The sequence below is a fragment of the Vibrio methylphosphonaticus genome, from assembly GCF_023634655.1.
GTDB classification, from domain to species: Bacteria; Pseudomonadota; Gammaproteobacteria; order Enterobacterales; family Vibrionaceae; genus Vibrio; species Vibrio methylphosphonaticus.
The window spans coordinates 1-57,671 of record NZ_JAMKMS010000007.1 but is presented as its reverse complement, the minus strand read 5'-3'; the positions used below and the strand labels follow the sequence as shown (position 1 = coordinate 57,671).

The 57,671-nt window shown below is 45.1% G+C and carries 48 protein-coding genes, 1 tRNA gene and 1 riboswitch (1 of these 50 running past the window's edge); of the genes, 20 read left to right on the top strand and 29 right to left on the bottom strand.

Annotated elements, in window-relative coordinates; translation table 11 throughout:
* Positions 1-531: the 3' end of a GntP family permease gene (locus M9196_RS10015; protein WP_250617404.1), read on the top strand. The gene continues 735 nt to the left of window position 1, outside the view; 531 of the gene's 1,266 nt are visible here — the last part of the coding sequence; its start codon lies beyond the left edge, outside the window; its stop codon occupies positions 529-531.
* Positions 532-540: 9 nt separating this feature from the next.
* Entirely contained in the window at positions 541-1,680 is a 1,140-nt protein-coding gene (locus M9196_RS10010) for a glycerate kinase (RefSeq protein WP_250617403.1), read from the top strand.
* A gap of 118 nt (positions 1,681-1,798) precedes the next feature.
* On the opposite strand, the gene sspB is transcribed toward M9196_RS10010, so the two are convergent.
* From sspB to zapE, 8 genes are all read right to left on the bottom strand, one after another.
* Positions 1,799-2,299, bottom strand: a complete 501-nt coding sequence (gene sspB, locus M9196_RS10005) for a ClpXP protease specificity-enhancing factor (RefSeq protein ID WP_250617402.1) — start codon at positions 2,297-2,299, stop codon at positions 1,799-1,801.
* Between the two features lie 6 nt (positions 2,300-2,305).
* Positions 2,306-2,941: a stringent starvation protein SspA gene (gene sspA, locus M9196_RS10000; RefSeq protein WP_250617401.1), complete on the bottom strand. Its 636-nt coding sequence runs from the start codon at positions 2,939-2,941 to the stop codon at positions 2,306-2,308.
* An 88-nt stretch (positions 2,942-3,029) separates the two neighbouring features.
* The gene (locus M9196_RS09995; protein ID WP_250617400.1) at positions 3,030-3,767 is read right to left on the bottom strand and encodes a cytochrome c1; all 738 of its coding nucleotides are present in this window, start codon (positions 3,765-3,767) and stop codon (positions 3,030-3,032) included.
* Entirely contained in the window at positions 3,764-5,029 is a 1,266-nt protein-coding gene (locus tag M9196_RS09990) for a cytochrome b (RefSeq protein ID WP_250617399.1), read from the bottom strand. The genes M9196_RS09995 and M9196_RS09990 overlap by 4 nt, the downstream gene beginning before the upstream one ends.
* The gene (petA, locus tag M9196_RS09985; RefSeq protein WP_102469799.1) at positions 5,029-5,619 is read right to left on the bottom strand and encodes a ubiquinol-cytochrome c reductase iron-sulfur subunit; all 591 of its coding nucleotides are present in this window, start codon (positions 5,617-5,619) and stop codon (positions 5,029-5,031) included. Before petA ends, M9196_RS09990 begins: the two co-directional genes overlap by 1 nt.
* Positions 5,620-6,078: 459 nt before the next feature.
* Complete coding sequence (rpsI, locus tag M9196_RS09980; RefSeq protein ID WP_250617398.1) at positions 6,079-6,471, bottom strand: 30S ribosomal protein S9; 393 nt, start codon at positions 6,469-6,471, stop codon at positions 6,079-6,081.
* Positions 6,472-6,486: 15 nt separating this feature from the next.
* Positions 6,487-6,915 carry a 50S ribosomal protein L13 gene (rplM, locus tag M9196_RS09975; protein ID WP_244358259.1) on the bottom strand — a complete coding sequence of 143 codons (429 nt, stop codon included), beginning with the start codon at positions 6,913-6,915 and terminating at the stop codon, positions 6,487-6,489.
* 214 nt (positions 6,916-7,129) lie between these two features.
* Entirely contained in the window at positions 7,130-8,233 is a 1,104-nt protein-coding gene (gene zapE, locus M9196_RS09970) for a cell division protein ZapE (RefSeq protein ID WP_250617397.1), read from the bottom strand.
* 142 nt (positions 8,234-8,375) lie between these two features.
* Here zapE and zapG point away from each other — a divergent pair, with 142 nt between their 5' ends.
* The 3 genes from zapG to degS all read left to right on the top strand — a co-directional run bounded on the left by zapG (position 8,376) and on the right by degS (position 11,620).
* Positions 8,376-8,831: a Z-ring associated protein ZapG gene (gene zapG / locus M9196_RS09965; RefSeq protein ID WP_250617396.1), complete on the top strand. Its 456-nt coding sequence runs from the start codon at positions 8,376-8,378 to the stop codon at positions 8,829-8,831.
* Between the two features lie 130 nt (positions 8,832-8,961).
* Positions 8,962-10,329: a Do family serine endopeptidase gene (locus M9196_RS09960; RefSeq protein ID WP_250617557.1), complete on the top strand. Its 1,368-nt coding sequence runs from the start codon at positions 8,962-8,964 to the stop codon at positions 10,327-10,329.
* Positions 10,330-10,555: 226 nt separating this feature from the next.
* Positions 10,556-11,620, top strand: a complete 1,065-nt coding sequence (gene degS, locus M9196_RS09955; RefSeq protein WP_250617395.1) for an outer membrane-stress sensor serine endopeptidase DegS — start codon at positions 10,556-10,558, stop codon at positions 11,618-11,620.
* 85 nt (positions 11,621-11,705) lie between these two features.
* On the opposite strand, the gene parC is transcribed toward degS, so the two are convergent.
* From parC to nudF, 6 genes are all read right to left on the bottom strand, one after another.
* Positions 11,706-13,985 carry a DNA topoisomerase IV subunit A gene (gene parC / locus M9196_RS09950; protein ID WP_250617394.1) on the bottom strand — a complete coding sequence of 760 codons (2,280 nt, stop codon included), beginning with the start codon at positions 13,983-13,985 and terminating at the stop codon, positions 11,706-11,708.
* Positions 13,986-13,990: 5 nt separating this feature from the next.
* A complete protein-coding gene (gene parE, locus M9196_RS09945; RefSeq protein ID WP_250617393.1) occupies positions 13,991-15,871 on the bottom strand; it encodes a DNA topoisomerase IV subunit B in 1,881 nt (626 codons plus the stop codon).
* 230 nt (positions 15,872-16,101) lie between these two features.
* Positions 16,102-16,689 (bottom strand): esterase YqiA, encoded by a 588-nt coding sequence (gene yqiA / locus M9196_RS09940; protein ID WP_250617392.1) that lies wholly within the window; start codon positions 16,687-16,689, stop codon positions 16,102-16,104.
* A gap of 20 nt (positions 16,690-16,709) precedes the next feature.
* Complete coding sequence (gene cpdA, locus M9196_RS09935; protein ID WP_250617391.1) at positions 16,710-17,534, bottom strand: 3',5'-cyclic-AMP phosphodiesterase; 825 nt, start codon at positions 17,532-17,534, stop codon at positions 16,710-16,712.
* 29 nt (positions 17,535-17,563) lie between these two features.
* Positions 17,564-18,016 (bottom strand): DUF1249 family protein, encoded by a 453-nt coding sequence (locus M9196_RS09930; protein WP_250617390.1) that lies wholly within the window; start codon positions 18,014-18,016, stop codon positions 17,564-17,566.
* 2 nt (positions 18,017-18,018) lie between these two features.
* Positions 18,019-18,642 (bottom strand): ADP-ribose diphosphatase, encoded by a 624-nt coding sequence (gene nudF, locus M9196_RS09925; RefSeq protein WP_250617389.1) that lies wholly within the window; start codon positions 18,640-18,642, stop codon positions 18,019-18,021.
* Positions 18,643-18,877: 235 nt separating this feature from the next.
* Between nudF and tolC the strand changes: the two genes are divergently transcribed.
* Positions 18,878-20,191 carry an outer membrane channel protein TolC gene (gene tolC / locus M9196_RS09920; protein ID WP_250617388.1) on the top strand — a complete coding sequence of 438 codons (1,314 nt, stop codon included), beginning with the start codon at positions 18,878-18,880 and terminating at the stop codon, positions 20,189-20,191.
* Positions 20,192-20,274: 83 nt separating this feature from the next.
* On the opposite strand, the gene hldE is transcribed toward tolC, so the two are convergent.
* From hldE to M9196_RS09895, 5 genes are all read right to left on the bottom strand, one after another.
* Positions 20,275-21,705 carry a bifunctional D-glycero-beta-D-manno-heptose-7-phosphate kinase/D-glycero-beta-D-manno-heptose 1-phosphate adenylyltransferase HldE gene (hldE, locus tag M9196_RS09915; protein ID WP_250617387.1) on the bottom strand — a complete coding sequence of 477 codons (1,431 nt, stop codon included), beginning with the start codon at positions 21,703-21,705 and terminating at the stop codon, positions 20,275-20,277.
* A gap of 174 nt (positions 21,706-21,879) precedes the next feature.
* Entirely contained in the window at positions 21,880-24,729 is a 2,850-nt protein-coding gene (glnE, locus tag M9196_RS09910) for a bifunctional [glutamate--ammonia ligase]-adenylyl-L-tyrosine phosphorylase/[glutamate--ammonia-ligase] adenylyltransferase (protein WP_250617386.1), read from the bottom strand.
* Between the two features lie 72 nt (positions 24,730-24,801).
* Positions 24,802-25,572: an ABC transporter permease gene (locus M9196_RS09905; RefSeq protein ID WP_250617385.1), complete on the bottom strand. Its 771-nt coding sequence runs from the start codon at positions 25,570-25,572 to the stop codon at positions 24,802-24,804.
* Position 25,573: 1 nt separating this feature from the next.
* Positions 25,574-26,497, bottom strand: coding sequence for an ABC transporter ATP-binding protein (locus M9196_RS09900; RefSeq protein ID WP_250617384.1), 924 nt, complete (start codon positions 26,495-26,497; stop codon positions 25,574-25,576).
* 216 nt (positions 26,498-26,713) lie between these two features.
* The gene (locus M9196_RS09895) at positions 26,714-28,381 is read right to left on the bottom strand and encodes a SulP family inorganic anion transporter (protein ID WP_250617383.1); all 1,668 of its coding nucleotides are present in this window, start codon (positions 28,379-28,381) and stop codon (positions 26,714-26,716) included.
* Between the two features lie 235 nt (positions 28,382-28,616).
* Here M9196_RS09895 and can point away from each other — a divergent pair, with 235 nt between their 5' ends.
* Positions 28,617-29,276 (top strand): carbonate dehydratase, encoded by a 660-nt coding sequence (can, locus tag M9196_RS09890; protein ID WP_250617382.1) that lies wholly within the window; start codon positions 28,617-28,619, stop codon positions 29,274-29,276.
* A 74-nt stretch (positions 29,277-29,350) separates the two neighbouring features.
* On the opposite strand, the gene hpt is transcribed toward can, so the two are convergent.
* Positions 29,351-29,881 (bottom strand): hypoxanthine phosphoribosyltransferase, encoded by a 531-nt coding sequence (gene hpt / locus M9196_RS09885; RefSeq protein ID WP_250617381.1) that lies wholly within the window; start codon positions 29,879-29,881, stop codon positions 29,351-29,353.
* Positions 29,882-30,400: 519 nt separating this feature from the next.
* Between hpt and M9196_RS09880 the strand changes: the two genes are divergently transcribed.
* Positions 30,401-31,021, top strand: a complete 621-nt coding sequence (locus M9196_RS09880; RefSeq protein ID WP_250617380.1) for a LuxR/HapR/OpaR family quorum-sensing transcriptional regulator — start codon at positions 30,401-30,403, stop codon at positions 31,019-31,021.
* A 105-nt stretch (positions 31,022-31,126) separates the two neighbouring features.
* Here the strand turns inward: M9196_RS09880 and lpdA are convergent, their stop codons facing one another.
* From lpdA to ampD, 5 genes are all read right to left on the bottom strand, one after another.
* Entirely contained in the window at positions 31,127-32,554 is a 1,428-nt protein-coding gene (gene lpdA / locus M9196_RS09875) for a dihydrolipoyl dehydrogenase (protein ID WP_250617379.1), read from the bottom strand.
* 277 nt (positions 32,555-32,831) lie between these two features.
* Positions 32,832-34,718 carry a pyruvate dehydrogenase complex dihydrolipoyllysine-residue acetyltransferase gene (gene aceF, locus M9196_RS09870; RefSeq protein WP_250617378.1) on the bottom strand — a complete coding sequence of 629 codons (1,887 nt, stop codon included), beginning with the start codon at positions 34,716-34,718 and terminating at the stop codon, positions 32,832-32,834.
* 26 nt (positions 34,719-34,744) lie between these two features.
* Positions 34,745-37,408 carry a pyruvate dehydrogenase (acetyl-transferring), homodimeric type gene (gene aceE / locus M9196_RS09865; protein WP_250617377.1) on the bottom strand — a complete coding sequence of 888 codons (2,664 nt, stop codon included), beginning with the start codon at positions 37,406-37,408 and terminating at the stop codon, positions 34,745-34,747.
* A gap of 62 nt (positions 37,409-37,470) precedes the next feature.
* Entirely contained in the window at positions 37,471-38,238 is a 768-nt protein-coding gene (gene pdhR / locus M9196_RS09860; protein ID WP_250617376.1) for a pyruvate dehydrogenase complex transcriptional repressor PdhR, read from the bottom strand.
* Between the two features lie 401 nt (positions 38,239-38,639).
* Positions 38,640-39,221, bottom strand: a complete 582-nt coding sequence (gene ampD / locus M9196_RS09855; RefSeq protein WP_250617375.1) for a 1,6-anhydro-N-acetylmuramyl-L-alanine amidase AmpD — start codon at positions 39,219-39,221, stop codon at positions 38,640-38,642.
* 135 nt (positions 39,222-39,356) lie between these two features.
* On the opposite strand from ampD, the gene nadC reads away from it, so the two are divergent.
* The 8 genes from nadC to yacG all read left to right on the top strand — a co-directional run bounded on the left by nadC (position 39,357) and on the right by yacG (position 46,663).
* Complete coding sequence (nadC, locus tag M9196_RS09850; protein ID WP_250617374.1) at positions 39,357-40,247, top strand: carboxylating nicotinate-nucleotide diphosphorylase; 891 nt, start codon at positions 39,357-39,359, stop codon at positions 40,245-40,247.
* 444 nt (positions 40,248-40,691) lie between these two features.
* Complete coding sequence (locus M9196_RS09845) at positions 40,692-41,153, top strand: pilin (protein WP_406707660.1); 462 nt, start codon at positions 40,692-40,694, stop codon at positions 41,151-41,153.
* A complete protein-coding gene (gene pilB / locus M9196_RS09840) occupies positions 41,154-42,842 on the top strand; it encodes a type IV-A pilus assembly ATPase PilB (RefSeq protein ID WP_250617373.1) in 1,689 nt (562 codons plus the stop codon). It begins immediately after the preceding gene.
* 77 nt (positions 42,843-42,919) lie between these two features.
* Positions 42,920-44,146 carry a type II secretion system F family protein gene (locus M9196_RS09835; RefSeq protein ID WP_250617372.1) on the top strand — a complete coding sequence of 409 codons (1,227 nt, stop codon included), beginning with the start codon at positions 42,920-42,922 and terminating at the stop codon, positions 44,144-44,146.
* Positions 44,147-44,187: 41 nt separating this feature from the next.
* A complete protein-coding gene (locus M9196_RS09830) occupies positions 44,188-45,063 on the top strand; it encodes a prepilin peptidase (protein WP_250617371.1) in 876 nt (291 codons plus the stop codon).
* The gene (gene coaE / locus M9196_RS09825) at positions 45,060-45,668 is read left to right on the top strand and encodes a dephospho-CoA kinase (protein ID WP_250617370.1); all 609 of its coding nucleotides are present in this window, start codon (positions 45,060-45,062) and stop codon (positions 45,666-45,668) included. The genes M9196_RS09830 and coaE overlap by 4 nt, the downstream gene beginning before the upstream one ends.
* Before the next feature lie 32 nt (positions 45,669-45,700).
* Positions 45,701-46,441, top strand: a complete 741-nt coding sequence (gene zapD, locus M9196_RS09820) for a cell division protein ZapD (RefSeq protein WP_250617369.1) — start codon at positions 45,701-45,703, stop codon at positions 46,439-46,441.
* 24 nt (positions 46,442-46,465) lie between these two features.
* On the top strand, positions 46,466-46,663 hold the full coding sequence (gene yacG / locus M9196_RS09815; RefSeq protein WP_250617368.1) for a DNA gyrase inhibitor YacG: 198 nt from the start codon (positions 46,466-46,468) through the stop codon (positions 46,661-46,663).
* Positions 46,664-46,769: 106 nt separating this feature from the next.
* Here the strand turns inward: yacG and lptG are convergent, their stop codons facing one another.
* Positions 46,770-47,840: an LPS export ABC transporter permease LptG gene (gene lptG / locus M9196_RS09810; protein WP_250617367.1), complete on the bottom strand. Its 1,071-nt coding sequence runs from the start codon at positions 47,838-47,840 to the stop codon at positions 46,770-46,772.
* 3 nt (positions 47,841-47,843) lie between these two features.
* Positions 47,844-48,959, bottom strand: coding sequence for an LPS export ABC transporter permease LptF (gene lptF / locus M9196_RS09805; protein ID WP_250617366.1), 1,116 nt, complete (start codon positions 48,957-48,959; stop codon positions 47,844-47,846).
* A 191-nt stretch (positions 48,960-49,150) separates the two neighbouring features.
* On the opposite strand from lptF, the gene pepA reads away from it, so the two are divergent.
* From pepA to M9196_RS09790, 3 genes are all read left to right on the top strand, one after another.
* Entirely contained in the window at positions 49,151-50,659 is a 1,509-nt protein-coding gene (pepA, locus tag M9196_RS09800) for a leucyl aminopeptidase (RefSeq protein WP_250617365.1), read from the top strand.
* Between the two features lie 38 nt (positions 50,660-50,697).
* Entirely contained in the window at positions 50,698-51,153 is a 456-nt protein-coding gene (locus tag M9196_RS09795) for a DNA polymerase III subunit chi (protein ID WP_250617364.1), read from the top strand.
* A 97-nt stretch (positions 51,154-51,250) separates the two neighbouring features.
* A complete protein-coding gene (locus tag M9196_RS09790; RefSeq protein ID WP_250617363.1) occupies positions 51,251-54,124 on the top strand; it encodes a valine--tRNA ligase in 2,874 nt (957 codons plus the stop codon).
* A 93-nt stretch (positions 54,125-54,217) separates the two neighbouring features.
* On the opposite strand, the gene M9196_RS09785 is transcribed toward M9196_RS09790, so the two are convergent.
* Positions 54,218-55,336 carry a pyridoxal-phosphate-dependent aminotransferase family protein gene (locus tag M9196_RS09785; RefSeq protein ID WP_250617362.1) on the bottom strand — a complete coding sequence of 373 codons (1,119 nt, stop codon included), beginning with the start codon at positions 55,334-55,336 and terminating at the stop codon, positions 54,218-54,220.
* A 184-nt stretch (positions 55,337-55,520) separates the two neighbouring features.
* Positions 55,521-55,698, top strand: a riboswitch (Lysine riboswitch).
* A 99-nt stretch (positions 55,699-55,797) separates the two neighbouring features.
* On the opposite strand from M9196_RS09785, the gene lysC reads away from it, so the two are divergent.
* Positions 55,798-57,147, top strand: a complete 1,350-nt coding sequence (gene lysC / locus M9196_RS09780) for a lysine-sensitive aspartokinase 3 (protein ID WP_250617361.1) — start codon at positions 55,798-55,800, stop codon at positions 57,145-57,147.
* 297 nt (positions 57,148-57,444) lie between these two features.
* On the opposite strand, the gene M9196_RS09775 is transcribed toward lysC, so the two are convergent.
* Positions 57,445-57,521: transfer RNA gene (locus M9196_RS09775), tRNA-Asp, on the bottom strand.
* Between the last annotated feature and the right edge of the window lie 150 nt (positions 57,522-57,671).

The following is a 57,671-nucleotide window of genomic DNA, read 5'->3' as shown; positions in this document are numbered from 1 at the left end:
CCACTCATCGCGTTACCACTCGGTGGTCTTATCGGTGCTGTCGTTATGGGGCGCTTTGCCGACACCAACCACTTTGCTGTATCAGGACTTAGCCGCATGGCGCCTGTAGCAGTCATGTTACTCGGCACAGGTACCTTGGCTGGCATCATCGCCAACTCAGGTCTAAAAGATGGGCTTATCGACGTCTTAACATCCTCAGGATTACCGTCTTACCTGCTGGCTCCAATTTCAGGTGCCATGATGTCACTTGCGACAGCGTCGACTACAGCCGGTACTGCTGTTGCTTCTAGCGTATTTAGCGGCACCATACTAGAGCTTGGTGTTCCCGCTTTAGCAGGGGCTGCAATGATTCACTCGGGTGCAACCGTACTCGACCATATGCCACATGGTAGCTTCTTCCACGCAACGGGCGGTGCTGTTCATATGGACATTCACGAGCGCCTAAAACTCATTCCTTACGAGTCCGCTGTCGGTCTAGTGATCGCCTTTGTCTCAGTCATGATGTTTGGTGTATTTGGTTTATTTGTATAAGGTTTTGTCATGAAAATTGTAATTGCTCCTGATTCATATAAAGAAAGTTTAACCGCAATGGAAGTTGCACAAGCCATTGAAAACGGCTTCAAACAAGTACTGCCTAATGCCGAATACATCAAGTTACCGATGGCTGATGGCGGAGAGGGAACGGTACAATCACTCATTGATGCGACTGGAGGGGATCTAGTATCGGTATCCGTCACCGACCCACTAGGTCAATCTGTTGAAGGATTCTACGGTCTACTCGGCGATGGCAGCACTGCCATCATCGAAATGGCTGCCGCCTCAGGCATTCACTTGGTGTCAGCGGAACAACGTAACCCACTACTTACCACATCTTATGGCACAGGTGAGCTAATCAAAGCTGCTCTAGACAAGGGGGTCAAACACATCATTGTTGGCATCGGTGGCAGTGCAACGAATGATGGTGGCTTAGGTATGGCACAAGCACTTGGTGTCCAGCTACTTGATAGCGAAGGTGCTAATCTCGGTTATGGTGGTGGGGAACTGAGTAAACTTGCCTCCATAAACGTTGATCACATTGACCCGAGGCTAAAAGAGATAAAGCTTGAAGTCGCATGCGATGTTGATAACCCACTCTGTGGCGATAAAGGTGCTAGTGCTGTATTTGGCCCACAAAAAGGCGCGACTCCTGCCATGGTGGCGACACTTGACGCTAACCTTTCACACTACGCTGATATTATCCAAGCAACAAATGGTCGTGACGTTAAGCACACTCCTGGAGCTGGTGCAGCTGGCGGACTCGGCGCTGCATTTCTAGGGCTATTTAATGCCGAGTTGCGTCCGGGCATACAGATCGTCATGGATGCAGTTCAACTCAGTGATATCGTCAACGATGCTAACTTAGTCATTACCGGTGAAGGTCGTATTGATAGCCAAACTATCCATGGCAAGACGCCAATTGGCGTAGCAAGAACGGCAAAAGCCTATAATATCCCTGTGATTGCGATTGCAGGTAGCACAGCCAAAGACTGTCACGTCGTTTATGACCACGGTATTGATGCGGTTTATAGTGTCGTGCTAGGAGCAACTGATCTGGCAACCGCTTTAGAAGAAGCGGCATTTAATGTAGAAATGACCTCTCGTAATGTCGCCGCCGCACTAGCTATGGCTCTGCCTCGATAACGGCAGCGATCACGATGCAGATAAGCGCTAACGCAATGAGACCAACCGTTAACGACACCACTGCGTAATCAAAATAAAAAAAAGACTGCTAATTAGCAGTCTTTTTAATGAAATAAAACTATTTCACAACTCGTAAGCTTGGTCGCCCTTTAGCTCTAGGAGGCTCATCATCACCATCAGGTTCCGATTCAACCGCCGAGTCTTCAGGCAATTCTACGACGGGAGCTTCTGCGACAGACAAGCCTGATATCGGCGTCTCTGTAGCAACATCTTCCTCTTCAATAGACGAATATGCATCTTCAGGTTCAAACATTGTCCCAGCACCATTTTCTCGTGCATAGATAGCCTGCACAGAATAAAGCGGAACAATAACCGAATGCGGCTTGCCACCGAAGCGAGCGTGAAAGGTAATGGCTTCATTACCTAATTCTAATTGACCTACAGCTCTAGACGCGATGTTCAAAATGATCTGGCCATCTTGAACAAATTCTAACGGTACTCGTACACCCGGTAACGTTGCATCAACAACGATATGCGGAGTAAGGTCATTTTCTGCCAGCCAGTCATAGAATGCGCGAAGCATATAAGGACGGCGAGGCGTCATTTTAGTGATATCCATGAATAATTAGCGAACTAAACGCATCTCACGCTCAGCTTCTGTTAGCGAAGCGAGGAATGAATCACGTTCAAATACACGGTTCATGTAAATCTTAATTTCTTTTGCACCAGGACCAACAAGCTCGATACCCATTTCAGGCAGACGCCACAACAATGGAGCTAAGTAGCAATCGATCAGGCTGAATTCTTCGCTCATGAAGTACTCGTATTCAGCAAAAATAGGCGCAAGTGTTAGCAGGTCATTACGCAGTTTATTGCGTGCAGCTTCAGACTCTTCAGGCGTGCCTTTCACTACTTTCTCTGCAAGCGTATACCAGTTACGTTCAATACGATAAATCATTAAACGGCTGTTACCACGCGCAACAGGATAAACCGGCATTAGGGGTGGATGAGGGAAACGCTCATCTAGGTATTCCATGATGATCTTTGAATCGTAAAGCGCAAGTTCACGGTCAACCAAAGTTGGTACGGTTTTATATGGATTCAGTTCAGCAAGCTCTGCAGGGATGTTTGACTCATCCACTAACTCAACCTCAACACTGACACCCTTTTCAGCTAGAACGATACGAACCTGGTGGCTGTATAGATCAGTAGCACTAGAAAAAAGAGTCATCACAGAACGTTTATTGGCAGCTACAGCCATGGAGCCCTCCGGCATACTTACAAAAAACAATGGAGGCTAGGCCTCCATTGTTAACAAAATTTAGAATCAGCGCGACATGATAGCACAATTAGTGTACATCACGCCAATACTCTTTCTTCAGCAACACAACGACAATAGTAAATAGCACAAGGAATGCCATTACCCACCAACCCATTGCGTGACGCTCCAGTTTAACTGGGTCGCCCGAGTACTCAAGGAAGTTGACTAAATCACGAACCGCATCATCGTACTCCGCAGAACTCAGTTCACCACGTCCGTTCGTCTCTGTACCAACAATGACTTCCACTTCTTGGCCATCAACGGTATGTGTTTCCACGATAGCAGTAGGAATGCCTTGAAGTTCTTCAAGTACGTGTGGCATGCCCACATTTGGGAACGTGATGTTATTCACCCCAAATGGACGACTTGGATCAGCATAGAATGAACGAAGGTAGGTATACAACCAATCCGCACCGCGTACACGAGCGACTAAGGTTAAATCCGGTGGCGGAGCCCCAAACCAAGCTGCCGCTTGCTTTTGTGGCATCGCATTTACCATCAGATCACCAATTTTCGCTTCCGGGTCAAAGACTAAGTTTTCCTTAGCCAGATCAACTGGAATACCAAGATCATTGGCAACACGCTCATAACGTTGATACTGCGTTGAGTGACAAGCAAAACAATAGTTCATGAACAACTTCGCACCGTTTTGCAATGATGCTTGGTCTGTCAGATCATTATTCGCTTTATCAAGATGTACGTTCCCACCCGCCGCTAGTGCAAGAGATGGCAACAGAGCAAAAAGTACTACAATCCACTTTTTCATTTAAATGTCACCCTCTCCGGTAGTGGCTTGGTGTTCTCATTTTTACTGTAGACATACAATAAAATGAAGAACATGAAATATCCCAAACTAAAGATTTGAGCCATCAAGGTATACGTTGCCGTTGCTGGAAGCGCACCCAGAATGCCTAACGCAATAAAGCAAACCGTAAACTGAATGATATTAATCAAATGGATTTTGCTTCTATAACGGTATGAACGAACTTTACAACGATCGAACCATGGTAATAGGAACAAGAATACAATTGAGGCTCCCATCGCAACCACACCTAACAGCTTATCAGGTACAGCACGTAAGATGGCGTAGAACGGTGTGAAATACCAAACTGGGGCAATATGCTCTGGTGTTTTCAGAGGATTCGCCGCTTCAAAGTTTGGTGGCTCAAGGAAGTAGCCACCCATTTCTGGGTTAAAAAACAACACGTAGCAGAACAAGAAGAAGAAGCCTGCAATACCCACCATATCTTTTACCGTTCCATATGGATGGAAAGGTATCGAATCAATGATGTCGTATTTTTTGCTGTAGTAATCATGGAATTTGAACTGCGTTTTGTAGTCATCGCCCATTGTGCCTTTCGGTAGCTTAGTTTCGATACCATCAGGGTTATTTGAGCCCACTTCATGCAATGCCAAAACGTGCAAAACGATCAGTAGCAATAGCACAATTGGTAGCGCGATAACGTGCAAGGCAAAGAAACGGTTTAGCGTTGCGCCAGAGATGATGTAATCACCACGGATCCACAATGTCAGATCATCACCAATAACGGGAATAGCACCAAACAATGAAATGATTACCTGAGCGCCCCAATAAGACATTTGTCCCCAAGGAAGCAGGTAGCCCATAAAGGCTTCTGCCATTAGCACCAAGAAAATCAGCATGCCGAAAACCCAAAGTAACTCACGAGGTTTTTGGTATGAGCCATAAATCAGGCCGCGGAACATATGAAGGTAGATAACAACAAAGAACGCAGATGCACCCGTTGAGTGCATATAACGCAATAACCAGCCGTACTCCACATCACGCATGATGTATTCAACAGACGCAAATGCGCCTTCACCAGACGGTACGTAGTTCATGGTTAACCAAATCCCTGTTAGGATTTGGTTAACAAGGACCAACATGGCAAGAGAACCGAATAAATACCAAAAGTTGAAGTTCTTTGGCATTGGATATTCTGATAAATGCTTTTTATAAGCATTCATCGCAGGTAGTCGTTTTTCTACCCAATCAAGTACAGCTTGCATTATGCATCCCCCTCGTCCACGCCGATCAGAATTTTCGTATCACTCAAATACATATGCTTAGGAATCACTAGGTTCAGTGGTGCCGGCACGTTTTGGAATACTCGGCCTGCCATGTCAAATTTAGACCCATGACAAGGACAGAAGAAGCCTGATTTCACACCTTGGACTTGCTCACTAAAGGAATCAGCAAGGTAGGTTGGTGAACACCCTAGGTGAGTACAAAATCCAACCGCGATAAAATACTCTGGTTTAATCGAGCGATAACCATTTTGAGCATATTCCGGTTGCTGTTCTTCTTGAGATTGTGGGTCACGTAATTTATCTGATAACGTCCCCAGATTATCCAAAACAGACTGTGCTCGCCTAACGACCCATACAGGTTTGCCTTGCCACTCGACGCGAACCATTTGGCCCTCTTCAAGTTTACTGACTTCAACCTCTACAGGAGCACCAGCGGCCTTTGCTTTGGCACTTGGGTTCCAAGATTTAATAAAAGGAACGGCGACTGCAGCTGCTCCCAAACCACCGACAACCGCAGTTGTGGCAGTAAGGAAACGCCTACGACCGTTATTTAAAGGCGCATTGCTCATCCAACATTTCTCCCATATGCTCCTTGGGCCAATACCAAGCGAATCCAAGCTGCTCTGTCATGTTAAATAACCGCGGGGGAACCATTCCGCTGGCTATCTTCCTTGAATTGAACGTGCATATTTTATAATTAAAACCTACACACTTGAGTCCATTCCGATATTAGTTATCACCAAAAAAGCATGGCTAACAAAATAAGAATTTTAGTTGTATTTATTTGATAGCAAATGATAAAGAAAACCCTACTTTTTGACAAGATAAAGCTACCTTTTCGTAACATCTATCGCAGGAAATCGTTTGCCAGTTCACAAAAGGGAGGAAAAGCGAACTCTATTAAGGGGAGTTGATGAATCTAGAGGATTTATGTCTGCCTAAAAAAACAAAAAGCCCAGCCGTGAGGCTGAGCTTTTGGACCACAAACCAGTATAAACTGGAACGTAGATTTTTCGAATAACGAAAAATTAACGCTTTGAGAATTGTGGTTTACGACGTGCTTTACGTAGACCAACTTTCTTACGCTCAACGCAACGAGCGTCACGCGTAACATAGCCAGCTGCACGTAGAGCAGGACGTAGAGTTTCGTCGTATTCCATAAGCGCGCGAGTGATACCGTGACGGATAGCACCAGCTTGACCAGAAATACCGCCACCTTTAACAGTAACGAATAGATCTAGCTTCTCAGTTAGTTCAGTAAGCTCAAGAGGCTGACGAACTACCATGCAAGAAGTTTCGCGACCGAAGTAAACTTCTAGTTCACGCTTGTTGATTACGATGTTGCCAGTGCCTGGTTTAATAAAAACGCGAGCAGCTGAGCTTTTGCGACGACCAGTGCCGTAGTATTGATTCTCTGCCATTTCTGATATCCCCAATTAGATGTCTAGTACTTGTGGTTGTTGAGCAGCATGATTGTGCTCAGCGCCAGCGTAAACTTTTAGCTTACGGTACATAGCACGGCCTAGAGGACCACGTGGTAGCATACCTTTAACAGCTAGTTCGATTACCATTTCTGGCTTCTTGTCGATCAACTTTTCAAAAGTGATAGACTTAAGACCACCTGGGAACTCAGTGTGACGGTAATACACTTTACCTTTAGCTTTGTTACCAGTTACAGTAACTTTCTCAGCGTTAACAACGATGATGTAATCACCAGTGTCTACGTGAGGAGTGTATTCAGCTTTATGCTTACCACGAAGACGAGATGCGATCTCACTTGCGATACGGCCAAGAGTTTTGCCTTCTGCGTCTACAACATACCAGTCACGTTTTACAGTTTCTGGTTTAGCAACGAAAGTTTTCATGCTAATAATTACCTATTAAAAAAAATTTACACTTAAGGAACAAACTGTTCCCACTGTCTAAGAGTCCCATTCATCACCCCTTCGAGTGTTGGAAACACTTGGCATAGCTAGACTTTCGTCATAACTAGAGGCTCGCAGTAACGGTAGGTCGCAGGATTATAGAGAAGCTAGAGGAAAAAATCACCTATTTTTTAGACAAAATAGGTAAAAACCCTTATGCCAAGTGCTCAGAGGCTAAATAATCATGACTTTGCATTTCTGTTAGGCGAGAAATACAACGTTTAAACTCAAACTCAAGCTGCCCTGTTGTATAAATTGCCTCTAATTCCACTTCCGCCGAAATAATCAATTTTACGCGGCGCTCATAAAATTCATCAACCAATGCAATAAACCGTCTCGCAGCATCATCAAGCTTGCCATCCATCTGTTTCACGTCAGCCAATAGCACAGTGTGATAAAGTCGAGACATTTCAATATAATCATTTTGGCTGCGCATCGTCTGACATAACTGCTCAAAAGTTGCGAACAAAACATCATCTACCGACGCAATAACTGAGATATCCCGATGATTAATATCAATAGATGTATCTGGCTGACGAGTTTCCACAACCAGCTGCTTAAAATAACGATGAAGATTTTCATTCGCTGAGTTATCCAACGGGTAATGATAAATTTCAGCTTGCTCTAGCGTTCTCAAGCGGTAATCGATACCACTATCAACATTCAAAATGTGGCAATGCTTTTGAATTAAGGCAATTGTGGGTAAGAACCGCGCGCGCTGCAGACCATTACGGTATAAGTTTTCAGGAGGAATGTTTGATGTAGCAACTAACACTACGCCTCTATTAAATAGTGCCTGCATTAAAGAAGACAAAATCATTGCGTCGGTAATGTCAGAGACATAAAACTCATCAAAACAGATAATGTTGGTTTCAGCATGAAAAATATCGGCGACACTCTCTAGCGGATTCTCTATATCCCCTAATTTCTTCAGCTCATCATGAACACGATACATAAAGCGATGGAAGTGAACTCGCATTTTTTTGTCAGAAGGTAGACTGTCGAAGAACGCATCCATCAGGTAGGTTTTCCCCCGCCCAACACCGCCCCAAAAATATAACCCTTGTGGGGCAATCGCCTCTTCTGGGGATTTACCTAGTAATTTTTGTATCATCGTCAGCGCTGGCGCTTCAAAGTTCAAGTAATCGATGAACTCATGATGAAGGCGGTCTAATGCTTCCACCGCCTGATGCTGAGCGGCATCGCGCTGAAAACCATTTGTTTCAATATCATTATTGTATTTTTCTATCGGCGTCATGGATAACTCGCAGCACAGATCCAACAACCATAAATGGCGTATTTTGCTTTATTGGTAAGAACTCTCATAGTAACATGACAAAACAACGTGTGTAACCATCAGGTAACGCACATGTTAATAAACGAAAATTAAGGAAGCTGCTATGCCTTGGATTTACGCCGTTGTCGGTCTGCTTGTGGGCGCTATTTTAGGAATTGTTATTTCTCGCCTCACTACCCCACAATACAAAAAACAGAAAACGATACAAAAAGATCTCGAATCTGCAAAGTTCGCCCTAGAACAACAACGCCAAGAGTTATCTGACCATTTTGCCCAAAGTGCGGAAATGTTAGATACACTTGGTAAAGATTACACTAAGCTCTACCAACATATGGCAAAAACCTCCGCAGAGCTTTTGCCTAACTTACCAGAGCAAGACAATCCGTTTGTTAAAAAAATCGCCGAGCACAACGTAGAGCCTACTGCCAGCTCAGATATTGATGAGCAACCAAAAGACTATGCTAATGGTGCAACCGGATTATTGAGAGAAGAGCAAAAGCAGGTTATTGAAAAGCCAGAACTTGTCGCGAGCGAACCTATCACAGCCAAAGCCTCGTAAATCTCTTAGTAATACAGTGCAACAGATTCACTCAACCTATTGAGTGAATCTGACTCCACCTACCAATTCGAGTGAACTTTATTCAGATCGTCTAGTCATAACTTTTACTAAACCTTAGAGGAGTTTTATGATGAAGAAGCCAATGCTTGCCTTAACTGTTCTGTCGTTAAGCTTGAGTTCCATCATCACCCCCATACCTGTCTCTGCGGCGTTACCCCTTGCAGTCAACGGCGAGCAACTTCCAAGCCTTGCTCCTATGCTAGAAACTGTGACACCCGCGGTCGTCAGTATCGCAGTTGAAGGTACTCAGGTCTCTAAACAGCAATACCCTGAGCAATTCAAATTCTTCTTCGGTCCTGATTTCCCGACAGAGCAACTGCAAGAGCGGCCTTTCCGTGGTTTGGGTTCTGGTGTTGTTATCAACGCTAAAAAAGGCTACATCGTGACCAACTACCACGTCATCAATGGCGCAGAAGAAATACGCGTTAAATTGCAAGACGGACGTGAATATGATGCAGAACTGGTTGGTGGCGATGAAATGTCAGATGTCGCGTTACTCAAACTTGATGACGCCAAAAATCTAACAGAGATAAAACTCGCCGACTCCGACGCACTCCGTGTTGGTGACTTTACTGTTGCCATTGGTAACCCCTTCGGTTTAGGACAAACCGTTACATCCGGCATTGTCTCTGCTTTGGGGCGCAGCGGTCTGAATTTAGAAAACTTTGAGAACTTCATTCAAACTGATGCCGCAATTAACAGTGGTAACTCAGGTGGGGCACTAGTTAACCTTAAAGGTGAGCTCATTGGTATCAATACGGCGATCTTAGGTCCCAATGGCGGTAACGTCGGTATTGGCTTTGCTATCCCATCCAATATGATGAACAACTTAGCCGAGCAAATTATTGAATTTGGCGAAGTGAAACGTGGCATGCTAGGTGTTCAAGGTGGCGAAGTCACCTCTGAATTAGCGGAAGCTCTAGGCTATGATTCCAGTAAAGGCGCCTTTGTTAGCCAAGTCATGCCTGATAGCGCGGCTGAAAAAGGTGGACTCGAAGCTGGCGATATTATTGTATCGGTCAATGGTAAGAAAATTGCCACTTTCAGCGAATTACGAGCAAAAGTAGCGACACTTGGTGCTGGCAAGACTATCGAACTAGGGCTAGTCCGAGACGGTGAAGCCATGACGGTTCAAGCCACGCTAACTGAAGGTGCAAAGAGTATTACTAAAGCCGACAAACTGCATGAAGGTCTAACCGGTGCTGAGTTTGCAAATACAGAAAAAAGTGACAAAGTCGATGGCGTGAAAGTCACCTCCGTCGCCGAAGGTTCTCCGGCGGCTCAGTATGAGCTTCAACAAGGCGACATTATCATGGGTGTGAACCGCCAACGCGTTAAGAATGTGGGTGAGCTACGTAAAATACTAGAAGCAAAACCAGGGGTTCTTGCACTGAATATTCAACGAGATGACCGCACCATTTATCTTGTTATACGCTAACACCACACGATTTATGTAAATTCTTAGTGAAAGGGCAGTCGAATGTGACTGCCCTTTTTATTATTTGCTCACAAGATGATATGCTTTGCTCGCAAGCTGTTGCTCGAAAAAGCATTGAGTTTCATGGTAATTGTTGTCGTTATTGAACCATTCCCTACTATGCTAGCTTCAGTGATTGTTATTTTGTCCAATAGACCACCAATATCGGTATCCATTAGAGAGTGCAATGCTGAACTTTTTATTACGATCTGTATCAATGGGGCTCGTTACCGCTCTATTAGTCTTAATTGCCGTTCCGTCGCTAAGACCTACGATCATCTCAGAGCAATTTGACACGACACCAACGCAAGGTACGTCACTGCAGGTCTCTTTTAATCAAGCAGTACGCAACGCCGCGCCTGCGGTCGTCAATATTTATAGCCGACAGTATAAAGAGAGTGACCGCACGACACTGTCCACACAAGGTCTGGGCTCTGGTGTTATTGTGAGTGAAAAAGGCTATATCATCACCAACTACCATGTTGTCGCAAATGCCGACCAAATCATTGTTGCTTTGCAAGATGGTCGCGTTGCTGCCGCTCAGCTGGTGGGGAAAGATCAACGCACTGATATCGCTATATTACGAGTAGAAGGCTCTGACCTCCCAGTGATTCCACTCAACCCAAACTACAGCCCTAAAGTCGGTGATGTCGTTTTAGCAATTGGCAATCCTTATAACTTAGGACAAACCACGACATTCGGCATAATCTCGGCAACAGGTCGCTCATCAATTAGCGCGGGAGGCATTCAAGCCTTTATTCAAACCGATGCGGCCATCAATCAAGGTAACTCTGGTGGCGCTTTAGTTAACACCCAAGGAGAGCTTGTTGGTATAAACACCGCCTCATTCCAACAAGCAACGGACTTAGAAACCTACGGTATTTCCTTTGCTATTCCATATAAACTTGCCAGTAAAATTATGGAAAAAATTATCGCTGACGGTCGAGTGATTCGCGGTTATATCGGTATTGATGGGCAAGATATCAATTCCGTCACCGCTCGCCTATTAGGCAATGAGCACATTGGTGGCATCATTGTACTTGGCTTAGACCCGAAAGGTCCTGCAGCCAAAGGGGGGATTGAGGTTCAAGATATCATTCTGACGATTAACGGTAAGAAGTTAAATGGCAGACAAGGCGTACTTGATCTCGTGACCGACTTAAGACCAGGAACCACTGTCGATGTTACCCTATTACGAGACGGTAAAGAGGTGACGCTACCTGTGACTGTGACTGAAGATAGTCGTGAATAAACGGAATAAACGATAATTGGCAAAGAACCTAAAAAAATGCCGCTGATTTCTCAGCGGCATTTTTATTTGTAGCGAGCTAAACGAATTACTCGTCAACCGTTTCACTATCGAATGACACAGAACCCTCTACGTCAATTCGAGTGACACGCTGTAAGCCTCTTGGTAACAGTCCACCACGACGGCCACGCTCACCTCTAAAGTTGTCCAAATCTGCAGGTTTTAGACCTAACTTGCGCTTACCAGCATAAAGCGTAACAGAAGCCCCTTGAGGCAACGCCATCAAGTGAGAGACAAACTCTTCTCTCGACTTCGCTTTAGCCGATGGGATGTTAATGATCTTATTGCCCTTACCTTTGCCTAATTGTGGCAAGTCTTTTATTGGGAACAACAACATGCGTCCCTGATTGGTAATTGCCATGATTTCATCAGAATCTAAGTCACCAACCATACTCGGCATCATGACTTCAGCAGCTTGCGGCAAGGTCACCAATGCTTTTCCGCTTCGGTTCTTCGATAGAAGGTCAGAGCCTTTGCAAACAAAACCATAACCCGCATCCGAGCCAATCAACCATAGTTGCGATTCCTCACCCATAATGACTTGGCGAATACTGGTACCAGCATTGACATTGAGACGTCCAGTAATGGGCTCACCTTGGCTTCGCGCAGACGGCAATGAATGCGATTCAAGTGAATAACTGCGTCCATCGTTTCCTAAGAATACCGCTGGTTGGCTACTTTTACCGCGTGCAGCCGCCAGGTAGTTATCACCCGACTTATAGTTCAGCCCCGATGGGTCAACATCATGGCCTTTCGCATGACGAATCCAGCCTTTTTCCGATAGAACCACCGTAATAGGTTCGCTAGGAACAAGATCACGTTCCGTCATCGCTTTCGCTTCTGCTCGCTCAATAAGTGGAGAACGACGATCATCACCATATTTCTCCGCATCGGCTTGAATTTCTTTTTTCAGCAAAGTATTCATGCGACGCTCAGAACCCAATAAGCTTTCTAGCTTTTGACGTTCTTTTTCAAGCTCATCTTGCTCACCGCGGATTTTCATCTCTTCCAGCTTGGCAAGGTGGCGAAGCTTAGTATCTAAGATTGCATCAGCTTGAATGTCGGTGATACCAAAGCGCGCCATTAAGACTGCTTTGGGTTCATCTTCGGTACGAATGATCTCAATCACTTCATCAAGGTTGAGGTATGCGATCAACAAACCTTCCAAAATGTGTAAGCGAGCTAAGATCTTATCAAGACGATACTGCAGGCGTTTACGAACAGTTTCACGACGATAAGCAATCCATTCAGATAGAATAGTGACGAGACCTTTCACCTGTGGACGGTTGTTCAAACCAATCATATTCAGGTTAACGCGGAAGTTTTTCTCAAGATCTGTCGAAGCAAATAAGTGATTCATCAACTGATCGCAATCAATACGATTAGAGCGTGGAACGATCACAATGCGAGTTGGATTCTCATGATCAGATTCATCACGCAGATCATCCACCATAGGCAGCTTTTTCGCACGCATTTGGTTGGCAATCTGCTCTAGTAATTTGGCACCAGAGACCTGATGAGGTAGCGCTGTGATAACAATATCCGCGCCTTCTTTATGCCAAACCGCGCGCATTTTCACACTACCACGGCCAGTACGATAGATTTTTTCTAGGTCCGTTTGCGGGGAAATAATTTCCGCTTCTGTTGGGTAGTCAGGCCCTTTGACATACGCCATGACATCCGACAATTCCGCCTTTGGATTATCAATAAGGTGTACGGTTGCATCTGCCACTTCACGGACGTTATGAGGAGGAATATCCGTCGCCATACCAACCGCAATACCCGTAATACCATTTAGCAAAATATGAGGTAGGCGTGCAGGAAGGATCTTCGGCTCTTTCATCGTGCCGTCAAAGTTTGGTTGCCACTCAACCGTGCCGAGACCCACTTCGCTAAGTAATACTTCAGCAAACTTAGACAGTTTCGCCTCGGTATAACGCATCGCAGCAAACGACTTAGGATCATCGGGCGCACCCCAGTTTCCTTGACCGTCCACTAACGGATAGCGATAAGAAAATGGCTGCGCCATCAATACCATCGCTTCATAACACGCGGAATCGCCGTGCGGGTGGTACTTACCCAGTACATCACCAACGGTACGCGCAGATTTCTTGTATTTGGCTGCAGACGATAAACCTAACTCAGACATAGCGTAAATAATACGGCGCTGAACGGGCTTAAGACCGTCACCAATATAAGGCAATGCACGATCCATGATCACGTACATTGAATAATTCAAATAGGCATCTTCGGTGAACTTGCGCATTGGCAACTGTTCAACGCCATCAAAAGATATTTCAGTCGACATTATCGTTATACCTCGGCCATGTCGCCGTTACTTTGTAGCCAGCTACGACGGTCATCCGCTCGTTTTTTGCCTAGCAACATATCCATCATTTCATCGGTTGCACTGTCATCATCAATAGTCAGTTGCACCAAGCGGCGAGTATTCGGATCCATCGTCGTTTCACGAAGTTGTAGTGGGTTCATTTCACCCAGACCTTTAAATCGCTGTACGTTGATCTTCGCTTTCTTTTTACTCAATCGCTCTAAAATGCCATCTTTTTCGTCATCATCCAGGGCATAAAAGACTTCTTTGCCACAGTCGATTCGATACAGAGGTGGCATGGCAACATAAACGTGCCCCGCAGAAACTAATCCTCTGAAGTGCTTAGTAAATAGCGCACATAGTAGGGTTGCAATGTGCAGCCCATCTGAGTCCGCATCGGCAAGAATACACACCTTACCGTAACGCAAAGCGCTCAAGTCATCATTATCAGGATCAATCCCCAGTGCGACGGAAATATCGTGCACTTCTTGAGAGGCCAACACTTGGTCCGTTGACACTTCCCAAGTGTTCAGAATTTTCCCGCGCAGAGGCATTACCGCTTGGAACTCACGATCTCGCGCTTGTTTAGCCGAACCACCAGCAGAGTCCCCTTCCACGAAGAAAATTTCAGTTCGATTCAGGTCTTGCTGTGAGCAATCGGTCAATTTACCCGGTAGAGCTGGGCCAGACGCGACCTTCTTACGCACCACTTTTTTACTCGCACGCATGCGTCGATGAGCGTTAGCAATACACACTTCAGCCAATTGCTCTGCCAACTGAGGCTTTTCGTTCAGCCATAGGCTAAAGGCATCTTTTACAACGCCAGACACAAAGGCGGCACATTGACGTGACGATAAACGCTCTTTAGTTTGCCCTGCAAACTGAGGATCTTGCATTTTCACGGACAAGACATAAGAGCAGCGATCAAACACATCATCGCCAGTTAATTTAACACCACGCGGCAGTAAGTTTCGGAACTCACAAAACTCACGCATGGCATCAAGAAGCCCCTGACGTAAGCCATTAACATGCGTGCCACCTTGGGCTGTCGGAATCAAGTTAACGTAGCTTTCGGTGATCATTTCACCGCCTTCAGGCTGCCAAATTAGCGCCCAAGTCGCCGCTTCCGTCTCAGCAGAAAATTCACCAGTAAAAGGCACTTCTGGCAACACGGTATAGCCTTTCACCCCTTCAGCTAGGTAATCTTTTAGGCCGTCTTCGTAGTGCCACTTATGATCTTTGCCGTTCACTTTGTCGCTGAACGTAATTTCCAACCCTGGACATAACACCGCTTTGGCGCGCAGGTTATTCACCAGACGAGTAACGGAAAAGTTGGCGGAGTCAAAATAACTCGTATCAGGCCAGAAGTGAACACTGGTCCCTTTATTGCGACGCCCGCAAGTCCCGGTTACCGTGAGTTCTTCAACCTTGTTACCGTTCTCAAAGGCCATTTCATAGACTTGACCATCACGGCGAACCGTGACTTCAACACGTTTCGATAACGCGTTGACCACGGAGATACCTACCCCATGCAAACCACCAGAGAATTGGTAGTTCTTATTAGAAAACTTACCACCGGCATGCAGCTTGCAGAAAATCAGTTCGACACCCGAGACTTTTTCTTCTGGGTGAATATCTACGGGCATACCTCGCCCATCATCAATCACTTCTAAAGATTGATCGGCGTGAAGAATTACTTGCACTTTCGAGGCATGTCCGGCTAGCGCTTCATCGACACTGTTATCGATAACTTCTTGGCCCAAATGGTTTGGACGCGCTGTATCCGTATACATCCCTGGTCGGCGACGTACTGGCTCAAGACCATTGAGAACCTCAATGGCTCCAGCATTATATTGTTCTGTCATAATACGGAAATTTTACTCAAATAAAGATTGATACTTAGCAGCATAAAGATAGTCGATGATGCATTGCATCATCCGCCTTCATTTGATTCATCTGCGACAAATCTTAAGGCACACGCGTAAGTACAGACACATAATAGTCTGGCTCAAAGGAAGTGTTGTCAAGTTTCGCACCAAAGTTGGGGGGAAATTTATGACTCCCTCCTCAGCTACACGCCGATATAGTGAAAAAGCTACAACTCTAAGAAGTGGATAATTTGCTGCGGATAACGCTCAAAATCAACAAAACTATGATCGCCACCTGCTTCCACCGTTTGCTTTGAATTCGAATACTTAGTGACGGCTTGGCGGTAGTCCAGTACCTCGTCGTCTTCTTGTTGCAGCAACCAAAAATCACAAGGTGAATGAATATTTGCCACATCTAACGCTTTCAGTTCATCTATGTGGTGGGATTCTAATGTGTATCGCTCATAAGTATAAGGATTTTCTTGCTCGCCAAGAAAATCCACTAATAACTCATAAGGCTTTACCGCTGGATTTATTAGCACGGCTTTAAATCCATACTGCGCATTTAACCACGTTGACAGATAGCCACCTAAGGAGCTACCAATCAGGCCGATTCGATGCGTCTTTTCATAGCGCTGTATCACATCAACCAAATGCTTGGCCGCTTGCGCGGGGAAGCTCGGCATTTGCGGAGCCACAACCGTAATATCAGGACGATGAGCCAGACAAAACTGCTGCATGACTTGCGCTTTATGTGATTGAGGTGAACTGTTAAAACCATGAATGTAGAGCAATAACGATGGCTTTTTATCCATAAGTAAACCTCCGCATAAAATTAGTAACCTTCCGCATTAAAGTCAGGACGAAACGCACCATGTGGTAAACGTTTAACGACGGTCTCTAACTGGCCATCATTAAAGAGCTCCAGCTCTCGCCATCCGGGCGACAAGATATCTAAAGAGAATTCATTGGAGTTGGGCTTAAACTGAACACACGTCGATGGCGTTGCGAGTACTCTTACGCCATGGTGCATCAAATCCAATTCTTGGTGAATATGCCCACATAGCACCGCACGCACATTGTCATGTTTAGCGGCAATATCCCAAAACTCTTGTGAGTCCTTTAATGAATGCTGATCGAGCCAAGCACTGTTGACGAGTATGGGGTGATGATGGAGCAACACCAACGTATGTCGTTCATGGTGCTCAGTTAGCTTTTTGTCCAAATAATCGAGTTGGCTGTCACTCAATCGGCCATGGGGCACACCCACGACCTGAGAGTCCAATAACACTATTTGCCAATGCTCGCCCAGCAATTTATGGGTCGCGGTTTGTACCAGAGGTGAGTCCAATACACTGTTCATACTTGGCTTAAAATCGTGATTACCCGGTAACCAATAACAAGGGAGGTTAAGGGGGATAATACCGTCAACAAACTTTCGATAAGATGACTCTGTATGATCTTGAGAGATATCGCCCGTTGCCAGTAATGCCTCAAAATGCGTGCCTTGCTGGCACACTTCAGACACAACAGCTTTAAAACTGTCATGGGTGTTCACACTCAGTAAGCAGCCGTCCTGAGGCGCAAATAGATGCGTGTCGGTCAATTGCAGTAACCTGACGGCACTAGACTGAGATTCACCACTGGGTGTTGTTTTCAAAATAATAAGACCTGAATATCTACTATTGTTTAACTTCGATACATGATCGGAGCTCGACTAATTCCATTTTTTAGACAAAACGTCAGCCAATCACTAAGAAACTGATTAAACTGAAACTTTTCATCTTTTTGAAGCATTTTAGTATTAGGGTAATCGTACCGTGCTTTGACTCTAGCGGTTTGCTCACAATGACAAACTTCGGCAACTTTTGCGTCATGGTAGAGTCTCACCACCATTTTAGGCAAAGGGAAAACAGGAAGCTCATCATCTTGGCAAATTTCGACCAATGTTGTGTACTTGGTCACTTCTACAATCTCGATTTGATACGTTAATGAGCCTGCTTGATAGCAACGTACATCTCCAACGTCTGGTGTTGTTGGGATCAATCGATTTAACTTGGCGTAATTAGTCTCATAGACTCGCATGAGTTCTGCAAGATCAACATGATACGCTTTCCCATCGATTTGACGTGTTGTTGCCATTGTTACCACTCTTGCTGTAGCTGACGATAATTCAGTTCAAGCCATTGCAGCGCAATAATAGATGCACCGTTCTCAATTTCACCACTGGCTATCATTCGATACGCCTTTTGTCGTGAAACAACCTTAACGCGAATATCTTCGCCTTCGCTTTTTAATCCATGGATACCACTCGCTGTTGTGGCATCCACTTGGCCCGCAAAGACTTCAATTTTTTCCGAACATCCACCTGATGACGGATAGTAAGCGGTGATGCGCGTGAGCTTATCCACCTCAACACCTGCTTCTTCGACCGCTTCTCGCTGCACAAGTTCTTCTACAGACTCTTGTTTATCAACAATTCCTGCGATAATTTCGGTTTGCCAAGGTGAATCATGCTCAAGAGCACCCACTCGAATCTGTTCGATGAGTACAACTTCATCACGCTTGGCATCATAAGGTAGCAATGCTGCTGCCCCGCCACGAACCAACATTTCACGTTGAATTTCAGAACTCCAACCGCCATCAAAAAGGCGATGCTTAAATCGATACAACACCATTTCAAAAAAACCTTTAAACACCGTTTGTTTAGAGATTATTTCGACATCTGTTGGTGTATATTTCGGCAACGGTTGCTCTGAATGTTCCATGACGAACCCCAATAAAAATGAATCTTACAGTTTACTCAACGAATCGCCCAACTTCCAACGACCAGCTTCAACTTTTTACGTAATAATTCAAAAAACATTGGGTTTTGGTTAATTTATTGTCGCATTTTTGCAGGTTGTAGCGTAAAAAATTGCAAAGTTTCGAGTGAATTACGCCCGTTTTAAGTTAAACTGTGAATCATACCTCTTATTCAGTATTCAGGCAGGATTAGGACAAATGAAAAAACTGCTTCCATTATTCATCGCAGCTGCATTAGGAAGCGCAAGTGCAGCGACATGGGCCGACTCTTTAACCGAAGTCTATGATCAAGCTAAACAGAACGATCCTCAACTACTGCGTTCAGCAGCTGAGCGAGATCGTGCATTTGAAGCCATCAACTCTGCTCGAAGCACCTTACTACCGCAAATTAACCTAACTGCTGGCTATGACTTAACGCGAGCAAATACTATCGGCGGAGATAGTGACAATTTGACTGCTGGTGTTGGCTTCTCTCAAGAGCTTTATAATCGTGCTAGTTGGATCACACTTGATACGGCAGAAAAGAACGCTCGTCAGTCTGATTCACTTTATGCTGCAGCGCAGCAAAACTTGATCCTACGTACAGCGCAAGCCTATTTTGAAGTATTGCGCTCGAAAGACAGCCTAGAGTTTGTTAAAGCGAACAAAGCGGCCGTTGCTCGCCAATTAGAGCAGACCAAGCAACGTTTTGAAGTGGGTCTTTCAGCGATTACCGATGTTCATGATGCGCAAGCGCAATATGACCGAGTATTAGCTGATGAAGTCTTAGCTGAAAACGACTTACTAAATAAGTACGAAGGTCTACGTGAAATCACGGGGCAAGAGCACACGAATATTGACGAGCTAGATACAGAACGTTTCTCGGCTCCGCGCCCAACCAATTCCGTTGAATTCTTTATTGAAGAAGCGCAAAGCAAAAACCTTGATTTGCTGTCTGCTCGTATCGGACAAGATATTGCCAAAGACAACATTACACTTGCAAGTTCTGGTCACCTTCCTAAGCTAACGCTTGATGGTGGCTATGCTTACGATAATGAAAGAAACAATGAAGCAGTAAGATATACTGGTGACTCTACCAATGCATTTAATGCTGGTATCAACTTATCCATTCCACTTTACACTGGTGGTAACATTACGTCGCAAACTAAACAAGCAGAGTACGCTTATGTGGCTGCAAGTGAAGATCTAGAGCAAACTTACCGCTCTGTTGTGAAAAATGTTCGAGCGAACAATAACAACATTAACTCGTCAATTGGTGCTATCCGCGCTTACGAGCAAACGGTTATTTCTGCGCAATCAGCACTTGAAGCAACCAAAGCCGGTTTTGATGTAGGTACACGTACCATCGTCGATGTACTAGAAGCGACGCAACAGGTGTTCGAAGCGGGTCGTAACCTCTCTGATGCTCGTTACGATTACATCGTCAGTATTTTGAACCTGCGCCAATCCGTCGGTACGTTAAGCGAGCAAGATATTATTGATATCAATGCTGGTCTTAAGCGAGCAAAATAAAATATTGAAAACTAATTCGATTTAAAAAACAAAAGGGACGCCATGGCGTCCCTTTTTTAATACCTACGTTTTATTGAAAGCGATTAACCCTGACCACCTTTGATCGCTTCAATAATCTCCGTCGTCGAGCAGCCATCTTCAAAGTTAAGCACTTTAACTTCGCCACCAGCTGCAATCACTTCCGTACCGCCAGCTATCTCTTCAGGCTTATAGTCGCCGCCTTTCACCAATAAACTTGGCAATACTTCTGCAATTAAGCGCTGTGGTGTCTCTTCCGAGAATGGAACTACCCAATCAACCGCACCTAATCCAGCAAGAACAGCCATACGACGATCCGTTGGATTCACAGGGCGACCAGGCCCTTTCAGCGCTCGCACGGATTCGTCGGTGTTCACCGCGACGATCAATCGATCACCGAGCTCAGCTGCATGGTTTAAATAAGACACGTGACCGGCATGAAGAATATCGAAACAGCCATTTGTCATGACGACTTTCTCGCCTTTTGAGCGCGCTTTTTTCACCGCTTCAATCAACGCGGATTCGCTGATCACGCCATAATCGGTATCCTGACTGCCATGTACCGCTTCCGCTAATTCAATAGTAGAAAGTGTTGACGTTCCTAGCTTGCCAACTACGACACCAGCCGCTGCATTCGCCAGCGCACACGCTTCATCGAGCGGTTTACCTGCCGCAACGGAGGCGGCTAATACCGAGATAACCGTATCGCCAGCACCCGTCACGTCAAAGACTTCTTTTGCTTGAGTAGGCAGATGGAATGGAGCTTCACCACGACGAAGTAGCGTCATACCATGCTCACTTCGCGTAACAAGTAGTGCTTCAAAGTCAAATTCTTCGATTAACGCGCAACCTTTTTCTACCAGTTCTTCTTCGTTTTTGATTTTGCCAACAACCGTTTCGAACTCAAGCATATTCGGAGTCAATAAGGTCGCACCACGGTAGCGTTCAAAATCCGCACCTTTCGGGTCGATAAAGACTGGAACACCCGCCGATTTTGCTTGTTGAATATAAGCTTGAACGTGTTCTAACGCCCCTTTTGCATAATCAGACAACACCACCGCTTTTACATTTGGCAACGCATTCTGCATTCTCGTCAGCACTAGCTCAGGATTGGTATTTTCAAATTTGTCTTCAAAATCCAAACGGATTAATTGCTGTCCGCGGCTAAGTACACGTAGCTTGGTAATGGTTGGGTAGTTCTCTAACTCAACAAAATCACACTTTACCTTCAAAGACGTCAGTGTATCGGTGAGTACTTTTGCCGGTTCATCTTGCCCAACTAAACCAATAGTATGGGCATGCCCACCCAAAGACGCGATGTTCATCGCTACGTTTGCAGCGCCACCGGGACGTTCTTCATTATTTTCTACTTTAACAACAGGTACTGGCGCTTCAGGAGATATACGCCCGGTTGGGCCATACCAGTATCTGTCCAGCATAACATCACCAACAATTAGGACGCCTGAATCGCTGTAATCAGGTAGGATGGGTTTCATTTCTTACTCCAAATAACGACCGCGGTGAGCGACCTCACCACGTTAAATTGTTTTGTATGCGTAACCCCTGCCGTCTTAGTCAGGCTCGATTCACAATCGATAGATTGAGTAAACGACAGGTTAAAGCTTTGAAAAGATAGTAGCACAACTCCTACTACCGACACCAAATTCGCTTTACGAGATCATCCACTGCTTCCAAGCGTGAATCACCGCCTCACGCTCAGCAATAAGCTTGTCCTCTGCAACATCCGCATCCAAATTTAGCAGATTACGGTGATGAATTTCATCTCGCAACGTCGTGTAAGCACGGATCAAGCTCGTTACCTGTTCTTCTTCCATTACCCCTTGTTTGAGCATGGTCTCAAAGATACGGACATTATCCGACCAGCGAGTGAGCTTGGGTTTATCATGACTAAAACGTAGCACCAAGTACTGAGCTAAAAATTCGATATCGGTGATCCCGCCGGGGTCTTGCTTAAGCATAAACCGCCCGGCTTTTTTTCCTCCAAGATGCGTTCGCATCTTTTCACGCATCTCCACAACTTTTGGCCTAAGCTCTGCTTCTTCTCGTGCTTTCGTTAATACATCAACTCGAGTGTTATTGAATGCTTGCTGTAAAAAATCATCACCATAAATTAAGCGTGTCCGCACTAAAGCTTGGTGCTCCCATGTCCACGCATCATTGTGTTGATACTCATCAAACGCATCCGTAGGACTGACCAGCAAACCAGACACACCGGAAGGACGCAGTCGCGTATCCACTTCATATAAAATTCCTGACGCGGTACGCGTTGAAAAAATATGAATGATGCGCTGCGCTAAACGTAGGTAAAACTGGCGACCATCCAGCTCTTTTTTTCCATCGGTGTATACATTAACCGGGCAGTCATGCATAAAGACAATATCCAGATCCGAGTTATAGCCTAGCTCCCAGCCGCCCACTTTACCGTAGCCAATCACAGCAAAACCTTTACTGCCACGATCTTTGATGTGCGTCGGTTCACCAAACTTTTCTACCATTTGCTGCCAAGCTTGATTCACACCCGCTTCAACGATCGCTTCCGCTAAATACGTCAAGTGGTCACTCACCTTCATTACAGGTAACACTCCCGCAATGTCTGCCGCCGCAATACGTAAAATACAGGTTTGCTTAAACTGTCGCAGCGCTTCCATTTGCTGCTCCATATCCTCTTCTGGAATACGGGCAAGATAGTCGCGCAATTCTGTTTTATACGATTCTAGTGGCACAGGGTTATAGAGGTGCGAGGGGTCCAACAGCTCGTCGAGCAAGATCGGATAACGACCTAACTGTTCGGAAATCATTGGACTGGCTGTACATAACCGTACCAGTTGAACGAGTGCAGCTGGGTGCTCATCGAGCAATTCTAGGTAAGTCGTTCTGGTTACAATGCGGTGCAATACGTATAACACTCGCGACAAGCCAAATTCTGCGTCCTTATGAGCATAAATGGCATTGAACACTTTTGGCATGAGGCGATTTAGTACCTCTCGACCCCGCGGGCCCAGTGTCTTTTTCGCTAGATCTTTTTTAAACTGGCAGATGGTTGTTCGCTTTTTTTCCGCCTCAACAACGTGTAAATCGTGCTCTAGGATATGCTCAACCACTTCAGGGTCATGAACCATATCCCACAACTCATGGAAGTGTTTTTGTATTGGGTTGGGCTCTTCCTCATCGTCTTCACCAATCAAATCACCAAACACGCAATGCACGTTAAGCATATGCTGCGAGGTTGCCTCGAGCATTAACTCCCACGAATCAAACCCCATGACATAAGCCAGTTTTATCTGATCGTCTTCCTTTTCAGGCAGCGTTTGGGTCTGCTTATCGCCCATGGCTTGCAGCAAGTTTTCTTGGCGACGCAAAAAGCAGTACGCCTCTCGTAGGTGCGTCACTTCTCTTTGTTCTAGTAATTTAAGGGCTTCAATTGCATCAAGCGTTTCAAGTAACCCTCGACCTCTTAAACTCGGTTCACGTCCACCACGAATCAGTTGGAAAACCTGGGCAATAAATTCAACCTCTCGGATGCCACCGGGGCCAAGTTTGATATTATTACCCAAACCACGGCGTCTCACTTCACTGCTGATCATCGATTTCATCCGGCGCAGAGACTGAATAGCACTAAAATCGATATAGCGGCGGAAAACAAACGGCCGTAACATTTGACGCAGCTCTTGGTACTCTGGGTACATCTCCCGTCCCATCACTCGCGCCTTGATCATGGCATAACGTTCCCAATCACGACCTTGTTCTTGATAATAATCCTCAAGTGCCGCGTAGCTCATCACTAATGGTCCACTTTCACCAAATGGTCGAAGTCGCATATCGACACGATAGCAAAAACCATCAAAGGTTGGCTGATCCAGCGCCTTGATAATGCGCTGCCCTAAACGAGTAAAAAACTGCGCATTAGCAATAGAGCGTCTCGCGCCCTGTGTTTCGCCATTTTCTGGATAGGTAAAAATCAGATCGATATCTGAAGAAAAGTTCAGCTCGCCGCCGCCAAGTTTCCCCATGCCGATAATCAGCATAGGTTGAGCTTCACCTTCTGCATTACAAGGTGTGCCCCATTCTTGACAGCAAGCCTGATATTGCCAATTGTAGGTTTCAAAGATCATGGCTTCGGCAAGCATCGACAAATGATTTAGGCTTTCCTCTAGCGACCAATCCCCCACCATGTCACGCCACGCAATATAGACCATTTCACGGTTACGAAACTGTCGCAATGCCCTGTGACCATCGGTTTCTAAGCGGCATTCCGATAGATGAGCATGTAAATGGTCGCGATAAGACTCCGCGCGTTCGGTATGCTCAAGCATCTCCGGAAGCTGCTGAAATAGCGTCTCATCTTTAAGTAACGTCTCTTCAACAAACTCACTAATAGACAAGACCCTTTGCAATTGCTCATAACGAACGGGCGTCCAATGAGAAACGTCGGTATAACGCTCTTGAATTCGCTCAATAGACTGTTGAGCATGGTGTTGTAATGATGCTGGCAGTTGCATTCGTCGTCCTTGTCTCGACTCAAAAACAAAAATGGTGGCTCATCGCCACCATTTTACTTGTCACTTTGACTCCTAGCTTCTCAGACCAATGCCTTTTGTCACTAGGTGGTGTGCTACCCCATAAAGTACCACGATAAACACCAATAGTACGCTAAATGAGGTCACAATCCCGACATCCGAAACACCTAAAAATCCATAGCGGAAGGCGTTAACCATATAAACAATCGGATTTATTTTTGACACGCCCTGCCAAAACTCTGGCAATAGACTGATGGAATAAAATACCCCACCGAGATACGTCAGCGGTGTCAAAATAAACGTGGGGATAATAGAGATATCATCAAACGTTTTTGCGAACACCGCATTAATCAAACCGCCTAAAGCAAACACGACAGAGGTCAAAAATACCGTCGCAATAATAATGCCCCAGTGTTGTATTTGCAGATCAACAAAAAACAGGGAAACAAAGGTTACAATAGTGCCGACCAAAAGACCGCGCACAACACCGCCCATCACAAACCCTGCAATAATCACATAATTAGGGACTGGCGCCACTAACAGCTCTTCAATATTTTTCTGGAACTTAGCACTGAAAAAAGAAGACGCCACATTGGAATAAGAGTTGGTGATCACCGACATCATAATCAAGCCAGGAACAATGTATTCCATATAACTAAACCCGTCCATCTCACCAATTCGAGAGCCAATGAGGCTACCAAAGATAATGAAGTACAAGGTCATAGTGATAGCTGGCGGTACCAATGTTTGTACCCAGATACGTGTGAAACGGTTAATTTCTTTCGTGAGCAAGCTCTTAAATGCGGTCCAATAAATCGAATACATGTTACTGCTCTCCTTGCTTTGGCTGACGAACAATAGACACAAACAATTCTTCCAGTCGGTTGGCTTTGTTTCTCATGGATAGCACTTTGATATCGGCTCGACTTAACTGCTCAAAGACATGATTGAGCCCTTGTGTCTTCTCTAGCTCTATTTCCAAAGAGCCATTAACCACGAGTTGTGAATTCACACCTGATAACTCTGGAATCGTTTGATTCGTTTCAATATCTAGCACAAATGTCTCTACATGAAGCTTATTCAGCAATGACTTCATCGAAGTATTCTCTATTAACTCGCCGCGTTGAATAATCCCGATGTTACGACACAATAACTCCGCTTCTTCTAAGTAGTGAGTGGTTAAGATAATCGTAATGCCTTGCTTGTTGATTTCTTTCAGAAAGTCCCACATAGAACGGCGTAGCTCAATGTCGACACCCGCGGTTGGCTCATCAAGAATAAGTAACTTAGGCTCATGCATTAGCGCACGAGCAATCATCAAGCGTCGTTTCATGCCACCAGATAAGTTTCTAGCTCGCTCTTCACGTTTTTCCCATAAATCTAACTGAGTCAGGTATTTTTCCGCACGTTGCTTTGCCACATCCCGCGGTACTCCGTAGTACCCAGCTTGCTGTAAGACAATTTGTTGCACGGTTTCAAACGGATTAAAGTTGAACTCCTGCGGCACGAGTCCAAGTTGCTGCTTTGCCAGCTCCAATTGGTTATCAATATCGTGACCAAAGACTTTTACTTTGCCCGAGGTTTTATTCACCAAGGAAGTAATGATGCCTATGGTGGTCGACTTCCCCGCTCCGTTTGGGCCAAGCAAAGCGTAAAAATCGCCTTTCTCAACCGTCAGGGTCACCCCTTTCAGCGCTTCAAAGCCGCCAGCATAGGTTTTGCGTAACTGTTCTATCTCTAATGCGTACATGTTGTGCACCAATTGTGGTCAGACGATATAAGTGGAAATACAATAACTATAATTTGATAATTCCAATTATATCGAAAGATAAGTAAAGCCAAGAAACATTATACCACTCAACATGATGCCGCTTTAGGCTATTTTCAATAGCAAATGCGACATCATGAGTAAATTTCTTCGATTTATTCGACTTCTCTATGTCATGCGCTTAGTCACGCAATCATGCTACATTGCGACGCGTGCTGCTTTGTCTAACTGACTAGAAGCGGCGCTTAATGCCAACTCGCGCGACGGGTACCTATTATGGTTTGGCACCAAGTCTAGGATGTGAAACTTCTCTAGCTGCTGTTGTGTCTGCTCATTCGGACATAATAGATACACTTGGCAGTGCGCATCCAGAGCATCTTTAATGGCGTTCTCCAACGCTAAACCAACCGTCACGTCGATCATCGGGACATCACTCAAATCGAGGATCATCGCTTCGTAATCAGCAATACTGGAATGCTGCCTAGATATTGCTTTAGAGACACTAAATATCATCGGGCCGGAAAGATAAAAGAACAAAATCTTGCCATTGGCTTGATCGAGCAGTCGCCGTTCATTTGCCGTTAGAGGGACATCGTCCTCATCGGCATCACTGATCGCCTTAACTTGACGTGCTTGCTCACGACTTAGACGCTCAATAATGATGATATTAGAAATGAATACGCCTAAGCCGACTGCGACAATAAGATCGACAAATACCGTTAATAACATCACCCCATACATGACAGCCATACCTTGAAGGCTGACCTTATGGGCCCGTTGAATAAAACTCCAATCGAGAATATTAAAACCAACGAATACCGCGATACCCGCCAACACGGCCATCGGGATTGGTTCGGTTAGTCCACCCGCAACCAAAACGACCAACGCTAAGACTAATGCACGAACCACCCCAGATAATGGCGAGCGAGCCCCAACTTGAATATTGGTCACAGTCCCCATGGTTGCCCCTGCACCGGGTAACGCCCCAAACAGCCCTGCGACTAGGTTAGCCAGCCCCTGTCCACGTAATTCTTTATCGGAATCGTGTTCTTTCCTGGTCAATGAGTCGCCAATAACGGCGGTTAACAAAGTATCAATACAGCCAAGTGTACCAAGCACTAACGCATCGATAACCATCGTTGTCAGCATATCGGCATTAATATGCGGCAACACGATACTTGGCAGTCCTGCTGGAATTTCACCGATTCGACGAATACTGTCCATATCAAAAAACAGTACCGATAACAGGGTCACAGTCACCAGAGCAACAAGTTGCGGTGGGACGTACTTTTGATATGACTTAGGGAATAAAAACAAAATTGCCAGCGTCAGTAGACCTAAGAAAAGCTCAGCAATATCCATGTTACTGAGAGTATCAGGCACTGCTTGCAGCGTTCCAATGACGCCACCCGCCGGTGCGGCCTGCCCGAGTAGTGGCGCAAACTGAAGAATAATAAGAATGACCCCAATCCCAGACATAAAGCCAGAGACGACACTGTAAGGCATCAGCGTCACATACTTACCCAGTTTAAGCGTACCTAATAGAATCTGAAATGCGCCCGCCATCATCACCACGGTAAAGGTCATGGCGAGTCCTGTTTCAGGGTACTTGGCCATCATGCTGGTAAGAACGGCTGTCATAATGACGGTCATAGGACCAGTGGGCTCAGAAATGAGCGTTGAAGACCCACCAAATAATGAAGCAAATAGCCCCACCATGATTGCGCCCCACAGCCCAGCTTCAGCACCTGCCCCGGATGCAACACCAAATGCTAACGCCAAAGGAAGAGAAATAATCGCGGTAGTGACACCACCAAAAAGGTCACCCTTTAGGCTTATTTCACGAAAACGATGTGTTAACTGCATATCCATCCTTGTTCAATCACTCAAAAACCGCCGTACGATAACAAATGTAATAGTGTATGAAGAAGTGTTAAGGAGTGATTCAATTGTTATATGTCATACGCAAAATGTTATTTTATGTGTAAGTGCTTGATTTTAGCGACATGAAGACGTCAGATGAGTGCCTTTTAACGTAATTTTTACGAGATTCAAATTGTAACATTGTGTATAGTAATTCGAATCAATTAAGGGAATAACCATGCCAGAAATCAAACAACTCTTTGAAAATAACTCAAAGTGGTCAGAGCAAATAAAAGCAGACCGCCCAGCGTATTTTGCCAAACTGGAAGAAGGTCAGAACCCAGGCTTTCTTTGGATCGGTTGTTCAGATAGTCGCGTCCCGGCAGAACGCCTCACAGGCCTTTATTCCGGCGAACTGTTTGTACACCGCAACGTTGCTAACCAAGTCATTCATACTGACCTTAACTGTTTATCTGTGGTGCAATACGCGGTTGATGTATTGAAAGTCAACCATATCATTGTGTGTGGTCACTATGGTTGTGGAGGCGTGAATGCCGCGATTGATAACCCACAGCTTGGCCTTATCAACAACTGGCTACTGCATATTCGAGACTTATACCTTAAACACCGAAATTGGCTAGGTGAAATGCCTCGCGAAATGTGGGGAGACAAACTTTGCGAAATCAATGTAGCGGAACAAGTCTACAATTTGGGTAACTCTACCGTGATGCAAAATGCTTGGGAACGCGGGCAAGAAACCGAAATCCACGGCGTGGTATACGGCATTGGTGATGGCAAGTTACAAGATCTTGGTGTGCGCTGCTCAAGCCGTGAATCTCTCGAAGTTAACTACCAAGCTGCTATGGCTAAAATTCTAAACAGCGGTGTGCAGAAGTAAAACTGACGGCAAGTACTCGTTGGGTTACCGTATCAATATCGCCCACTCTTAATGACAAAAAGTGGGCGTTTTTATTATTCCTGAGGAACAACTTTGCCAATGTAAGGCAAGTGGCGATACTTCTGTGCGTAATCAATACCCACACCAACCACAAACTCATCAGGAATACCAAAGCCAATCCACTTAACGTCAACTGGAACTTCGCGGCGAGACGGCTTATCCAGCAGAGTACAAATCTGGATAGACTTAGGCTCACGCAATGACAAAATCTCTTTCACCTTCGTCAATGTGTTGCCTGTATCGATAATATCTTCAACCAACAGGACATCTTTGCCTTTGATGTCATCATCAAGATCTTTCAAGATACGCACATCACGAGAGCTTTCCATGGTGTTGCCGTAGCTAGATGCCGTCATGAAGTCCACTGAATGTGTAATATCAATCGCACGGGCTAAGTCAGCCATAAATACAAATGAGCCTCTTAACAGGCCTACCATGACCAAGTCTTCGCTGCCTTTATAGTGCTCAGTAATTTCCTTACCTAAGACTTGAACGCGGTCATGCACTTCTTTCTCGGAAATCATTACTTCAATAGTATGTTTCATATCGATCTCGATTATTGTGGTGTACTCAAACGATGTGATTCCAACCGCCGTTAACTCAGCCAAATCAAATCCTAAGAGCAGGATAAAATGAACTCCACTTAGTAGCAGAGGAGCCTCTCTTACAAGTGAGGGTATGGTAACACTTTCTGTGTTTCGAGAAAAATACCGCTCATACCGTCACAACCAATCAAAATTTGGTCTAAACCAATCACCGTCCTTGTTAACGTAAGGTGTTGAAATATTGTTACACTTTCAAGAAAAGTGTGATATGCAGGTAAATACCCACTAATTATCAAAATTATCAGTGTATGGGCATTGACCAAACGATATATGCACCATTACACTTATCACTGAAAAGAAAAAAGCTAAGCAGTATATTTCCAAAATGGAAAAGTGATTAATGAATAAGGCGCAAGCGCCATGTTCATCAACCATCCCAACATAGGGCCACTGACTCAGCACAATAATCTGAGCATTTTTAACGTCATATGCTCAAACAACGTTGGCAAGGAAAATAAAATGGACTCAATAGTTAAACGACCAAGAACTCGTCTATCGCCTCAAAAGCGCAAACTGCAACTAATGGAAATAGCTTTAGAAGTATTCGCAAACCGCGGCATTGGGCGTGGCGGACACGCTGATATCGCAGAGATTGCTCAAGTCTCTGTCGCGACAGTCTTCAATTACTTTCCTACCCGAGAAGATCTTGTCGATGAAGTGCTCAATCACGTCGTCTGCCAATATTCTAATTTCTTATCTAACACCATCGATCTTGATAGTGACATTAAAGACAACCTCACGAACATCCTCGATAAAGTGGTCGATATGGTGATGGAAGATTGCCATTGGAATAAAGTGTGGTTCGAGTGGAGTGCATCTACTCGCGAAGAAGTTTGGCCATTATTCATTTCTTCCAACAAGACCAGCCAAGCACTGGTTGAGAATATGTTTATAAAGGCGGTTGAGCGCGGTGAAGTGTGCCCCCACCATAACCCAAAACATCTGACTAGCTTATTCCACGGCATTTGTTATTCACTGTTCATCGAAGCAAACCGAAATACAGATAGTGACAGTATTAAGTCGTTAACGGATTGCTATATGGACATGGTGTGTATCTATAAAAACGAAGCGAATCACTAATCTCCACTCGGTAGTTTGCTACTTAGATAGCACGCCTTACGATAAACGTCAGGCATAAAAAAACCGCTCATCTGAGCGGTTTTTTAAGATCTCAAGAAATATGAATTATTTCTTTTTCTTCGCTTTTGCATTTGGAAGGTCAGTAATTGTGCCTTCAAATACTTCAGCAGCAAGACCCACAGATTCGTGCAATGTTGGGTGAGCGTGAATCGTCAATGCGATATCTTCCGCATCACAACCCATCTCGATTGCAAGACCGATTTCACCAAGCAATTCACCACCGTTAGTACCAACAATAGCACCACCGATGACACGGTGTGTGTCTTTATCGAAGATAAGCTTAGTCATGCCATCAGCACAATCAGAAGCAATCGCACGACCCGACGCCGCCCATGGGAAACTTGCTGTTTCGTAGTTTAGACCTTCTGCTTTCGCTTCTTTCTCAGTCTTACCTACCCACGCAACTTCTGGCTCAGTGTAGGCAATCGATGGAATCACTTTCGGGTCAAAGTAGTGCTTCTTACCAGAGATAACTTCAGCCGCTACGTGACCTTCATGCACACCTTTGTGCGCAAGCATTGGTTGACCAACGATGTCACCGATCGCATGGATATGAGGCACATTAGTACGCATTTGCTTATCAACATTGATAAAGCCGCGCTCGTCAACTTCAATACCCGCTTTTTCAGCATCCAGCAATTTACCATTAGGAACACGACCAATCGCGACAAGAACTGCATCATAACGCTCAGCTTCTGCTGGTGCTTTTTTGCCTTCCATTGAAACGTAGATACCGTCTTCTTTTGCTTCAACTGCGGTTACTTTGGTTTCAAGCATCAAGTTAAACTTGTTTTTGATACGCTTAGTGTAAACCTTAACCATGTCTTTATCAGCGGCTGGAATCAGTTGATCGAACATCTCAACAACGTCAATCTTAGAACCCAGAGAGTGATATACCGTCGCCATTTCCAGACCAATGATACCACCGCCCATAATAAGCAGTTTGCCCGGAACTTCTTTAAGCTCTAGTGCATCCGTAGAGTCCCAAATACGTGGGTCTTCATGCGGGATAAATGGCAATTTAATAGGACGAGAGCCCGCCGCTACAATCGCGTTATCAAAGTTGATCGTTGTTTTACCATCTTCTCCATCAACATCGATAGAGTTAGGGCCGGTAAATTGACCTAAACCGTTAACCACTGTCACTTTACGCATCTTAGCCATACCACCAAGACCGCCAGTAAGCTGACCGATTACTTTTTCCTTCCAAAGACGAATTTTGTCGATGTCAGTTTGTGGCTCACCAAATACGATACCGTGTTCAGCAAGTGCTTTTGCTTCTTCGATAACTTTAGATACGTGAAGTAGTGCTTTAGATGGGATACAACCCACATTCAAACATACACCACCAAGCGTGCTATAACGCTCGATTAGAACCGTTTCTAGACCTAAATCGGCGCAACGGAATGCAGCGGAGTAACCAGCAGGACCGGCACCAAGTACTACCACTTGGGCTTTAATTTCTTTGCTCATTTTGACCTCTTGTAGTCATTATCCCTAACAGGCTGAGTGGGTATTGATTTCTTATATTGAGACGTTGTTTTAAACAACATGATTAAAGTATGTTGCTCAAACAATGTAATTCAGACCGCCAACAGTTTACAGAGATGTTAATGGTGTGAAAAGTAAATCAATTTAGCCTGTGAGCTAGACAGCAATTCGATTTGTAAAAATTACAGTATCATCAAATTGTCATTGAATTTTGTCAATAAGGGCGGCTGTTTAGGCCGCCCTACTTTCTAACTATTACTTACAGTACCAAACGACGAATATCGCTCAAACAGCTGTTTAAGTAAGTAATGAAACGCGCACCTTCCGCGCCGTCAATCACACGGTGATCGTATGATAGAGAAAGCGGTAGCTGTAGACGCGGTTCAAACTCTTTACCGTTCCATACAGGTTTCATTTCAGACTTAGATACCCCTAAGATACCAACTTCTGGTGCATTTACGATTGGCGTAAATGCAGTACCACCAATGCCACCTAGGCTAGAGATAGTGAAACAACCACCTTGCATATCGGCTGCTGTCAATTTACCAGAACGTGCTTTCTTAGAAACTACCGCAAGTTCTTCCGATAGCTCGTAGATGCCTTTTTTGTTCACATCTTTAAAGACTGGAACAACTAAACCATTTGGTGTATCCACCGCAATACCAACATTCACGTATTTCTTCAGAATGATGCTTTCACCATCTTCAGACAGTGAAGAGTTAAATGCAGGGAATGCCTCTAATGCTTTCGCGACCGCTTTCATGATGAACACAAGTGGTGTGATCTTCATGCCGGTATCTTTCTTCGCTTCAATCGCGTTTTGTTCTTTACGGAATGCTTCAAGTGCTGTGATATCAGCATTATCCCACTGTGTAACATGTGGAATCATTACCCAGTTACGGTGCAGGTTAGCACCTGAGATTTTTTTGATTTTAGACAGTTTTTGAACTTCTGTCTCACCAAACTTGCTGAAGTCCACTTTTGGCCAAGGTAGTAGGCCAAGCGCTGAACCATCACCGCCTTTACCAGATGCAGCAGCACCAGACTCAAGACGTTTAAGCGCTTCTTTCACGTAAGACTGAACGTCTTCTTTCAAGATACGGCTCTTACGACCTGAACCTTTAACTTTAGAAAGGTTTACACCGAATTCACGAGCAAGACGACGCACAACTGGAGAAGCGTGAGCGTAATCGTTGTTTTCTTGGAAGTCGTTTGCTACTGGTGCTTCAGCTTTAGCTGCTGCAGGAGCCGCTGCTGGTGCAGGCGCTGCTTGAGCAACAGGCGCTGCAACTTCAACCGGAGCGCCGGCCACAACAAATGTCATGATAAGAGAGCCAGTTGACACGGTATCGCCCGCTGCAATCTTAATTTCTTTTACCGTACCAGCGAATGGTGCAGGTACTTCCATTGACGCTTTGTCACCTTCAACAGTAATTAGAGATTGCTCTTCTTCTACTGTATCGCCAACCGCTACCATGATTTCAGTAACTTCTACTTCGTCACCACCGATATCAGGAACGTTGACTTCTTTTTCAGCTGATGCTGCTGGAGCCGCTGCAACTGGTGCTGCCGCTGGAACAGGAGCTGCTGCAACTGGAGCGCCAGAACCTGCCACTTCAAATACCATGACTAGAGAACCAGTAGATACTGAATCACCAGAAGCGATCTTGATTTCTTTAACGATACCAGCGAATGGTGCAGGCACTTCCATTGAAGCCTTGTCACCTTCAACAGTAAGAAGAGATTGCTCTTCTTCTACAGCGTCACCGATAGCAACCATGATTTCAGTGACTTCAACTTCATCACCGCCGATGTCAGGAACGTGAACTTCTTTAAGCTCAGCCGCCGCTGCAGGAGCAGCTGCAACGGGTGCCGCTGCTTCAACTGCTGGCGCAGCCGGTGCTGCTGCAGCACCTTCTGCTTCGAAGATCATGATAAGAGAACCAGTAGAAACAGAATCGCCTTCCGCTACTTTGATTTCTTTAACGATACCCGCTTGAGACGCAGGAACTTCCATTGAAGCTTTATCACCTTCAACAGTGATCAGTGACTGTTCTTCTTCAACCTTGTCGCCAACGTTTACAAGAATCTCAGTTACTTCAACCTCGTCAGCACCGATGTCTGGTACATTAATTTCGATTGTCATTGTATTTACCTACCTTAATGCCAGTCTTATGCGTATTGCGGGTTAGTTTTTTCAGTGTCGATATCGAATTTAGCAATTGCTTCAACAACTACAGATTTCTCGATATCACCGCGTTTAGCCAGTTCAGTTAGAGCTGCAACTACGATGTAGCCAGCATTAACTTCGAAGTGGCGACGTAGGTTTGCACGGCTGTCAGAACGGCCGAAACCATCTGTACCAAGTACTTTGTAAGACTCAGTTGGCATGTACGCACGTACTTGCTCAGCGTAGTTCTTCATGTAATCCGTCACTGCGATTGCAGGTTCTTTACCAAGAACAGTCGTGATGTACGGTACTTTCTCTTCAGCTTCTGGGTGAAGCATGTTGTCACGCTCTACCGCTTGGCCGTCACGAGTTAGTTCGTTGAACGACGTTACAGAGAATACGTCAGATGCTACGCCGTACTCTTCGCTTAGAATTTCAGCCGCTTTACGCGCTTCGTTCATGATAGTACCAGAGCTCATTAGTTGAACTTTGCCCTTAGCACCAGCGTGAGATTCAAGCTTGTAGATACCTTTACGGATGCCTTCTTCAGCGCCTTCTGGCATTGCTGGCATTGTGTAGTTCTCGTTCATTACTGTTAGGTAGTAGTAAACGTTCTCTTGGTTCTCACCGTACATGCGACGGATACCGTCTTGCATGATAACCGCTAGCTCGTAAGCGAACGTTGGGTCATAAGAGATACAGTTAGGGATAGTGTTCGCTTGGATGTGCGAGTGACCATCTTCGTGCTGTAGACCTTCACCGTTCAGTGTTGTACGACCAGCTGTCGCACCCAATAGGAAACCACGAGCTTGTTGGTCACCTGCTAGCCATGCCATGTCACCGATACGTTGGAAACCGAACATTGAGTAGTAGATATAGAACGGGATCATTGGTAGGTCGTTGGTGCTGTATGATGTTGCTGCTGCAACCCATGAAGCCATAGAACCTAGTTCGTTGATACCTTCTTGAAGAACTTGACCAGACGTTGCTTCTTTGTAGTAAGAAACTATGCCTTTATCTTCAGGTGTGTATTCTTGACCGTGTGGGTTGTAGATACCAACCTGACGGAATAGACCTTCCATACCGAATGTACGAGCTTCATCACAGATGATAGGAACGATGTTCTTACCGATGTTCTTGTCTTTCAGTAGGATGTTTAGAGTACGTACGTATGCCATCGTTGTAGAGATGTCACGCTTCTGCTCACCAAGTAGTGGAGCAAATGCATCTAGCTCAGGCACTTTAAATTCTTGAGAGAACTTAGGCAGACGTGCTGGTGTGTAACCTTTTAGTTCTTTACGACGAGCGTGCAGGTATTCGTATTCAGCTGAACCTTCTTCAAGCTTCAGGTACGGAAGTTCTGCTACTTTCTCATCAGAAAGGATATCTTGTAGGCCTAGACGATCACGCAGGTACTGTACGTGAGTCATGTCCATTTTCTTAACACCGTGAGCGATGTTTTTACCTTCAGCAGCTTCACCCATACCGTAACCTTTAACCGTCTTAGCTAGGATTACAGTTGGCTTTCCGTTCGTTTCTTTCGCATTGTTGAACGCGGCGAATAGCTTCGAAGAATCGTGACCACCACGCTTCAATTCAAAGATCTGCTCATCAGTCATGTCAGAAACAAGTGCTGCGGTTTCAGGGTACTTACCAAAGAAGTGCTCACGTACGTAGGCGCCATCTTTAGATTTGAATGTTTGGTAATCACCATCGATAGTTTCGTTCATCAACTGAAGAAGTTTACCAGTGGTGTCTTTAGCTAGTAGAGCATCCCAATTGTTACCCCAGATAACTTTAACAACGTTCCAACCTGCACCTTTGAATAGGCCTTCAAGTTCTTGAATGATGCTACCGTTACCCATTACAGGGCCATCTAGACGCTGAAGGTTACAGTTTACTAGGAAACATAAGTTATCTAACTTCTCACGCGCAGCGAAAGATAGAGAACCACGTGATTCTGGCTCATCCATCTCACCGTCACCTAAGAAAGCGTAGACACGCTGTGCAGACGTGTCTTTTAGACCACGACCGTTTAGGTACTTAAGGAAGCGTGCTTGGTAAATAGCTGAAATTGGACCAAGACCCATAGATACCGTTGGGAACTGCCAGAACTCAGGCATCAGTTTCGGGTGCGGGTAAGAAGGGATACCTTTACCATCCACTTCTTGACGGAAGTTATCTAGCTGCTCTTCAGTTAGACGACCTTCAACGAACGCACGAGAGTAGATACCTGGAGAGATGTGACCTTGGTAGTAAACTAGATCGCCACCGTCTGTCTCGTTTGCTGCACGGAAGAAGTGGTTGAAACAGACTTCGTAGAACGCTGCTGCTGACTGGTAAGAAGCCATGTGACCACCAAGGTCTAGGTCTTTCTTAGAAGCACGCAATACGATCATGATTGCGTTCCAGCGAATAATCGAACGAATACGGCGCTCAAGAGTCACGTCACCTGGGTAAGCTGGCTCTTGTGCTGCTGGAATGGTGTTGATGTAGTTAGTGTTAATACCGGTTGGCATATCAACACCGTCTAAACGTGCTTTATCTAGAACTTGTTCTAGTAAATATTGTGCGCGTTCTACGCCTTCTTCGCGTACTACTGACTCTAGTGCTTGTAACCAATCTTGGGTTTCTAGAGCATCAACGTCATGCTTCATGTCAGACATGGCGATCTATCCTTTTGTTAGTTAGATTCTACTAAATACTAAACATTTAATGAGTCGTTTTATTACGACTCATTACCCTGCTGAATTCGACGTAAAGAGCGCTCTCGGCGTGATTCTTCGCGCGTCAAATCCAACAATGTTTCTTCGATATACGCTAAATGAGAGTGCGACATTTCTCGTGCCTTTTCTGGCTGACCAGAAACAATCGCATCCACAATATTAGCTCTATGTTTACTGACTTTCTCCGACACTTCAGTGCGGCGATGTAATAACTTTAAATTTTGTAGAACATTTTGCTCAAGTAGTGGAGCTAAGCTTCGGATAATATGCAATAAAACCACATTATGAGCCGCTTCTGTTAAGGCAATAAGAAACGCCATTACGGCCGACGCTTCTGCCTCTACATCCTGCTTTTCCTGCACTTCACTGATATTGGCTAAACAGCTTTCTATCTGAGCGAAATCTTCTTCTGTACCACGCAATGCTGCAAAATAAGCTGAAATGCCTTCCATTGCGTGACGAGCTTCTAGCAAGTCAAGCTGTGTTTCATTATGAGATGAAAGGAGTTCTAGCAAAGGATCTGAAAAACTTTTCCATATGTTGTCACTGACAAACGTACCGCCACCCTGTCTTCGAGTCAGCAGGCGCTTTGCTTCCAAGCGCTGAATTGCTTCTCGAATTGAAGGTCGAGAAACATCAAATTGTTTTGCCAGTTCACGTTCAGGAGGCAATTGTTGCCCCGCAGAAAGTGTTCCTTCGACGATCAGCCGCTCAAGTTCCTGTTCGATAACATCCGAAAGTTTGGGCTGACGAATCCTTTGATAAGCCATGGCTATAGTTCTACTTTTCTTATGCAGTCAATTGGTATTACCAATTTCAAGTTGGGCTAAAAATTAACACATTTAAAACGCAAATGTCTAGCGAAAAATTGATTCACATCATAGAAGCAGGCCGACGTTAACAGCCCTGAAACATTTATAGATTAAAACATCAACACCTTTGGTCAGACCAATTACATACAAGAAACCTATCGGGCATTTCTCGTGCTAGTAAAACCATTAGAAATCAATAAGTAAGGAAGAAAAATTTAGTGATGTGAATTTGATTTATATCAAAAAGAGAAGGTAAAAGATGTGCGAGCAATTTTTTATAATTTGAGTAACAAAATAAATATAATGGCAGTCGGTGTTCTAACCCATTGGTAGTAATAACATTTTGTCACAAACTCTGTTTAAAGACTCTGCTTAAAGCGAGTCCAATCAAAAACCAACCCAGGATCAGTCTTTCTTAGAGGGGCAATATATTGGTGCCCCGTTATTCGTTCGGGGGTAATTTGCGGGTACTGCGACAAAATAGCCGTTGTTAGTTCAGCCAAGCTCTGATATTGCTCCTGGCTATACGGAAGAAAGTCTGTCCCTTCTAACTCGATACCAATTGAGTAATCGTTGCATTTGTCTCTCCCAGCAAAACTCGATACACCAGCATGCCAAGCACGCGCAGAGAACGGGACAAACTGCACGACCTCTCCGTCACGACGAATGAGACAATGGGCGGAAACGCGCACATTCTCGATAACTTTAAAAAACGGATGAAGGCTCGCATCAAGAGTACCTTGGAAAAATGACTCAATGTGATCGCCACCAAATTGCCCTGGCGGCAAACTGATGTTGTGCACCACCAGCAAAGAGATGTCTTGCTCATCACTTCGAGCGTCAAAGTGTGGTGATGGCACGCGTCGAGCCGGTAAATACCAGCCCTGTTCATCGACCGTAAATGTGGCGGCTTCACGTCGAGTCGTATTGGTGTTTTGCATACTAATGATGTCCATCTGCACAAGGTTCGCTATGATTTTATCTAACAACCAATAAAATGCGAGAATTGATGCTGAAATTACGCACAAGCCAGAGTATCATGCCCACTTTGTTCCCCCATATAGACTCCTTAAGCGATGAAAAACACACATAACAGCCAAGAACGCCTCGAGTATTTAAAGCAGCAACTTCCTACTGAAATTACTCGTGCCGTCGCCGATACACTTCGTGAAGACTTGGGCGGAACGCTAGATGCAAGCGCCGACATCACCACCCGCTTAATCCCTGCAGAAACGCAAAATGTCGCGACGATTATTACCCGTGAGCACGGTGTTTTTTGTGGCAAAATGTGGGCGGACGAAGTGTTCAAACAACTCGGTGGTGAAGTCACCATTGATTGGCATGTTAATGATGGCGACAAGGTGGAACCTAACCAAGTTCTTTGCACTATGTCAGGCCCAGCTCGCATTCTATTAACAGGTGAACGCAATGCGATGAATTTCATCCAAACACTCTCTGGTTGCGCGACTATTACTGCCCAGTATGCAGAAAAGATTGCCCACACACAGTGCCGCTTATTGGATACTCGTAAGACTATCCCAGGTCTGCGTAGCGCACTGAAATATGCCGTCGCCTGTGGTGGTGGTTTCAACCACCGTATTGGTGTATTTGATGCCTATTTAATTAAAGAAAACCACATCATCGCTTGCGGTGGGATCACCAAAGCCATCACAACGGCTAAGCAATTAAACCCTGGCAAACCCGTTGAAGTCGAAACAGAGTCACTGGAAGAGTTAAACCAAGCCATTGAAGCAGGGGCAGACATCATCATGCTGGATAACTTTACGACCGACATGATGCGTGAAGCTGTGAAAATCAACGCGGGCCGCGCTGCACTAGAAAACTCAGGGAACGTCACGATGGACACCATCAAAGAGTTTGCCGAGACAGGAGTAGATTATATTTCGGTTGGCGCGCTGACGAAGCATTTGAAAGCGATGGATTTATCGATGAGGTTTAAGGGGTAAGAGCGGTTTAAGAGCTGGGTCCTGGGTCCTGGGTCCTGGGTCCTGGAGGAAAAATAAACTGAGCGGAGTCTGATTAGACTTCGCTTTTTTTATGTTTATGGTCCTATGGTCCTATGGTCCTATGGTCCTATGGTCCTATGGTCCTATGGTCCTATGGTCCTATGGTCCTATGGTCCCAGACTACGTTTAATGCTCTATCTGTCAAATAATACTGTTAATTCAGTATCCCCATCTAGGAACTAGGAACAGCTCTTCCCCTAAACCATAGAACCGCTCTTCCTCCCCTTACAACCCAAACTCCAACCCCACTCGCAACCTCGCCTGCACACCTTGCAACACATTCCAAAAATTTCCCAACTCACTCGTAGCTCAATCATTGTGCGCTTTATTGCGTATGGCCTGCTCTCTACTGTAGCTAGACATGACTATTTTAAGGACAAAATAATGAGAAAAATGAATAAACAACAAGGTTTTACCTTGATCGAGTTAATGATTGTAGTCGCGGTGATTGGGGTATTGGCAGCAGTTGCTCTTCCTCAGTATCAAAAATATGTCGGTAAATCGGAAGCAGCTTCGGCTTTAGCAACACTATCTGGTTTAAAAACCAACGTTGAAACATACACCCTTGAAAAAGGAAGTTTCCCAAACTCTAGTCAGGCAGGTGTTAAAGAATTACTTGGTTTTCCATCTTCTATAAGTAATGCCATTACTACAGCTCAGGGTTCAGCTAGTGCCGCTGGAACAGTTATAATCACATTCTCTGACATACCAAATTCTAGCCCGTCAGTTAAGGGGCAAAAACTTGGATTAGTTAGAGATGAGAATGGTGGCTGGAGTTGCAAAAGTACAGCCTCTTCGAACTCAGGAATCTTGCCAAAAGGTTGCTCTGAAGACTCAAGTCTATAAATGCAATCCAATCTCCCCTCTATTTTACAGCACGCTAGTCTAATTAGTGCGTCGCAAGCGGAGTCGGTGTTAGATCTCATCGCCACATCGGGCTGTTCCGCACCCGATGCGGTGCTTGAGTTGAATCTATTCACGCCACAGGAATTCACCCACCAGCTGAGTGTATTATTCGGGCTGGCGGTGACGCCTATTCATCGCTTTGATTTTACCGAGCTTTGCCAACGCTTAGGGCTACGCGATGCCATCACGACCCACAACGCCTTACCCTTATCTCAATGTAATGGCGTACTCACCATCGCCATTGCTGACCCGACCTTACAACATGTCGAAAATGACTTTCGCTTTGCCACGGGAATGCAGATTGAGCTGGTGTTAGCGAGCCATCAAGACATTCGCGCCGCCATTCGGCGTATGTACGGAGAAACGGGCGATAGTTGGCAAAATAGCAGTAAAGACCTCACTTCCGATGACCTAGCCAACTTAGTGCAAGTCACCGATGCTGAACTGGATAATATCGAAGACTTAAGCCTTGATGAATCGCCTGTTAGCCGTTTTATACAACAAGTTCTCATTGACGCGGTTCGAAAGAAAGCCTCCGACATTCACTTTGAACCCTATGAACACGTCTATCGTATTCGATTACGCTGTGACGGCATATTAATTGAAACCCACCAACCCGCCAGTCACCTCAGCCGACGTCTTTCTGCCCGTATTAAAATTTTGGCCAAGCTTGATATTGCCGAACGTCGCTTGCCACAAGATGGACGAATTAAACTCAAACTCTCTGACAGCGCCGCCGTAGATATGCGAGTCTCCACCCTACCAACAATGTGGGGGGAAAAGATTGTTTTGCGGATCCTTGATGGCGGATCAGCCAACTTAAACATTGATCAACTTGGCTATACGTCACAACAACGCACGCTTTACCTTAATGCCCTTAAAAAGCCGCAAGGCATGATCCTCATCACCGGCCCTACTGGTAGCGGAAAAACCGTCTCTCTGTATACCGGTTTGAGTATTCTCAATACTCCCGATCGTAATATTTCAACGGCAGAAGATCCTATCGAGATCCATCTTGATGGCATCAACCAAGTACAAGTAAACCCTAAAATTGGCTTTGGTTTCCCAGAGGCACTGCGATCATTCTTAAGGCAAGACCCCGATATTGTCATGGTGGGGGAAGTTCGAGATTTTGACACCGCAGAAATTGCGGTAAAAGCCGCGCAAACCGGCCACTTAGTTTTGTCCACCTTGCACACCAACTCTGCGATTGAAACCATAGTTCGATTACAGAACATGGGCATCGATGCTTTCAACCTGGCTTCATCATTATCTTTGATCATCGCTCAGCGACTGGCTCGTAAACTCTGCAATCACTGTAAAACGCCTGAAGTGCTGCCAATTGGGTTACAGCACAACCTCGCTTTATCACCATCGAACACCATTTATCAGGCTAATGAAAAAGGCTGCAACGCTTGCAATCATGGCTACTCAGGACGGACGGGCATTTACGAAGTCATGCCCTTTACGGCAGAACTCGCAGAGGCCGTCATGCAACAGGCAAGCATTCAAGAGCTAGAGTCTATCGCCAAGTCGCAAGGCATGCTCACCTTAAAGCAATCCGGGGTCACTAAGCTTGAACAAGGGATGACCAGCTTTAAAGAGCTGCAGCGGGTTCTCTATTTCTAGGCCATGTATTTTAAGAGTTAGGTTCGACATCACTGCCTTTGCGCTACAAGCTCTCTGTCACTTTGAAGGAAACGACAATGGCTAAAATACAAGCGATCCCACTAAAAACCTTTCGCTGGAAAGGTATCAACAGCACCGGTAAAAAGGTATCGGGACATACACTTGCCATGACAGAAAGTGAGGTCAGGGATAAGCTTAAAAGTCAGCATGTTCAAATTAAGAAAATCACCCGTCATAGCGTATCACTTTGGACCAAGCTGACTCATCGAATCCAACGACAAGATATCACCACGCTGACACGTCAGCTTGCCACCATGTTAAGTACCGGCATTCCCATAATTCATGCGCTTAAATTGGTCGCAGATAACCACACCAAAGCGGAAATGAAATCTGTTCTCGGACAAATCTGTAAATCGATTGAAGCAGGAACACCTATCTCACGAGCCATGCAAATGACCAGTGTGCATTTTGATAGTTTCTACGTCGACATGGTTGCCACCGGTGAAACATCGGGAAACCTACCCGCGGTCTTCGAACGTCTCGCTCTGTATAGAGAAAAGCAAGAAGCCCTGAAATCTAAAGTCGTCAAAGCTCTCATCTACCCCGGCATGGTGCTTTTAGTCTCCTTCATCGTCACCTTTTTAATGTTGACGCAAGTGATCCCAGAATTTGAAAGCATGTTCAACGGATTTAACGCAACCTTGCCTTGGTTTACCTTACAAGTGCTCCAAGCCTCTCATTGGTTACAAGACAACGGGAGTATACTTATCTTCAGTATCGGCGTCGCTCTGGTCGCTTTTCGCTTATTAAGAAAGCAAAATGCGGCGTTTAAATTGCAGAGCAGTCGGTTGTCCCTTCGCATCCCCATCATAGGAGGTATCATCACCAAGGCTTCAATCGCCAAATTTAGTCGTACCCTAGCCACCAGCTTTAGCTCAGGGATCCCTATTTTGTCGAGTATTCAGGCCAGTGCAAAAACTGCTGACTGTACCTATTATCAGCAATCCATTCTTTCGATTCATGGCGATGTCGTCGCCGGGACCCCTATTCACCTTGCCATGCGTAATGCCAATGCCTTCCCCGAGATGGTGCTACAAATGGTCATGATCGGTGAAGAGTCAGGGCAACTCGATGACATGCTAAATAAAATTGCAGCCATCTATGAATTTGAGGTGGATAACACCGTCGATAATCTCGGAAAAATACTCGAGCCATTCATTATTGTTTTTCTAGGAACCATGGTGGGAGGGTTAGTGGTCGCAATGTACCTTCCTATCTTTAACTTAATGTCGGTAATAGGCTAACATAGGCAATAACCTGTTGATTCTTTAGGCTAGCACTCAAAATGGACGTTTTTATCTATTATCCTTGGCTTTATTCAGTCTTCGCCGCCATTGTAGGCCTAATTGTGGGTAGTTTTCTTAATGTTGTGATACACCGTCTACCCATCATGATGGAAAGAGGCTGGCGCCAAGAGTGTGCTGAAGCCTTTCCCGAATATCACATTGAGCCACCTAAAGGTGACTATAATCTGAGTATTCCTCGCTCAAGCTGCCCCAAGTGCCAAACTGCAATACGGATAGTGGATAATATTCCCGTTTTAAGCTGGCTCTTATTACAAGGTAAATGCCGCCAATGCGGTAATAAAATAAGCGCACGCTACCCAATTATTGAATTGCTCAGTGCTGTACTTGCCACTGTCGTGGCAGTTGAATTAGGGTTCAGCCTTTACAGCGTCGCCTTGATTGCGTTTACTTTTACACTCATCGCGGCAACTTTTATCGACCTTGATACTATGCTACTGCCCGATCAGCTCACATTGCCGCTTATGTGGGCAGGTATCTCACTGGCGTTATTCGGCATTTCGCCTATTTCTCTAATGGACTCGGTTATTGGCGCCATGCTTGGCTATCTCTGTCTTTGGTCTGTCTATTGGGCATTTAAACTACTGACAGGCAAAGAAGGTATGGGCTATGGCGACTTTAAACTGCTGGCGGCGTTAGGAGCATGGTTAGGGTGGGCACACCTTCCCATCATTGTGTTACTTTCCTCAGTGGTCGGAGTCATATTTGGTCTCATCCAGCTTCGGCTACAAAAAAAGGGCATTGATATGGCGTTCCCTTTTGGTCCTTATTTAGCCATCGCAGGCTGGGTTTGTGCACTGTGGGGAGATGCCCTCATCAATTATTATTTAACTGCTGTTGTAGGAGCCAGTTTATGAGTTATGTCATTGGACTCACTGGAGGGATAGCGAGTGGGAAAACCACCGTGGCGAACCTTTTTCGTGATGAGTTTAATATCGAGTTGGTTGATGCCGATATAGTGGCGCGAGAAGTGGTCGAAAAAGACTCCCCCGGACTTAACGCTATAACCGCGCAATTTGGTCCATCAATACTGCTGCCTAGCGGGGAATTGAATCGCACAGCACTAAGAGAGCGTATTTTTGCTAGCGAGCAGGATAAGGAATGGATCAATCAGTTACTCCACCCTATGATTCGCCAGCGCATGCAAGTTTTACTGGATAATTCAAAAAGCCCTTACACACTTTTTGTTGTTCCGCTGTTGGTTGAAAACGGCTTAAATAGCATGGCCGATCGCGTCTTGGTCGTTGATGTCCAAGAAGAAACGCAAATTTACCGAACAATGACACGGGACGGTGTACCAGAATCACAAGTGCGTTCTATACTCAATTCACAAGCTGACCGAGAAACTCGACTAGCGTATGCCGATGATGTGATTGATAATAATACGAACAACGCTCAACTTTTGTCCCAAGTCACACAATTACACCAAAAGTACCTAGCATTGTGCAGTCAAAATCGGTGAAAATAATAGGGAAGCGTTTAAAGGCTAGTGAAATGACAACAAATAGATTCGAACATCCTCTTAATGAAAAAACTAGAATTTACCTAAGAGTTGAATCTCTCCTGAGACAGCTTCAGCATTCTTCGTCATTTTCAGACAGTCATCAGCACCAAATTTTCTTTAAATCACTTTTTGATTTGCTGGAGATATTTGAGCAGATGCAGCTCAAGAGTGAATTAGCAAAAGATCTTGAAAAACAAAGACAGACCTATCGTTCATGGTTAAACATCGACGATGTCGATCAAGAGATGCTAAGCAACCTCCTTCGAGACATCGACGTCGTTCATAAAGAGCTCATGATGGCAGAACGTTTTGGTCAGTCACTGAGAGAAGACCGTTTTCTTAGTGCTATCCGTCAACGCTTTGGTTTACCAGGCGGCTCATGTTGCTTCGATTTGCCGTCCCTACACTATTGGCTCCACCTGCCTTTAGAAAAACGCATGCACGATTCGGAGAAATGGCTCAGCAATCTCAAACCTCTCATGAACGCGCTCAGTATGTGGTTAAAACTCACACGAGAAACTGGGCGAACGAAGCCACAGATTGCACGCTCTGGTTTTTATCAAAGTGATGCCGAAGAAGCGAATATCCTAAGACTCACCATTCCAATGGAGTGCGGTGTCTACCCTATGATTTCAGGCCATAAAAACCGATTTGCTATTAAGTTTATTGCCTTTGAGTCAGGACAAGCCTACCCTAACGATGTTGAATTTGAACTGGCTGTTTGCAGCTAAACAATGTGAAGTGTGGATCCAATTATGAGTAAACCAACCATCGTTCAGTGCCCTCAATGTAAGGTCGATGTGATATGGAGCGCAGAAGAAAGCCCGTTCAGGCCTTTTTGCTCTAAACAATGCCAAATGATTGATTTCGGCGAATGGGCTGACGAAGAGAATGCCATCGCTGGTGCCCCCGATATGTCCGACAGCGACGGTTGGTCAGAAGACCAGTACTAGTCTAACTGTACAATCAAGCAGATAATAAAAAAGGCTGAGAATCATCTCAGCCTTTTTTATTTAACGCGTTTTTATTCTTAACCGGCCTCTTTGCGGCGCAATACCACTATAGTTTTCTTCGCAGCAACATCGTCGCAATCAACAAGAAAATGATACTAGGTCCCAGAGCGCCAAAGACGGGCGGAATGCCATAGACCAAGCTCAATGGCCCAAAGAATTCACTTGAGATATAAAAGGTAAATCCAGCAACAACACCCGACAGAATTCGAGCCCCCATCGTAACACTACGCAGTGGACCAAAAACAAACGATAGAGCCATCAACATCATAACGCCGACCGAAATAGGCTGCGTGGCTTTACGCCAAAACGCTAACTCGTAGCGAGAAGAGTCTTGCTCGGACGCGTCTAAGTATTTCATATAATCGTATAAGCCACTGATCGGCAATTCATTCAAATCAACCGTCACGACTTTCAACTTATCCGGAACTAAGGACGTTTCCCATTGATATGTCGGAAACGTCTCTTTAGTGAAGGCTTCGGTGTTCTCTAAGTTGGTGACTTGAACATCGTTCATGACCCAACCATTTGTACCAATGTAATCGGCGCTTTCTGCAAAAATAGTGCTGGTTAGCTTTTTATTTTCATCGAACCGCCAAAGATTCAACCCTGTTAGGGTGTTGTCACTAACACTCGATATGAAAATAAAGTCATTACCATCGCGCGCCCACACACCATTTCTCACAGAAACGATGCTGCCTCCTGAAGTCGCTTGTAAGCGTAAGTCTCGAGCCATCTGTTGCGTTGTCGGGGCGCCCCATTCACCTAGCGCCATCACGATAATCATCAGTGGTACTGCGGTTTTTAGTACCGATAGACCAATCCGCACTTTTGATATACCTGCAGCTTGCATGACGACAAGCTCTGAACTGCTAGCCAGCATCCCTAAACCGATCAACGCGCCTAACAGTGATGCCATAGCAAAGAATAACTCTATGTCACGCGGCATTCCTAGCAGCACGAAATACAATGCCGATAAGAGATCGTAGCTACCTTCGCCAACAGAGCGCAATTGCTCTACATATTTAATAACCGCTGATAAACCAACAAATACCGCCAGTACCAACAAAATGGTGGTGATGATGGTGCGGCCAACATAGACATCTAAAATTTTAAACATGGATTAGGCTGCCTCTTTTCGTTTGTAACGCTTCTGCCTAAATTTCTCGCGAAACTTACGCATGCCAACCGTGTCATAAGCGTTGACCATAATGGCAGTGAACAAAAGAGCAATATTAATTGGCCACAATCCGATGTAAGACGGGATAGAACCATCTTCTAACGATGACTTCATGGCACTGATCGCCAAAAAGTAAGTGAAATAAACCAAAATAGCTGGCCCCATTTTGGCAAACTTCCCTTGTCTTGGGTTCACCGCGGAGAGCGGAACCACGAGCATCGTCAGAAGCGGGATACAAATGACCAGTGAAATTCGCCAATGTAATTCAGCTTGCGCTTTGGGGTCCGGATTAGAGATCAGATCCAATGTTGGTATCGCCATCCAAGAGCGCCCTCGGGCTTGCGTTTCGCGTTGCCCAATCATGCCTTCGTAATCAGAAAACTCCGTCACCATGTACTCTAAGCGTGTTGGCGCACCTTCATAGCGCACACCATCATACAAAGCGATAATCTGGCGGCCATCACTGAGCTCTTTCACTTCACCCGATTGGGATGAAATGACACTCGGCAAAACCGTGTCACGGGGACTAAGTTGCGCGACAAACACATTTTCAAGTTTTTTATCTTTAATGCTATCGATAAAAATTACCGAGGTCCCGTCTGGCGTTCGTTGGAATTGACCCGTTTGTAATAATTCTACTGAATTCTCTGAGGCCAATTTCTCTCGTATTTGAACTTCTTGCTCTTGTGTCCAAGGCGCCAACCAAAATGCATTAAATGCAGCAAGTGCACATGTGATCGCCGCCAAGTACATAGCCGCACGAATCAGGAACTTATTCCCAATCCCAGTGGCGTTCATAACGGTAATTTCACTTTCGGCGTAAAGTCGCCCAAACGTTACCAAAATGCCGATATAAATACTTAATGGAAACATCAGTAAGCCCATCGTCGGCATACTGATCCCCACAAGGGTCATAATGAGTCCAGCGGGAATATCTCCATCAGAAGCATCCGCAAGCACATTGATAAATTGACGGCTGAAAAACACTAAAAAGAGCACAAAAAATATGGCTAATTGGCTCTTAACTGTTTCTCTGATCAAATATCTAACAATAATCACAGTGAAAACACCTATACAAAACTTGTTTTTTTGGTTGAATCGCTATAGTTTTCGGATAAACCTTTTATTTTTTACTTTTTGGATCACTTTTTATCTTACAATTATAGGCCGAACTAACGACTATGATTCAAACTTTGATAATTGATTATCCAACATTTAGTTCTATTTGTCTTTAGGATGTAGGAGTACGCATGGAGTTTAGTGTTAAAAGTGGCAGCCCAGAGAAGCAACGCAGTGCATGCATTGTCGTCGGCGTATTTGAGCCACGTCGTCTCTCTCCGGTTGCAGAGCAACTCGATAAAATCAGTGATGGCTATATTAGCTCTTTGCTACGCCGTGGTGACCTAGAAGGTAAACCAGGGCAAATGCTACTGTTGCATCAAGTACCTGGCGTGCTTTCTGAGCGTGTTCTTCTGGTGGGTTGTGGCAAAGAACGTGAGCTGGGTGAGCGTCAATACAAAGAGATTATCCAAAAAACCATCAGTACTTTAAATGAAACTGGTTCTATGGAAGCCGTCTGCTTCCTGACAGAACTGCACGTTAAAGGTCGCGATACGTACTGGAAAGTGCGTCAAGCGGTTGAAGCGACAAAAGATGGTCTTTACACGTTTGATCAATTCAAGAGCAACAAACCAGAAACGCGTCGCCCGTTGCGTAAACTGGTGTTTAACGTGCCGACACGCCGTGAGTTAAACCTTGGTGAAAAGGCTATTTCTCACGGTCTTGCCATTGCATCAGGTGTGAAAACGTCGAAAGACCTAGGTAACATGCCACCGAACATCGCAAACCCTGCCTACTTAGCGTCTCAGGCTCGTCGTCTTGCTGACGATTACGAGACCGTGACCACCAAGATCATTGGTGAGCAAGAGATGGAAAAGCTAGGTATGACCTCTTATCTAGCGGTTGGACGCGGTTCTAAAAATGAATCCCTGATGTCTATCATGGCATACAAAGGCAACCCAGATTCCGATGCGAAACCGATTGTACTTATTGGTAAAGGCTTAACGTTCGATTCAGGCGGTATTTCACTCAAGCCAGGTGAAGGCATGGATGAAATGAAGTATGACATGTGTGGTGCCGCGTCCGTGATGGGTACCATGAAAGCCTTGGCAAAGTTGAACCTACCGATCAATGTTATTGGTATTCTTGCGGGCTGTGAAAACATGCCTGGCAGTAACGCTTATCGCCCTGGTGACATTCTAACAACGATGTCAGGCCAAACAGTAGAAGTGCTTAATACCGACGCAGAAGGTCGCTTAGTGCTTTGTGATGCCCTCACTTACGTCGAGCGTTTTGAGCCTGAATGTGTCGTCGATGTTGCTACACTAACTGGTGCATGTGTTATCGCTCTAGGTCATCACATTAGTGGTGTCCTTTCTAACCATAACCCGCTATCTCATGAGCTGGTTAACGCTTCAGAGCAAGCCGGCGATCGCGCTTGGCGCCTACCAATGGCCGATGAGTACCAAGAACAACTAAGTAGCCCATTCGCTGATATGGCGAATATTGGCGGCCGTCCTGGTGGCACAATTACCGCAGGTTGTTTCTTATCTCGCTTTACGAAGAAGTATCATTGGGCACACTTAGATATTGCAGGCACAGCTTGGAAATCGGGTAAAGCTAAAGGGTCAACAGGTCGTCCTGTCTCCCTACTTGTCCAATTCTTACTAAATCGAAGTGGCCACGAAACTGAAGAATAAAAAAAGGGCCTAACGGCCCTTTTACTTTTTAGGTAGCTATGCAAACTGCAACATTTTATATCGTTGAAGAAGAAAGCTTGGAAAATACACAGCCAGGCTTTTTTGCTTATGTTCACTATCTTTGCCGACACTTTACTGGCCAAGGTGCCAAGATCTATCTCAATGCCACCGACCGAGTCTCCGCAGAAGCTTGGGCCGAATACTTTTGGCAAGTTGATGCAGCCGCGTTTATCGCTCACAATTTAGTTGGTGAGGGGCCTAAAAATGGCACCCCTGTCGAGATTGGATTTGATGGTTTAAAGCCAAGTTGGAATCGTCAGTTGGTGATAAATGTTGCCGAGACGCACGCAACCTTTGCCCAGACATTCGCTCAAGTGGTAGACTTCGTGCCTTGCGAAGAAAAAGCTAAGCAACTTGCTCGAGAAAGGTATAAAATTTACCGTCAAGCAGGCTACCAGCTACAGACCATCAAGATTCAGCACACTGAATCCTAATCACGGTCAATCCTTATAGGTAAGCGATGATCACGCTTAATTATAAGGTTTGACAGATTTCTTTCACAGTATTAATAAGTTAAGTATCCAGAACGCTATGGAAAAGACATATAACCCAACATCAATCGAACAAGCTTTGTATAAAGCTTGGGAAGAGAAAGGCTACTTCAAGCCACACGGTGACACTTCAAAAGAAGCTTACAGCATCATGATCCCGCCACCGAACGTCACTGGTAGCCTACACATGGGCCATGCCTTCCAAGATACAATCATGGATACACTTATCCGTGCTCAGCGTATGAAAGGTAAAAATACGCTATGGCAGGTGGGTACTGACCACGCAGGCATCGCTACACAAATGGTTGTAGAGCGTAAAATTGCGGCAGAAGAAGGCAAAACAAAACACGACTACGGTCGTGAAGCTTTCATCGACAAAATTTGGGAATGGAAAGCCGAATCTGGCGGCACGATCACTCAACAACTTCGTCGTCTTGGTGCATCTGTAGACTGGGATCGTGAACGATTCACTATGGATGACGGCCTATCGGCTGCGACTCAAGAAGTGTTTGTTCGTCTATACGAAGAAGACCTAATCTACCGTGGTAAGCGTCTAGTCAACTGGGATCCTAAACTGCACACTGCAATCTCAGATCTTGAAGTTGAAAACAAAGACAAAAAAGGCTTCATGTGGCACTTCCGCTACCCGCTAGCAAACGGTGTTAAAACGGCTGATGGTAAAGACTACATCGTTGTTGCGACGACTCGTCCAGAAACCATGCTTGGCGATACTGGTGTTGCTGTTAACCCAGAAGATCCTCGTTACAAAGATCTTATCGGTAAAGACATCCTACTTCCAGTTGTAAACCGTCTTATCCCTATCGTAGGCGACGAGCACGCAGACATGGAAAAAGGCACGGGTTGTGTGAAAGTCACACCAGCTCATGACTTTAACGATTACGAAGTGGGTAAGCGCAACAACCTACCAATGATCAACATCCTAACGTTCAACGCTGATATCCGTGATGCTGCTGAAGTCTTCACAACAAACGGCGAAGAAAGCGATGTTTACTCAACGGACATCCCTGCTAAGTACCAAGGCATGGAGCGTTTTGCTGCACGTAAAGCTATCGTTGCTGAATTCAAAGAGCTTGGTCTTCTTGAAGAGATCAAAGATCACGACCTAACGGTTCCTTACGGCGACCGTGGTGGCGTAGTTATCGAACCAATGCTGACTGACCAATGGTACGTGCGCACAGCACCTCTAGCAGAACCTGCAGTTAAAGCCGTTGAAGATGGTCAAATCCAATTCGTACCTAAGCAGTACGAAAACATGTACTTCGCGTGGATGCGTGACGTGCAAGACTGGTGTATCTCTCGTCAACTTTGGTGGGGCCACCGTATCCCAGCATGGTACGACAACGATGGTAAAGTTTACGTCGGTCGCACTGAAGAAGAAGTTCGTGAAAAGAACAACCTAGCGCCTGTTATTGTCCTTAAGCAAGACAACGACGTTCTAGATACCTGGTTCTCTTCTGCGCTTTGGACGTTCGGCACACAAGGCTGGCCTGAAGATACTGAAGCACTGAAAACATTCCACCCATCTGAAGTATTAGTATCTGGTTTTGATATTATCTTCTTCTGGGTTGCTCGTATGATCATGATGACCATGCACTTCGTGAAAGACGAAGATGGCAAAGCTCAAGTCCCTTTCAAAACGGTTTACATGACGGGTCTTATCCGTGATGAAAACGGCGACAAGATGTCTAAGTCGAAAGGTAACGTACTTGACCCAATCGACATGATTGACGGCATCGGCCTCGAAGAGCTAGTGGAGAAGCGTTGTGGCAACATGATGCAACCTAAACTGGCTGCTAAGATCGAAAAAGCAACGCGCAAAACTTTCGAAAACGGTATCGAACCTTACGGTACTGACGCACTGCGTTTCACGCTTGCTGCTATGGCTTCAACTGGCCGTGACATCAACTGGGATATGAAGCGTCTTGAAGGTTACCGTAACTTCTGTAACAAGCTATGGAACGCAAGCCGTTACGTACTGATGAACACAGAAGAGCACGACTGTGGCATGTCACTGTCTGTAGAAGACCGTGCCAACATGGAGTTCTCTCTAGCAGACAAGTGGATTGAATCTCAGTTTGAAGTTGCAGCGAAAGAGTTTAATGCTCACCTAGACAACTACCGTCTAGACATGGCAGCAAACACGCTTTACGAGTTCATCTGGAACCAATTCTGTGACTGGTACCTAGAGCTAACTAAACCTGTTCTTTGGAAAGGTAGCGAAGCTCAGCAACAAGCAACGCGTTACACGCTTATCACGGTTCTTGAGAAGACGCTACGTCTTGCACACCCGGTTCTTCCTTATATCACTGAATCTATCTGGCAAAGTGTTAAGCCGCTAGTAGACGGTGTTGAAGGCGAGACCATCATGACTCAAGCGCTACCTCAGTTTAATGAAGATAACTTCAATGCTGAGATCGTTGATGACATCGAGTGGGTTAAAACTTTCATTACGGCAATCCGTAACTTGCGTGCTGAATATGACATTGCACCGAGCAAAGGCCTAGAAGTGATGGTTAAAGTCGCTGATGAGAAAGATGCAGCTCGTATTGAAGCGAATAAGATCGTTCTTAATGCACTTGCTAAACTTGATGATATTAAAGTTCTTGCTGACAACGAAGCCACACCAGCGTGTGCGACCAAGCTTGTTGGTAAGTCTGAACTAATGATTCCGATGGCTGGGCTTATCGATAAAGACGCAGAACTTGCTCGTCTCGATAAAGAAATGGCTAAGATTCAAGGTGAAATTAAGCGTACTGAAGGGAAGCTAAGCAATGAAGGTTTTGTTGCCAAAGCACCTGAAGCGGTTATTGCAAAAGAACGTGAAAAGCTTGATGGCTACAAAGAAACGTTAATTAAACTTGAAGAGCAAAAACAGACGATTGCATCTCTATAACGGCTCACGATTAAACCGATATTGTTTATCTGAGTTTGTTGTTTGAATAAAAAGACCGAAAGCTAACGTTTTCGGTCTTTTTAATATCATCAACTATTTAAGCACGGTTTCCAGCGCTTTAAGACACAAGGCAACATTCTCTTTTCTTGCCGCATAGCCCATTAAACCGATCCGCCAAGCTTTACCTGCCAATGCACCTAAACCCGCACCAATTTCCAAGTTGTAGCCTTCAAGCAATTGCTGCCTCACAGCCACATCATCAATTCCCTCAGGGAAATACACTGCGTTAAGCTGTGGTAATCGACTCTCTTTTTCAACCACAAAAGTCAGCCCTAATTTTTCTAGCCCATCGGCGAGTAAGCTATGCATATCTTTATGACGCTGCCATGCATTTTCTAACCCTTCATTCTTCAACAACACTAGTGATTCATGCAAAGCATAAAGACTATTCACTGGCGCTGTATGATGGTAACTACGCTTACCTTCTCCACTCCAATAACCTAACACCAAACTTTGATCTAAGAACCAGCTTTGAACGGGCGTTTTACGTGCTTTAATTCGTTCAATCGCGAGGGGCGATAACGTCACAGGGGATAGTCCCGGAACACAAGACAAACATTTTTGACTCCCAGAGTATACGGCATCAAGTTGCCACTCATCCACGAGCAGAGGCACGCCACCAAGCGATGTCACCGCGTCTACAATCGTGAGCATACCATTTTGCTTCGCAAGCTGACTTAGCTGCTTAGCATCGCTTACCGCTCCAGTAGAGGTCTCTGCATGCACAAATGCTAATAACACTGCATCTGGGTTATCAGAAATAGCTTGCTGCACTTTTTCAACGGAAACCGGCTTACCCCATTCATCGTCAACGACAATCGCTTCGCCACCGCAACGAATGACATTTTCTTTCATACGATCACCGAAAACACCATTTCGGCAAACAATGACTTTGTCCCCAGGCTCGATTAAGTTAACAAAGCAAGCTTCCATTCCTGCACTCCCAGGGGCAGAAACGGCAATCGTAAACTCATTCTCCGTCTGAAATGCGTACTTAAGTAATGCCTTTAACTCATCCATCATGCCAATGAACAGTGGATCTAAATGGCCAATAGTCGGGCGACTAAGCGCCTGTAATACCTGTGGGTAGATATCTGAAGGCCCAGGTCCCATGAGTATTCTGTGCGGGGGTACAAAGCTCGAAATCGTCATCGAAAATCCTTTTTTCTAATAATAATGAAGTTACTTGGGTATAAAGAATCTTTAAGTCTAACTAGTTTGTTCTACAATACGCATCAGATCAACAAATTTGTAACAAATTTGAGGGGTAGTATTTTGATTAAATTGCCTCAGTCCATTGACATTTGCATCGCAAAAACGTTGAATAAACAAGCTATCAAGCAGAAGAGGAGCACTGCCCAGGCAAGTGACAATGTGGAGCCTCAACTCCAATACATTACACTCATGGGGAGCAGTGCCGAGATAAACTAAATTTGATGGATTAGTTTATCGGTTAACTGGGCTGAATCCCTTTAACTGTCACCAAACCAAATTGGTGAAGAGCTTCTGAGGTCGATTCATATCATATGCCTCTACTCTTTATTTCTCTTCAAACATCGGACGTTGGGTCTTAACCCTATAATTTTACTTATTGGAATATCCTGGAGAAAACTGTGAGCGCATTCAATGTAGCTAAATTTGGTGGCACAAGCGTCGCCAACTTCGAAGCCATGAGCCGTTGTGCTGAAATCATCGAAAACAACCCCGAAACCAGACTAGTCGTTAGCAGCGCATGTTCAGGGGTGACGAATATCTTAGTTTCACTGGCCAATGGCGTTAAAAGTGATGAAGAGCGCTTAGCGCTTATCGAAAAACTAAGAGACATTCACTTTGCGATACTAAGTCAACTCAAGGATACAAGCTCCATTGAGCCACGCATTAACGCACTCATTGAAAAGATATCAACATTATCGGAAGTCGCCTGTATTGATGTCACTGCCAAACTGACTGACCATTTAGTGGCATGTGGAGAAAGAATGTCTACACACATTCTTTCTCAGCTAATGGTAGAACGTGGTATTGATGCGGTCAGATTTGATATTCGCCAAGTATTAAGAACCGATAGTACTTATGGAAAAGCCGAACCAAATCTAGAACAAACCAAAGCGCTTGCAGAGCAAAACCTCATCCCTTTGTGTAAGAAACATGTTGTCATCACTCAAGGGTTTATTGGTGCCGATGTGGATGGTGAAACCACAACATTAGGTCGTGGCGGTAGCGATTATAGTGCAGCCCTTATTGCAGAGGCTGTCGAAGCAAGCGGCTTAGAGATCTGGACTGACGTTCCTGGGATCTATACTACTGATCCTAGAATCGCCCCTAACGCTCGTCCTATTCCAGAAATCAGCTTTAGTGAAGCTTCTGAAATGGCAAACTTTGGTGCCAAGATCCTCCATCCATCGACATTATTGCCAGCGCTGAGACATCAAATTCCCGTTTTTGTGGGCTCTTCGAAAGCCCCGCAAGAAGGCGGAACTTGGGTACGTCAAACCGTAGAAAGTGCGCCACTTTTTCGGGCGTTAGCGTTAAGAAATAACCAAACCATGGTGACATTACGTAACCCTAAGATGTTCCAAGCCTACGGTTTTTTAGCTGATGTATTTACCATACTCGCCAAGCACAAAATCTCGGTAGACCTTATTACCACTTCTGAAGTGAGCGTTTCATTAACACTCGATCAAACAGACACCAGTGGGAAGGCCCCTGAACTACCGTTAGATGTGAAGCAAGAGCTCGAAGAACTGTGTCTCGTCGAAGTAAAACAAGACCTTAGCCTAATCGCATTGATCGGTAATAAAATGAGTGAAAAGAAGGGTTCCGCTAAAGCGGTATTTGGAACACTTGAGGAGTTTAATCTGCGCATGATCTGTTATGGTGCTAGTCCTCATAACTTGTGTTTCTTGCTTGACTCAGATGTCGCAAAGGAAGCAGTTAAACGACTACATATCGACTTATTTGAATAATTATCAGATAGTTAAGTAAACTAAACAGTAAGCCTAGGCCAAGAGCTTAGGCTTTTTATATGCTCAAATGTTGAAGCAAGCTATTAGTATAATAGCTTGCTTCAGAACTTAAAAAGCCCCAGTATCTCGAAACCGCCCTGCGAATTTAACGCTCTAATAAAAATGAAGGTATGGGCGAAACTTGAACCTGCACAGGTATCTCAGGTATCTCAGGTAAAGTAAGTAGCCCGCTCTAGTACTGACAATTTTCTTCAGACGTAAAAAAGCCCTAGTCTTTCGACTAAGGCTTAGTATAAATGGCGGAGTGGACGGGACTCGAACCCGCGACCCCCGGCGTGACAGGCCGGTATTCTAACCAACTGAACTACCACTCCGCAGTGGTATCTTTTACTAAATAAAGTCTTAGCGTTGGTCGCTTTATTTAGTTTTGCCTTTAGATTATTTAAAATCTAAAAACAAGAAAACAAGCCTGGCGATGTCCTACTCTCACATGGGGAAACCCCACACTACCATCGGCGCTACTG

Excerpts from the sequence above, each read along its gene's own strand:
- M9196_RS09830 (WP_250617371.1), top strand. The coding sequence starts at position 44,188 with ATGGACGTTTTTATCTATTATCCTTGGCTTTATTCAGTCTTCGCCGCC.
- parC (WP_250617394.1), bottom strand. The coding sequence starts at position 13,985 with ATGTCGACTGAAATATCTTTTGATGGCGTTGAACAGTTGCCAATGCGC.
- hpt (WP_250617381.1), bottom strand. The coding sequence starts at position 29,881 with ATGAAACATACTATTGAAGTAATGATTTCCGAGAAAGAAGTGCATGAC.
- nudF (WP_250617389.1), bottom strand. The coding sequence starts at position 18,642 with ATGGAACATTCAGAGCAACCGTTGCCGAAATATACACCAACAGATGTC.
- zapE (WP_250617397.1), bottom strand. The coding sequence starts at position 8,233 with ATGACGCCGATAGAAAAATACAATAATGATATTGAAACAAATGGTTTT.
- pilB (WP_250617373.1), top strand. The coding sequence starts at position 41,154 with ATGCAATCCAATCTCCCCTCTATTTTACAGCACGCTAGTCTAATTAGT.
- nadC (WP_250617374.1), top strand. The coding sequence starts at position 39,357 with ATGAAAAACACACATAACAGCCAAGAACGCCTCGAGTATTTAAAGCAG.
- degS (WP_250617395.1), top strand. The coding sequence starts at position 10,556 with ATGCTGAACTTTTTATTACGATCTGTATCAATGGGGCTCGTTACCGCT.
- M9196_RS09990 (WP_250617399.1), bottom strand. The coding sequence starts at position 5,029 with ATGCAAGCTGTACTTGATTGGGTAGAAAAACGACTACCTGCGATGAAT.
- can (WP_250617382.1), top strand. The coding sequence starts at position 28,617 with ATGCCAGAAATCAAACAACTCTTTGAAAATAACTCAAAGTGGTCAGAG.
- sspB (WP_250617402.1), bottom strand. The coding sequence starts at position 2,299 with ATGGATATCACTAAAATGACGCCTCGCCGTCCTTATATGCTTCGCGCA.
- M9196_RS09785 (WP_250617362.1), bottom strand. The coding sequence starts at position 55,336 with ATGACGATTTCGAGCTTTGTACCCCCGCACAGAATACTCATGGGACCT.
- petA (WP_102469799.1), bottom strand. The coding sequence starts at position 5,619 with ATGAGCAATGCGCCTTTAAATAACGGTCGTAGGCGTTTCCTTACTGCC.
- M9196_RS09995 (WP_250617400.1), bottom strand. The coding sequence starts at position 3,767 with ATGAAAAAGTGGATTGTAGTACTTTTTGCTCTGTTGCCATCTCTTGCA.
- M9196_RS09930 (WP_250617390.1), bottom strand. The coding sequence starts at position 18,016 with ATGGCAACAACACGTCAAATCGATGGGAAAGCGTATCATGTTGATCTT.
- pdhR (WP_250617376.1), bottom strand. The coding sequence starts at position 38,238 with ATGGCTTATCAAAGGATTCGTCAGCCCAAACTTTCGGATGTTATCGAA.
- M9196_RS09960 (WP_250617557.1), top strand. The coding sequence starts at position 8,962 with ATGAAGAAGCCAATGCTTGCCTTAACTGTTCTGTCGTTAAGCTTGAGT.
- glnE (WP_250617386.1), bottom strand. The coding sequence starts at position 24,729 with ATGCAACTGCCAGCATCATTACAACACCATGCTCAACAGTCTATTGAG.
- hldE (WP_250617387.1), bottom strand. The coding sequence starts at position 21,705 with ATGAAACCCATCCTACCTGATTACAGCGATTCAGGCGTCCTAATTGTT.
- lpdA (WP_250617379.1), bottom strand. The coding sequence starts at position 32,554 with ATGAGCAAAGAAATTAAAGCCCAAGTGGTAGTACTTGGTGCCGGTCCT.
- rplM (WP_244358259.1), bottom strand. The coding sequence starts at position 6,915 with ATGAAAACTTTCGTTGCTAAACCAGAAACTGTAAAACGTGACTGGTAT.
- sspA (WP_250617401.1), bottom strand. The coding sequence starts at position 2,941 with ATGGCTGTAGCTGCCAATAAACGTTCTGTGATGACTCTTTTTTCTAGT.
- M9196_RS09845 (WP_406707660.1), top strand. The coding sequence starts at position 40,692 with ATGAGAAAAATGAATAAACAACAAGGTTTTACCTTGATCGAGTTAATG.
- M9196_RS09905 (WP_250617385.1), bottom strand. The coding sequence starts at position 25,572 with ATGTATTCGATTTATTGGACCGCATTTAAGAGCTTGCTCACGAAAGAA.
- zapG (WP_250617396.1), top strand. The coding sequence starts at position 8,376 with ATGCCTTGGATTTACGCCGTTGTCGGTCTGCTTGTGGGCGCTATTTTA.
- tolC (WP_250617388.1), top strand. The coding sequence starts at position 18,878 with ATGAAAAAACTGCTTCCATTATTCATCGCAGCTGCATTAGGAAGCGCA.
- pepA (WP_250617365.1), top strand. The coding sequence starts at position 49,151 with ATGGAGTTTAGTGTTAAAAGTGGCAGCCCAGAGAAGCAACGCAGTGCA.
- yacG (WP_250617368.1), top strand. The coding sequence starts at position 46,466 with ATGAGTAAACCAACCATCGTTCAGTGCCCTCAATGTAAGGTCGATGTG.
- ampD (WP_250617375.1), bottom strand. The coding sequence starts at position 39,221 with ATGCAAAACACCAATACGACTCGACGTGAAGCCGCCACATTTACGGTC.
- M9196_RS09900 (WP_250617384.1), bottom strand. The coding sequence starts at position 26,497 with ATGTACGCATTAGAGATAGAACAGTTACGCAAAACCTATGCTGGCGGC.
- lptG (WP_250617367.1), bottom strand. The coding sequence starts at position 47,840 with ATGTTTAAAATTTTAGATGTCTATGTTGGCCGCACCATCATCACCACC.
- aceE (WP_250617377.1), bottom strand. The coding sequence starts at position 37,408 with ATGTCTGACATGAAGCATGACGTTGATGCTCTAGAAACCCAAGATTGG.
- zapD (WP_250617369.1), top strand. The coding sequence starts at position 45,701 with ATGACAACAAATAGATTCGAACATCCTCTTAATGAAAAAACTAGAATT.
- parE (WP_250617393.1), bottom strand. The coding sequence starts at position 15,871 with ATGACAGAACAATATAATGCTGGAGCCATTGAGGTTCTCAATGGTCTT.
- M9196_RS09835 (WP_250617372.1), top strand. The coding sequence starts at position 42,920 with ATGGCTAAAATACAAGCGATCCCACTAAAAACCTTTCGCTGGAAAGGT.
- M9196_RS10010 (WP_250617403.1), top strand. The coding sequence starts at position 541 with ATGAAAATTGTAATTGCTCCTGATTCATATAAAGAAAGTTTAACCGCA.
- aceF (WP_250617378.1), bottom strand. The coding sequence starts at position 34,718 with ATGACAATCGAAATTAATGTACCAGACATCGGTGCTGACGAGGTTGAA.
- M9196_RS09795 (WP_250617364.1), top strand. The coding sequence starts at position 50,698 with ATGCAAACTGCAACATTTTATATCGTTGAAGAAGAAAGCTTGGAAAAT.
- yqiA (WP_250617392.1), bottom strand. The coding sequence starts at position 16,689 with ATGGATAAAAAGCCATCGTTATTGCTCTACATTCATGGTTTTAACAGT.
- M9196_RS09790 (WP_250617363.1), top strand. The coding sequence starts at position 51,251 with ATGGAAAAGACATATAACCCAACATCAATCGAACAAGCTTTGTATAAA.
- coaE (WP_250617370.1), top strand. The coding sequence starts at position 45,060 with ATGAGTTATGTCATTGGACTCACTGGAGGGATAGCGAGTGGGAAAACC.
- rpsI (WP_250617398.1), bottom strand. The coding sequence starts at position 6,471 with ATGGCAGAGAATCAATACTACGGCACTGGTCGTCGCAAAAGCTCAGCT.
- M9196_RS09880 (WP_250617380.1), top strand. The coding sequence starts at position 30,401 with ATGGACTCAATAGTTAAACGACCAAGAACTCGTCTATCGCCTCAAAAG.
- M9196_RS09895 (WP_250617383.1), bottom strand. The coding sequence starts at position 28,381 with ATGCAGTTAACACATCGTTTTCGTGAAATAAGCCTAAAGGGTGACCTT.